Raw genomic sequence first — 54,925 nt, 5'->3', positions numbered from 1 at the left:
GCAGGTGGCGGCTGCGGCGCGGCCACCGCTGCCTCCTGCCCGTCCGCCGCGTCGAGCAGGTCCGTCACCCGCAGGTCGACCTCCGTGACCATGAGGCCCAGCCGGTCCGTCGCGGCCGTCGCCAGCGTCAGCCGCAGGCGGGACGCCGTCACCGGCAGGGGCTCGGCGGCCGTGGCCGCGAAGTCCGCCGTCACCCGGAGCGCGCCAGGGCCCAGGGCGCTCGGCGGAGACGGTACGACGGGCTCGTGGACGTCCTCCGGATCGGCGAGCGTGATCCGCAGTGCGCCGAGGCGCACGTCAGGAACCTCCGTCGCCGCGGCGCGCGCCAGCACCGCAGCGGCCGCCCCCTCGGCGATCCACGCCCCGTCGCGCGGGCCACCGAGCGGCAGCAGCCTGCCCAGCCCCAGCTGATGCCTGACTTCCTGCGTCCACCGGTCCGCCGTCATTCCTCCAGCCTGCCGCATCCGTGGCGCGCGACCGAGCATCCTTGCTTACGGTGGTCGCAGGACGACGACCGAAAGGGACGTACGGCGATGACCGAGATGACGACGACCCCAGACGGTGACGACGAGCCGCAGGTGTCGACCCGTAAGGCCACCAGGCGCGGCGGTGGGGACCCGGCGACCCGGGGACGCACCACCATCGCCGACGGTGTCGTGGAGAAGATCGCCGGAATGGCCGCCCGGGAGGTGCTCGGCGTCCATGCCATGGGCAGCGGCCTGGCCCGCACCTTCGGAGCCGTGCGCGACCGGGTCCCGGGCGGTGCGAAGTCGGTGACCCGGGGTGTGAAGGCCGAGGTCGGCGAGGTGCAGACGGCGCTCGACCTGGAGATCGTCGTGGACTACGGCGTGTCCATCATGGATGTCTCCCGCGCGGTACGGGAGAACGTGATCGCCTCCGTGGAACGGATGACCGGACTCGAGGTCGTCGAGGTCAACATCGCGGTGAGCGACGTCAAGCTCCCCGAGGAAGAGGAAGAGGAGCCCGCGCCGCCCCGGATCCAGTGAGGCACCGGGCCCCGCACACCTGACGAGCTGAGGAGTGCTGCATGAACATGGCCGTGGTCGGCATGATCGCCGGAATGGCCTTGGGGTTCGCCGGGTACTTCGGCGGGTTCGGAGCCTTCCTGCTGGTGGCGGCGCTGGGCGCCGTCGGGTTCATCGCCGGCCGGTTCCTGGAGGGTGACCTGGAGCTCGGCGACTTCTTCCGCACCCGCGGCGACCGGCGCGACCGCGGACGGTGAGCGCCATGAGCGCGGAGACGGGCACGGTGCGCGGGCCCCTGGACCTCGCGCCGCCCGGCGAACGGGGTGCCACCCGGATCGCCGACCGGGTCGTCGCGAAGATCGCCGCCCAGGCCGCACGCGAGGCGCTCGGCCCGCTGCCCGAGGGCGCGGCGCCCCCGCACGCCACGGTCGTCGTCCTCCACTCCCGGCTTCGCTCGAGCGGGGGGACCCCCGTGGAGACGGCCCGCGTCCGTGTCGTCCTCGAACTCGGCTACCCCTGCGACATCGGTGCCCGCTGTGCCGCCGTGCGTCGCCAAGTCATCGAGCGGGTAGGCGCGTTGGTGAGCATGCAGGTGCCGGAGGTCGCGGTCCAGGTCGAGCGGCTGCACCGGACACCGGCAGCCGGCGCATCCCACGGGAGGACGCGATGAGCGAGCCCCGGCCACCCGAGAGTCCCACCCGGCGACTGCCCGTCCTCGACGACGACAAGACCCCCGACGGCCCACCGGCCCTGCTCCCCGAAGGCAGCGGCCGCTTCTGGTCGGCCCGCCGGGTCCCGGCGGGCATCGTCGCCCTGTGCCTCCTGGCCGGCGCGGCCGTCTTCCTCTACGACATCGCCGCCGTCCGCGCCCACCGTCCGGCGATGCACTGGCGGGGCGCCCTGGCCCGGCAGCTCGCCGAGCGGCCCCTGGACAACACCTGGGTGCTCGCCGGAGCGGGGGTCACCGCCGCCCTCGGCCTCTGGCTGATCGTGCTCGCCCTCACGCCCGGCCTGCGGGACCTGCTGCCCATGCGGCGCCCGCACCCCGACGTCCGCGCCGGACTCCGGCGCGAGGCGGCCGCCCAGGTGCTGCGCGACCGGGCCATGGAGGTCTCGGGCGTGCGAGCGGTACGGGTGCGGATGCGGCGCAAGCGGGCCGACATCCGCGTGGTCTCGCACTTCCGCGGCCTGGACGAGGTACGGGCCGACCTGGACGCCGTACTCACCGAGGCGGTCCGGGGACTCGGACTGTCCCGGCCGCCCGCGCTGTCGGTGCACGTCCGACGCCCAGGACCGAAGGGGTGAGGCGGATGCGCAGGGGCACCGTCAACCGCGTCCTGCTCGGACTCGTGGGCCTGCTGCTGCTCGCCCTGGGCGGCGCGGTGCTGGCCGTGGGCCTGGGCGCACCACCACCGCACTGGTGGCTGCACACCGGCCCGCACGACGTCCTGCTCGGCAAGGCCGGGCGCACCCGCTGGCGGCAGGCCGGCTGGTGGTGGCCGACGGTCATCGCCGCACTGGCCGTCCTCGTGCTGCTCGCCCTGTGGTGGCTCGCCGCGATCCTGCGCCGGCGCCGTCCGACCGAGATCCTGGTCGACACCGGCGACGGCGAGGGCGCCCTGCTGCGCGGCAGGGCCGTGGAGTCGGCGCTGGCCGCGGACGCGGCCGGCCAACAGGGCGTGACCCACACCGAGATCCTGCTGACGGGCCGCCGTATCTCGCCCGCGGTGCGCGCGTGGCTCCGGCTGGAACCGGACGTGGACCCCGCGACAGCACTGATCGACTTCACGGCCCAGGCGCTGACGCACGCACGCGAGTCGGCGGGCTTGGCCGCGCTTCCGGCGGAAGTACAGCTGAGGGCGGTGAAGCACCGTGCGGAGAGGGTGACTTGATACCGCGGACCCTCAGAACCCGTGCCTCATTCCCCCGTCCACAGGCACCATGATCCCCGTCAGGTAGGAGGCCGCCGGGGACAGCAGGAACGCGGACACCCGCCCGAACTCCTCGGGCGTCCCGTACCGGCGCAACGGAATCCGGGACTCGTTCGCCGCCCGAGTGGCCTCGGGATCGGCGGACAACGCGTCGAGCTCACGCACCCGGTCCGTGTCGATCCGCGCCGGCAGCAACCCCACGACCCGGATCCCGCGCGGCCCCAACTCGTCCGCGATGGACTTGGCGAACCCGGCGAGCCCGGGCCGCAGCCCGTTGGAGATCGTCAGCGCGGGAATCGGCTCGTGCACCGACCCGGACAGCACGAACCCGATGACCCCGCCCGGCTCCAGTTCGGCCGCCGCCGCGCGGGCGAACCGGACCGCGCCGAGGAACAACGACTCGAACGAGTTCCGCCACTGCTCGTCCGTGTTGTCCGCGACGAAACCGGGCGGCGGCCCGCCGACGCTCACCAGGATGCCGTGGAAGCCGCCGAAGTGCTCCCGGGCGGCCGCGATCAGCCGCTCGGGAGCCCCCGCGTCGGAGTTGTCGACGGCCACGCCGACCGCGTTGGCGCCCAGTTCGGCGGCCGCGTCGGCCACCCGCTTCTCGTCACGGCCGGTGATGACCACCTTCGCCCCGTCGGCGACCAGCTCCCGCGCGGCGGCGTTGCCCAGCCCGCGCGTGGCGCCCGTGACGATGTACACCCGGTCCTTCAGTCCAAGATCCATGGCCCCTATCCTGCCCCGTGCCCCGCGTTTCGGTCCCCTCCGTCCCCGAACAGCGTGAGGGCGGTGTTCACCAGCGCGATGTGGCTGAACGCCTGCGGGTAGTTGCCCACCTGGCAGCCCAGCTCCGGGTCGTACTCCTCCGCCAGCAGCCCCACGTCGTTGGCGAGGCCGACCAGCCGCTCGAACAGCTCCCGGGCCTCGTCGGCGCGGCCCGTCATGTGCAGGGCGTCGGCGAGCCAGAACGAGCAGGCGAGGAAGGCGCCCTCGCCGCCCGGCATCCCGTCGACACCGACTGCGTCCGTGTCGTAACGGCGCACGAAGCCGCCGTGGCCCAGGTCCTCGCGGATCGCGTCGACCGTGCCGATCACACGGGGGTCGTCGGGGGGCAGGAAACCGACCCGCGGGATCAGCAGCAGCGAGGCGTCCAGCTCGCGCGAGCCGTAGTACTGGGTGAAGGTGCCCCGCCGGGGGTCGAAGCCCTGCTCGCACACCTCCCGGTGCACCGCGTCGCGCATCGCCCGCCAGCCGTCCAGATCGCCGCTCAGGTCCGGATGCTTCTCCAGCGTCCGTACGACGCGGTCGGCGGCCACCCACACCATCACCTTCGAGTGCACGAACTGCCGTCGGCCGCCGCGCACCTCCCACAGGCCTTCGTCGGGCTGCCGCCACGCCGACTCCAGGAACGTCATCAGGGCGCACTGCAGCGACCACATGTGGGGCTTGGTGCTCAGTCCTGATTCGCGGGCCAGATACAGCGAGTCCAGGACCTCGCCGTACACGTCCAGCTGGAGCTGCTCGACGGCTTCGTTGCCGATCCGCACGGGTGCGGACTCGGCGAACCCGGGCAGCCAGTGCGCCTCCCACTCCGTCAGCCGTCGCTCGCCCGCCAGGCCGTACATGATCTGCAGGTCCGCCGGGTCGCCCGCGACCGCGCGGAGCAGCCAGTCGCGCCAGGCCTCGGCCTCCCGGTGGTAGCCCGCGGAGAGCAGCGCGCCGAGGGTGAGGGTGGAGTCCCGCAGCCAGCAGTAGCGGTAGTCCCAGTTGCGCACACCGCCCAGCTCCTCGGGCAGCGAAGTGGTGGCCGCGGCCACGATCCCGCCCGTCGGGGCGTAGGTGAGGGCCTTGAGCGTGATCAGGGACCGTACGACGGCGTCCCGGTGCGGCCCTTCGTAGCGGCAGCGGGCCGTCCAGCGCCGCCAGTCCCGCACGCTGGTGCTCAGCGCCTCGTACGGATCGACGAGAGCGGGGCGCTGCTCGTGCGAGGGGTGCCAGGTCAGCACGAAGGCGACCCGCTCGCCCTCGGCGACGGTGAACTCCGAGTGCGTCGCCATGCGCTCGCCCCAGGTGCGCACGGGCGGTTCGGTGCGCAGCCACGCCGAGTCCGGGCCGGCGACGGCCACCCGATGGCCGTCCGCGCGGCGCACCCACGGCACGATCGAGCCGTAGTCGAAGCGCAGGCGGAGCGTGCTGTGCACGGTGACGCGCCCGCTGACGCCCTCCACGATGCGTACGACATCGGGGGCGCGGTCGCGCTGCGGCATCAGGTCGGTGACGCGCACCGTGCCCTCGGGGGTCTCCCACTCGGTGTCCAGGACGAGGGTGTCGGGCCGGTAGGCGCGGCGGGTGCAGGTGTCCGCGCCGTTCGGCGCGATCCGCCAGTGGCCGTTGTCCTCGTCGCCCAGGATCCGGGCGAAACAGGCGCCGGAGTCGAAGCGGGGCAGGCACAACCAGTCGATCGAGCCGTCCCTGCCGGCCAGCGCCGCGGTCTGCTCGTCACCGATGAGGGCGTAGTCCTCGATGCGCGCGTTCACGGGATGCGGGTTCCCGGGGGACCCGGGGGCCAATCCGGGAGGTGCGCCGGGGGAGTGACGGATCTCCGGTGCCGGGGATCACACGAGGGATCACACCACGGCCGGTTCCGCCTCCTCGGGCGTCTCCTCGGCCGCGGCCTCCGCGCGGTCGCGGATCTCGCGCCGGACCAGGAACCACCAGCCCACCGGGACACCCGCGGCGAACAGCCACCACTGGAGCATGTACGCGTAGTTCAGCGGGGCGTCCTCGCTGCCGGGGTCGGAGATCTGCTCCGGGGAGCCGCCCCTGGGCTCGGGCGCCGTCTGCTCGACGTAGCCGCCGAGCACCTGTGCGCCGAGCCGTCGCGCCTCCTCGGCGCTGTTGATCAGCATGACCTGCCGGTCCGGCAGGCCCTTGACGTTCTTGATGCCGCTCGCCGCGGTGGTCTCGTCGGCCTTGAGCCGCCCGGTGATGGTGGTCCGGCCGGCGGGCGGCGCCGGAATCTCGGGGAAGGCCGTCTGCACGCCGTTCGCGGGGATCCAGCCGCGGTTGACCAGCAGCACCTTGCCGTCTGACAGGACGAACGGGGTCAGGACGTGGAAGCCGACCTCGTCGTCGGAGTTGGTCCGGCGGCGGACCACGACCTCCCGGGAGGGGGCGAAGGTGCCGGTCGCGGTGACCGTGCGGTACTTCTCGGTGCGGGTCACGGCGTGCCCGGGGGAGGTGAGCCGCTCCACGGGGACCGGCTCGGCGTGCAGAGCCCGGGAGACCAGGTCGTTGCGGGCGGTGCGCTCCTCGTACCGGTGCTGCTGCCAGAAGCCGAGCCTGATCATCGTCGGGATCAGCGCGATCGCGACGAGGGTGAGGATCACCCACTGGAGGGTCAGCAGAAAGCGGTAGCGGTGCACCCCACGACGGTACAACTCGGTCGTGGGGTGCGATCGGGCGGGTGCCGGGTCACACGCGGTCGACGATGCCCACCTTTCCCTCGGAGCGGGCGCAGTGGGCGCCGCAGAAGAAGCTGCCGTCCGCCTCCACGCCCTGGCCGATGATCGAGACCTTGCAGTGCTCGCAGACCGGGGCCATGCGGTGGATCGCACAGGAGAAGCAGTCGAACACGTGCACAGCACCCTGTGCGTGGACCTCGAAGGTCATCCCGTAGTCATTGCCGCAAACTTCGCAATTCGCCATGGGCCACAGGGTGAGTCGTCGCCGGCGCCGCGGGGCGGTGGGCGCCGGGCGAGTCGCGGCGAATCACCCATCCGTACGGGTCCCGCGTCCGCTCATCCGTCGGCGGGGTCGACGTCCCTCAGCAGCTGCCCGAACGCGGCCTCGTCGACGATCGGCGTGCCGAACTGCCGCGCTTTGACCACCTTCGAGGTGCCCGAGTCGGGGTCGTTGGTGACCAGCAGGCTGGTCAGCCGGGACAGGCTCGTCGCCACGTGCAGCCCGGCCTCGGTCGCCCGGTCCTCCAGCAGCTCCCGCTCGGTGGAGGTGTCCCCGGAGAATGCCACCCGCATGCCCTGTTTGAGGTGTTTGCCGTCTTCGTACCGGCCCGGGTTGGGGTAGGGGCAGGCGGGCCGCTTCCGGGACGGGCGCCAACCGGACTGCCGGTGGCCGCCGTAGCCCCCGGTCGCCTGCCGGCCGATCCGGGGGGTGTCCGACCACTCCGTCAGCGGCCGGCACTCCAGCAGCGGCAGCCGTACGCCGCCCGCCGCCGCGGCCCGCAGACTGGGCCGGAACGCCTCGGCGAGCACGCGCGCGTCGTCCAGCGCGTGGTGCGCCCGCTGCTGCACGACACCGAAGTGTGCCGCCAGCGACTCCAGCTTGAAGTTGGGCAGCGGCAGCGCCAGCTCCTTGGACAGCGCGATGGTGCACAGCCGCTGCCGCACCGGGGCCTCGCGCTCCGCGCGCGCGTACTCGCGCGCGATCATCTGCCAGTCGAAGACCGCGTTGTGCGCGACCAGCACCCGGCCGTCCAGCCGGGCGGCGAACTCCTCGGCGACGTCCGCGAACAGCGGCGCCCCTTCGAGCACCTCACTCGTCAGACCGTGTATCCACACGGGGCCCGGATCGCGCTCCGGGTTGACCAGGGTGTACCAGTGGTCCTCGACCTCGCCGCGCTCGTCCAGCCGGTAGACGGCGGCGGAGATGATCCGGTCGTCCCGGGCCAGGCCGGTGGTCTCCACGTCAACGACCGCGTATCCCTTCGGATACGCGGCCGGCCACTGGGTGGGGGAGGACACTGCGGTCGCACGGTCTTCGAGCATGGTCATTGAGGATACGGGCCGCGACCGACAGCGCTGTCCCGCAGGGGCCGGACCCGCCCCTCGCGCTCGCCCTCCCGCTCGGCCGCCGCACGCGCGTGCGGCGGCCGCAAGGCGGCGGACCAGCGGCACAGTTCGGGGCGGACGGCCGGTGTCAGCCCAGCGCGGCCACCAGATCCCCGGCCGCCAGCGGCTCCAGACCGCAGCCGTCGGCCGGGCCGGGCAGCAGCCGGTACACCGCGCCGGTCGCGCCCTCCGGTGCCACCCCGCCGTGCACCAGCGCGAGCAACACATGCTTCTTCGCGGCGGCTTCACCCGCACGCGTGTCGGCGTCCGCCGCGTCCGTCGCGGGCTCCCGCCGCTCCGGCGGCTCCAGGGCTCGCACCCGGGCGGCGAACGCGGTGTCCGGCTCCCCTTCGTGGCGCCGGTAGCGCCACAGTTCGTCGACGGCGCGCCGGTCGGGTGCCCGCCGGACGACCAGCACCTCGTCACCGCGGGCCGCCGCGTGCCACACCGCGAGGTCCCACAGCGTCGTACGGCCGGACGCGAAGTACTGGAACAGGTCCCGGCCGACGCGGCCCAGGTCGGCGCCGTGCCGGTACACGTTGTGGAAGCCGTCGTCCGACGGCAGGTGGAGGTCCGTCCACAGGAACGTGCGGTGGCGCAGGTCGACCAGCATCGGCACATGGATGCGCGAGTCGCCCACCAGGTCGTAGCGCTGGCGCACCGTGCGCGGGTGGTACCCGGCGCCGCGCGCCTCCTCGGCCGCCGACGGCAGCGCCATGAAGCCCGCGAAGGCGTCGAGCAGCTCCTCGAACGGGATGTTGTTGAAGCTGAAGACGACCGGCACCGCGTACCGCACCCCCCAATCGCCGAGCGCCGCGAGGTCCAGGTCGACGTACTCGGTCGCGCCGTCCGGCGCGGGTGCCGACGTCAGGTCACCGGAGTGCACGGCGCACCGCTCGCCGTACACCAGGTTCGTGTAGTCGCACAGGCCGGCGAACTCCCAGTCCTCGTCGTACAGGGCCACCGACAGGTCCAGGTCCACGCGTGTCTTCACGGGCTGCATCCAGTGCAGGAAGAGCCGCAGCACCGCGCCCTCGGGCAGCGGCTGGGTGCTGCCGCGCGGCACCGACACCAGCGCCTTGGCGGCGGTCCGCTCGGCGGCGGGCACCGCGAGCCCGGCGAGCGCCGAGTCGAGCACCGCCAGGTCGAACCGGGGCCGGCCGGCCAGGCGGCGCAGCGCCTCGGCCTCCAGCAGCGCGCACGCACGCGCGGTGACCGACGCGGCGAGCGGCGCCCGTGTGTCGTCGGCCGTGAACGCGTGCGTCACCTGCCCGCGCGGGAAGAACACCCGCCGCTCGCCGGGCAGATGACGGATCCGCATCCGGCCCAGCGCGGCGAGCAGCGGCCCGGGGCCGGCCTTGGGCAGGACACGGCGCAGCACGTCGGCGAACTCGTCGGGCAGTGTGTCGAGTTCGCGCAGCCGCAGCAGGTGGTCGAGGCGGCGCAGCAGCTCGCCGGGGCGTTGCGCGAGGAGGGCCAGGGCGGCCCCCGCGTCCCGCTCGTGCAGCGCCTGCTCCACCCGCGCGCCCCAGGTGGCCGCCCGGATGCGGTCGCCGGCGACCCGTACGGCCTCCGGGTGCTCGGCGGCCGTGCGCAGCAGGGCCTCGCCCGGGGCGGTGCCGGCGGTGTCGGTGCCGCGCAGGACGGCGAAGGCGAGGGCGGCCCGCGGGTGGCGGGCGTGGTGCTCGAAGGGGTGCAGGATCTCGGCGGCCCGCTTCCACGGGCCCGGGTGCCGCAGCAGGTCCTCCACGAGCGACGGCACCGCCAGAGCGTCGAGCACGGCGAGCAGCCGGCCGCGCAGCGCGCGGGGCAGCGAGCGCAGCCGCGGCGGCTCCAGCAGGTCCCCCTCGCCGCCCGACCACACGCACAGCAGACGCAGGACGTCCGTCGCGGTGGTCAGATACGCGGCGAACAGCTCGGTGACGGCCGCGCGCGTGTGCCGGTCGGCCAGCAGCGTGCCCAGGACGAACGCCTTGGTCTCACGGACCGGGATCTCCTCGGGCAGCCAGCCGAGGTCCGCGGGGGCGTGGTCCAGCAGCACCTTCAGGGCGGCGCGGTCCTGCGGCGGCAGGGGTGTGCGGCGGGCCAGCAGGGTCCGCAGGGTGTGCACCGTGTCCGCCGCGCGGTCCGTGCCGAGCGCGAGCAGCTTCAGCGGTCCGGCCGGCACATCGCGCGGGCGGCGCGGTTCGGCCGGCACCAGGAAGGGGTCGGCGGGGTCGATCCGGCGGTGGCACAGTGGGCAGCCCGTGTAGTCCGCGCCGTCCCAGCAGGCGCGGCACACGAGGTGCGCGCAGGGCGCCACCGGGTGCACGCCGCCCACCGTGCCGCACAGCACGCAGGGCTGCGCGGGCCACTGCAGCAGCAGGGTGAAGACCCGGTCGACGTACAGCTGGAACGTGTCGTCCGGGACGGAGGCCGGGAAGCTGCGGAACAGCGGCATGTGGGTGCGGTCGGCGCCCAGCTCGGCGTCGATGTGCCGGATCAGCTGCCGGCCCGCGTCCGCGAGCCCCGCCGGTCCCAGCCAGGCCAGGGCCGCGCGCAGCTGTGCCGTCGGTGCGAATCCCCGGTCGAGCAGTTCGCCCTCCAGGGCGACGAGTCCCTCCGCGGTCGACGGATCGCCCGGGCGTGGTCCGGCCTGGTCGACGTAGACGGTACGGAGGCGGCGGAGCAGCACGGACGACAGTTCGGACAAGCGGAATCCCCCGACGGAAGGAAGGCGGCAGAAGGCCGAAAGGAGGTGGTCGAGGCGGAGGCGGAGAGTGAGCGCGCTGCGGGTTCCAGGAAAGGGAGAGAAGGAAGCACGCTTGCGGAGCCGCCCCCGCGATCAGGAACAGTAGGGGCAGCGGCAGTTCGGGCGCCAGTCATTTTCCGCGCGGTGCGAGCAGCGCCCCCACCAGCGCCCGTACGGCGGTGACGAACAGCCGCTCCGTGTCCACGGGGCGGGCCAGCGCACGGGCCAGGGCGGGGTCGTCACCGGCGGCCTCGGCACTCCACAGCTCCTCCTCGCCGGGCCGCTGCACCGGGGCACGCTCGCGGTTGCGCTCGACCAGCACATGACCGACGACCTGGAACTGCACCGCGCGCACGAACCCGGCGGCCCGGGCGCCGCGCAGCCCCGCCGCGTGCGCCTCGCGCACCAGTGCCTGCTGCGCGGGCAGGAACATCCGCTCGGTCAGCCCGCGCTCGTGCACCAGGGCCACCAGGTGCGGATGGTCGCGCAGCTGCCGGCGCAGGGCGCGCGCCACGGAGACGACCCGCTGCTCGGGCGTGCGCCCGGCGGGCCGGATCTCGCCGAGACCGGCCACGGTCCGCTCCACCAGCGCCTCCAGCAGGGCCTCGCGGCCCCCGACGTGCCAGTAGATCGAGGTGACGGCGGTGCCCAGCTCGGCCGCCAGCTTGCGCATCGTGAGCGCGCCCGGGCCGTGCTGCCGCACCAGCCCGGCGGCGGCCTCCAGGACCTCCTCCCGGCTGAGCGCCCCTCTCGCCATGATCCCCCCAACTCCGGTCGGTGCACGCGTATTTACCCCGCGCCCCGGCTGCTGTAACTGTGTTACAGATGACGGCCCGTCAGAAGAAGGGCGGTACGGTGTATGGCACGCGTACGGTACGGAGCACGGACCGAGGCGGAGATCGCCGCCACGCGCACCGCGAGCGCGCGGCTCCCCGACATCTGGTCCACCGGAGTGGTGGCCGTCTGGGAGACCGACCCGGACGCGGTCGCGGCGGTGCTGCCACCACCCCTGAAACCCACCGGCAGCCCGCTCGTCCGGGTGAACATCAGCAAGGTCGACCTGCCCGGATACCCGCTCGGTGCGGGCTCCTTCGCGGTCGCCGCCGCGCACGGCGGGGTCGAGGGCTGGTACCCGCTGGTGATGCCGATGACCCACGAACGCGCCCTCACCGGCGGCCGTGAGGTCTTCGGGGAGCCCAAGAAGCTCGGCGAGGTCACCGTCGAGCGCGACGGCCTCGTCGTACGGGCGTCACTCGCCCGGCACGGCATCGCCTTCGTGGAGGTGCGCGGCGCGGTGAGCGGCGAACTGCCCCTGCCGGAGCCCTCGCGCAAGACCGACTTCTACTTCAAGTACCTGCCCGCCGTGGACGGCTCGGGCTTCGACGGGGACCCCGTCCTGGTGCACTGCGTACGGCACGAGAAGGTGCGCCGGCTGGAGCGCGTCACCGGGGACGTCGTGCTGCGCGAGTCCGGGTACGACCCCGTCGCCGACCTCCCGGTGCTGCGCCTGCGGGAGATCACCCTCGGCGAGAAGACCAGCGACCAGAGCGGCCGGGTGGCCGAACGGGTCGACGCGCAGGCCCTGTTGCCGTACGTCCACCAGCGCTACGACGACCCGCTCCAGGCCCACGACGGGCCGCCGGAAGGGAGCCGGTGATGGACCTGCGAGCGGGACAGGTCGCCGTCGTCACCGGGGCGGCGAGCGGGATCGGGCTGGCGATGGCGCGGCGGTTCGCGGCCGAGGGCCTGAAGGTCGTCCTCGCCGACGTCGAGGAGACGGCGCTGGACAAGGCCGCCGCCGACCTGCGCGCGCAGGGCGCCGACGTGCACGCGCGCGTGGTCGACGTCGGCGTACGCGAACAGGTCCTGGCGCTGGCCGAGTCGGCGTACGAGACCTACGGCGCCGTACACGTCCTGTGCAACAACGCGGGGGTCGGCTCGGGCGCCGAGGGGCGCATGTGGGAGCACGAGCCGAACGACTGGCAGTGGGCCTTCGCCGTCAATGTGTGGGGCGTCTTCCACGGCATCCAGGCGTTCGTGCCCCGGATGATCGAGTCCGGTCAACATGGTCATGTCGTCAACACGTCCTCCGGCGACGGCGGCATCGCGCCCCTGCCGACCGCCTCCGTGTACGCGGTCACGAAGGCGGCCGTCGTCACCATGACCGAGTCGCTGTACGCGCACCTGAGGGCGGAGCACGCGCGCGTGGGCGCCTCCGTGCTCTTCCCCGGGCCGCACATGCTGCGCACCGGCCTGTGGGAGTCGCACCGCAACAGGCCCGACCGCTACGCCAAACAGCGCCCCAGGAAGACGCCGTACCGCAGCCTCGACCAGTGGGAGTCGGCGATGCGCACGGCCGGCCGGGAGGTCCGCTTCACGCCCGTCGAGGAGGTCGCCGAGCTGGTCCTGGACGGCATCCGCGCCGACCGCTTCTGGCTGCTGCCGGCGAGCGAGCACAGCGACGCCCAGATCCGCGCGCGGGCGCACTCGATGCTGGACCGCGCGAACCCGTCGTACCTCGAACCATTCATCCTCGACTGACTGCTGCTGAGCCTCTCGGCCGACGGTTGTGCACGATCGGCCGGGGGTCCGGGGGTCATCCCCCGGGAGATGCGGCATTCTCGATTGACCCGGGAGGCTGTTGTGACCAGCCAGGACCCGTACCTGATCATCTCCTCCGACTGCCACGCCGGGCTGCCCACCGAGCAGTACCGGCCCTACCTGGAGTCCCGGTTCCACCGGGACTTCGACGAGTTCCTCGCGGGCCGCGAACGGCGCCGCGAGGAGATGACCCGGCTCGGCATCCGCAACGAGGCGTTCGCGGCCAAGTGGTTCCAGGACAACGAGGAGGGCCTGCGCGGGGGCTGGGACACCGCGCAGCGACTGAAGGAGCTCGACGGGGACGGGGTGGCGGCCGAGGTGGTCTTCCCGGACGCCGACGCCGTGGACAGCCAGACCGCCGCGCCCTTCGGCGTGGGCCTCGGCCTCTCCGGGGACCACGACCCCGAGCTGGGCATGGCGGGCGCCCGGGCGCACAACCGCTGGCTCGCGGACTTCGTGGCCGAGAACCCCGAACGGCACTGCGGTGTGGCCCTGTTGCCGGTCACGGCCGAGGTGCCGAAGGCGGTCGCCGAGATCCGCCGCGCCCGGGAGTCCGGGCTGGGCGCCCTGATGATCCCCGCCCTGTGGGGCGACAAGGAGCCGTACCACGACCGCCGGTACGACCCCGTGTGGGCGGCGGCGGCCGAGTGCGGGATGCCGGTGCTGACGCACTCCGGATCCGCGCCGCGCCACGAGTACGGCGACCACCTGGGGATCTTCGTCAGCGAGGTGACCTGGTGGCCGGCCCGGCCGCTGTGGTTCCTGCTCTGGTCCGGTGTCTTCGAACGCCACCCCGGACTGCGGTTCGGGGTCGCGGAGTCGGGCTGCTGGTGGCTGCCGAACCTGCTCTGGTTCATGGACCGCCTCTACCTCGGCGCCCACGGCGGCAAGAAGCTCTCCCCGTTCCAGGAGCTGAAACGCCCGCCGCACGAGTACCTCGACCGGCAGATCTTCGTCTGCGCCACCAACACCAAGCGCCGCGAACTGGCCCAGCGCTACGAGATCGGTGTCGACAACATCCTGTGGGGCAGCGACTTCCCGCATCCCGAGGGCACCTGGCCCGACACGCGCGCGTGGCTGCGGCGCACCTTCCACGACATCCCGGTGAGCGAGACGCGCCGGATGCTGGGCCTCGCGGCGGCCGAGGTCTTCGGCTTCGACGTGCGCGTGCTGACACCGCTCGCCGAGCGCATCGGCCCCACCCCGGCGGACCTCGGCCAGCCGGCCGACCAGGCGGCCGTCGAGGCGTCCTGGGCGCGCTCGCGCGAGGTGGGCCGGCACTGGCTGACCGACCACGACTTCCCGACGCTGGGGGTGACGCAGTGAGCGACCGGTACACGGTGATCTCCGCCGACTGCCATGCGGGAGCCGATCTCCTGGACTACAAGCCGTACCTGGACAAGCGCCACCACGACGACTTCGACGTCTGGGCGGCCACCTACGTCAACCCCTACGAGGACCTGCTCGCCGACTCGGCCGACCGGAACTGGAACTCCGGGCGGCGCCTCGCGGAGCTGGAGGCGGACGGGATCGTCGCGGAGGTGATCTTCCCGAACACCATCCCGCCGTTCTTCCCGTCCGGCTCCCTGATGGCCCCGCCCCCGAGCGCCGAGGACTTCGAGCGGCGCTGGGCCGGGCTGCGCGCCCACAACCGCTGGCTCGCGGACTTCTGCGCGGCCGCGCCCGGCCGCCGGGCCGGTGTCTTCCAGATCCTCCTGGGCGACGTCGAGGAGGCCGTCAAGGAGATCAGGTGGGCCGCCTCGGCGGGCCTCAAGGGCGGTCTGATGCTGCCCGGCACCCCGCCGGGCTCCGGCCTGCCCGAGCTGTACTCGCGCACGTACGACCCGATCTGGGCCGCCTGCTCGGAACTCGGTGTCCCCGTCAACCACCACGCGGGCTCCGCCTCCCCGCCGCTGGGCGACGAACCGGCCGCCCGCGCGGTCTTCATGGTCGAGACGACCTGGTTCTCCCACCGCGCGCTGTGGCACCTGGTCTTCGGCGGCGCCTTCCGCCGCCACCCCGGGCTGCGGCTGGTGCTGACCGAGCAGGGCTCCGGCTGGATCCCCGGAGTACTCGACATGCTGGACTACTACCACGGCCGCCTGGTCGCGGCCGCCACGAAGGCCGACACCGCCGAGGCCAAGTTCGGTGCCGGTCTCGCCGCGAGCATGGGCGAGGCACCGTCCCGGGTCTGGCACGACCACTGCTTCGTCGGCGCCAGCTTCATGCGCCCGCACGAAGTGCGGCTGCGCGACCGCATCGGCATCGACAAGATCATGTGGGGCAGCGACTACCCGCACGACGAGGGCACCTACCCGTACACCCGCGAGGGCCTGCGGTTCGCCTACCCGGGCGTCCCGCGCGCGGAGCTGGCGGCCATGCTCGGCGGCAACGCGGCCCGCGTCTACGGCTTCGACCTGGACCTCCTGGACCCCATCGCGGCCAAGGTCGGCCCGACGGTGGCCGAGCTGGCCGAGCCGCTGCGGGAACCGCCGGCGGACGCGACGAGCCCGGTGTTCGCGAGAGGAGCGTCGGTACGGGTCTGGTGACGGCCGGGGTGCGATCCTCCCTGCTGTGACGGAACCAACCCACGACGAGGCTCACGGCGGCGCGCTGGGCACCCGCCTGAACTGGCTGCGGGCGGCCGTCCTCGGCGCCAACGACGGCATCGTGTCCACCGCCGGACTCGTCGTCGGCGTGGCCGGTGCCACGGACTCCCGCACCGCCCTGCTCACCGCCGGCCTGGCCGGACTGCTCGCCGGGTCCATGTCGATGGCGGCGGGCGAGTACGTGTCGGTGTCCACGCAGCGTGACTCGGAGAAGGCCGCACTGGCCATGGAACGGCGGGAGCTGCGCGAACAGCCCGAGCTGGAGCTGGAGGAGCTGACCGGGCTCCTCCGGCAGCGCGGGCTGTCCCAGGAGGTGGCCCGCGAAGCCGCCGAGCAGCTCACCGCACGGGACGCGCTGAGAGCGCACGCGCGCGTGGAGCTGGGCATCGACCCGGACCAGCTCACCAACCCCTGGCACGCGGCCTGGGCCAGCTTCCTGGCCTTCACGGTGGGCGCGCTGCTGCCGCTCCTGGCGATCGTGCTGCCGCCGGCCGCCTGGCGGCTCCCGGTCACCGTGGTCTGTGTGCTGGCGGCGCTCGTCCTCACCGGGTGGAGCAGCGCCCGGCTGGGAGCGGCCGACCCGAGACGCGCGGTGCTGCGGAACGTGGCGGGCGGGGCGCTCGCCATGGGAGTGACGTACGTGGCGGGGACGCTGCTGGGCGCGGCGGGCGGGTAGCGGACCCGCACCCTGGCCGCGCGGCCCCCCAGGGACACGTCGTACCGTGAAGTGCGCTCGACCACCCCCTGAGCGCCCCGCACGAAACCGCACGAGAAGGACCCTCGCCATGCGCGCCACCACCATCCACGCCCCGTACGACATGCGCGTGGAGAACGTCCCCGAGCCCCTGGTACAGCTGCCCACCGACGCCGTGGTGCGGGTGCTGCGCGCCTGCATCTGCGGCAGCGACCTGTGGGCGTACCGGGGCGAGGCGGCCCGGCAGCCGGGGCAGCGCATCGGCCACGAGTTCCTCGGCGTCGTCGAGGAGACCGGCTCCGAGGTGAGCACCGTCCGGCGCGGTGACCTGGTGGTCGCGCCCTTCATGTGGTCCGACGGCGTCTGCGACTACTGCCGCGAGGGCCTGACGACCTCCTGCGAGCACGGCGGCTTCTGGGGCTCCGTCGGCTACGACGGCGGCCAGGGCGAGGCGGTGCGCGTGCCGTTCGCCGACGGAACCCTCGTCCAGCTGCCCAAGGAGGCGGCCTCCGACGACCACCTGCTGTCCGCCCTGCTGACCCTCTCCGACGTCCTCGGCACCGGTCACCACGCCGCCCTCGGCGCGGGCGCCCGCCCGGGCGCCACGGTCGCCGTGGTCGGCGACGGCGCGGTCGGCCTGTGCGCGGTGCTGGCCGCCAAGCGGCTCGGCGCCGAGCGGATCATCGCGCTGGGCCGGCACGAGGTCCGCACCGACATCGCGCGCCGCTTCGGCGCCACCGACGTCGTCGCCGAGCGCGGGGACGCGGCCGTCGAGGCCGTCCGGGAACTCACCCGAGGTCAGGGCGCGCACGCCGTCGTCGAGGCCGTCGGTACCGAGCAGTCCATGCGGACGGCCGTGAACATCACCCGCGACGGCGGCGCGATCGGCTTCGTGGGCGTCCCCCACGGCAGCGGCACCGGCCTGGACCTCGGTGTCATGTTCGACCGGAACATCGCCCTGCGCGGCGGTGTCGCGCCGGTCCGCGCCTACATCCCCGACCTGCTGCCCGACGTCCTCGACGGCACGATCGACCCCTCGCCGGTCTTCGACATGACCGTCGGCATCGAGGGCGTGCCGGACGGCTACAAGGCGATGGACGAGCGCACCGCCCTCAAGGTGCTCGTCACCAACGACCTGTGACCCGCTAGGACCAGCGGATCGGCAGCGGCAGCGCCGTGAGCAGGCCCGAGACCACGACCACCACGCCCAGGACGGCCACCTCGGCCCGCGCGGGCACGCAGGCGGTCAGCGGGTCGGCCGCCCGGCTCAGCCGGATCCGCGCCCACAGGGCGAGCACGGCGACGACGGCGACCAGGACCACCTTGGCCAGCAGGGTGCGTCCGTACGCCGTCGTCGTCAGCTGGTCCAGGATCGTGGCCGCCGGCATCCGCCGCAGCGCACTGCACACGCCGGTCGCCGTGAGGGCCGCGAGCAAGGCGGCGGCCACGCGCGCGTAGCGCCCCAGCAGCGCGGCCCCGGCCGTGCCGCCGCGCCACAGCCGGACCGTCCGCAGCGCGTGCGGCAGGCCGCCCGCCCACAGTGCCGCGCAGGTCAGGTGCACCAGCGTCAGACCCGAACCGACCAGCGGGGCGTGCTCGGCCGTGGGGTGGGCGCGCAGCGCCTCCGCGACCACCACCGCGGCCAGCGGCCACACCTGGGCCGCCGGGCGGCGCGAGCGTGCGCACAGCGCCGCCAGCAGGAAGGCGTTGACCTCCAGCAGGGCCAGCCTGCCGTCGCGGGAGTCGTACAGGCCGCCGACATCGATCTGGCCGAGACTGTGCGGGACCAGATTGCCGGTGGAGACGACCGAGGCGAGGGCCAGCGCGGCCACGAACCCGGCGCCGTTCGCGGACAGGGCCCAGCTGCGCGGCCGTTCGGCCGGGGCATCGGGCAGGCGCCGGGCGAGCCGGAGCACGAGCAGCTCGCCCAGCGCAACGCACAGGGCGGCGAACAGCACCCCGCGCAGCAGGGCGATGCCGCCCACGCCGGGAGCCGCGGCCTCCCCGGTGCCGTGCAGCGCGGCGGACGGCCCCCACAGCGGGACCAGGGCGGCCAGGGCCACCAGGACCAGGACGGCGACGGCCCGGCCGGTGCCGGACCGGCGCGCCGGTCCGTTCGCGTCGGCGGCGTCGGTATCCGGTCGTGTCAAGGTCACCCCGTGATCCTCGCCAGCCGTCACAGAACCGGGCAAGTCCCGGAAAACAACTGGGGCTACGGCATTCCGCCCATCCATACGTTTCCGGCCGCCCGCGCGCTCACCGCCAGGCGGCCGGGTCCGAACCCCACGGCACCGGAGGCCGCGCCCAGTCGGCGGGGCCGCCCGTGAAGGACAGCGGCGGCAGGGCGTGCCGCAGCCGGCCGAGCGGGCTGTCCGTCTCGGCCAGCCAGGCGTCCGGTCCCTCGTACGCGAGGCCGTCCGTGGCCCGGTCGGGCCGGATCCCGTCCGTGAGCCAGCGCGCGGTCCGGGCGAGCGCCAGCCGGACGAGCCGGCTGCCTCCGTCGTACGACTGCTCGGTCACCGCCCGCAGTACGGCCGCCGCCAGCAGATAGCCGGTGCCGTGGTCCAGGGCCTGCGCGGGCAGCGCGCCGGGCTGCCCGGCCGCGCCCTCGGTCAGCGCGATGCCGGTCGCGACCTGCACCAGGCTGTCGAAGCCGCGCCGCCCGCCCCAGGGTCCGTACGCGCCCCACGCCGACACCTGAGCCACGACCAGCCCGGGGCGCCGCTCGGCCAGCGCGCGCGGAGAGAGTCCGAACCGGTCCAGGGCGCCCGGCCGGTAGCCGGTGACCACGACGTCCGCCGAGGCCAGCAGCTCCTCGAAGGTGTCGCGGTCGGCGGTGAGGTCGAGCGTCGCCGACCGCTTGCCGAAGCCCGTGTCGGCGTGCTGGTCGGCGAGTTCGGGCAGTTGCGGGGCGTCCACGCGCAGCACGTCCGCGCCGAGCAGGGCCAGCGTGCGGGTGGCGACCGGTCCGGCGAGCACCCGGGTCAGGTCGAGGACGCGGAGCCCGGCGGCGGGCAGCAGGGGAGTGGCAGCCGCGTCGAGCGCGGGGAGCACGCGCGCGTGCGGCGAGTCCAGCCGCTCCCGCTCGACCAGGGGCCGGGCGGCCACCTCGGCGGCCTGCTCGTGCGCCGCCCACTCCTCGGGGGTGCGCAGCGCCACGGCGAGACCGCCGGCGCCGAACACCGTCTGCTCCACGTCCAGCGCGGGAAGTCCGGCGAGCCGGGCGGCCACGTCGTCCACCGAGGCCTCCGCCGGCAGACCCAGTGCGCCGAGCAACCGGGCCCGGTGATGCGGGTAGTTGGCGTGGGTGCGCACCCAGCCGTCGGCCGTCCGCCAGAACCGCGACAGCGGTGCGAAGGCGACCGGCGCCCGCCCGTCGACCTGCAGCAGCCGCTCACTGTGGAAGGCGGCGGCGACCGCACCGTCGTCCACCCGGACCTCCGGCACCTCGGCGAGCCCCGCCCGCCGCGCCCCCAGCTCGGCGGCGGCCAGCGCACACGCCCCCACACAGGCACGCGCCAGCTCCCGCACGGGCAGCCTCGCTTCGAGCACGTCGCGGCGCACGCCGTCCGACACGCGCGACCCGAGAGCGGGATCGCCGCCCACCGCGTCCCAGGCATACTTGATTTCAGTCATGACTGTACTATGCAGCATTGATTCAATCAACTATTGGGCTGGCCCGAAACGAGCAGGTCCCGCCGGAGAGACTCCGGCGGGACCTGTCCGTCAGTGGTGGCAGACCGGTGGCGCGTCAGTCGACCGCGCGCAGCGCGTTGACGACACCGAAGCCGTAGAAGCCGTTGACGCGCTTGCCGCCGACGCAGGTCGCGTCCACGACGCCGTCGCCGTTCCCGTCGTACGGGTCGCTCGGGCAGCCGGGGTTGTCCGCCTCGGCCTTCAGGAGGGCCTGCAGCTGGGCGGGGGTGGCGTGCGGGTGCGCCGACTTCAGCAGCGCGGCCACGGCGGCCACGTGCGGGGAGGCCATCGACGTGCCCTGGAGGAAGCCGTACTGGTTGTTCGGCAGCGTGGACAGGATGCGGCCGTTCTTCGACGGCGTGTCCGGGATCTGGTACTTGTCGCCGCCCGGACCCGCCACGTCGACGACACCCCGGCCGTAGCTGGAGTAGTACGACTTGGTGTCCTTGACGCCCACCGCGCTCACGGTGACCACACCGGGCAGCTGGGTCGGCACGTCGAAGCACTCGTGCGGGTCGACCGTCCGGTTCGTGGCGGTGGAGTCGTCGGGGCTGGAGGCGTCCGTGATCGCGTCCGAGTCGAGGTCGTCGTTGGAGTTGCCCGCCGACGCCACGTTGAGCGTGCCCTTGCGCTGTGCGTACAGCTGGGCCCTGTTGACCGCGTCGACGATGGCACGCTGATCGGGGTCGTCCATGCAGTTGTACAGCCACGGGTCGACGTAGTAGCTGTTGTTGGTGATCTCGATGCCGTGGTCCGCCGCGAACACGAAGGCGCAGACCACGCTCTCGGGGTAGAACAGCGAGGTCGCGTCCGGCTGGGCCACGGTGATGCTCGCGACCTTCACGCCCGGCGCCACACCCGCCACGCCTATGCCGTTGCGGGCCGCGGCTATCTCGCCCGCCACATGGGTGCCGTGGTAGTGGTCGGCGTCCACCGGCCGCCAGGAGCCGTACGTCGTGTCGGCCTTGCCGCTCACGCAGTTCGCCGACTGGGACGCGGAGAAGTTCGGGGCGATGTCCGGGTGGGTGTCGTCGACACCGGTGTCGATCACACCGACGGTCACGTTCCTGCTGCCCGGGTTGATCGTCGCGGCCTTGTCGGCGCCGATCGCCCGCAGATCCCACTGGTCGGCCTCGAGTGGCTCCTGACCGGCCGCCGCACCCTCGGCGAGCTTCGCTGCCTCCGCCTTCGACAGGACCTGCACCGCGCCCTCGTCCGTGGTACCCGCCGCGGTCAGCGGAGCGGTCCGCGTGGCACCCGCCGACTGCACTCCGCGCACGGCGCGCATCTGCGGGCCGAAGTCGGGGTTCGCGGAGTGGACGACGATCACGCCGATCCGGTCGTAACTCTCCACGACGGTGCCACCGTTACGGGTGATGGCCTGCTGCACCGACTCGAGCGTGCGACGGTCCGTGCCGGTGTTGACCACGTAGGCGAGGCCGGGGCCGTCCGCCGCCCGCGCCGCCGTGGCCGCGGGGGTCGCCGCCGAGGCCGCCGTCGGCAGGAAACCGAGCGAGGCGGTCAGCGACAGAACGACCGGCACGGCGAGCGCGAGCCGGCGTCTGGAACGCAGATGAGCCATGGGATCTCCACATCATCCGGATACAAAACCGCCCGAGACACAAGGTGGTGCTCGGGCAGGTACATGACGGGTGGTGCAGGGCGAAGCTATCTCCCGGAGCTGATCTCCGAAAGGGCCAGGCGGACTTGAACCGCTCCGCGCGTGGCGCCGTGACCGTGGACGGAGGGCCCAGCAGGATCGTGCCCCCGCCGGGATCACTCAAGGGAGTCTTTCGGTGACTCCCTGTAATGTGATCCACGTCCCTGTGAGGTCGGAAAGCGCATGTCCGTGACGCGAGGAGACTCCGTGGCTACCGAGACACCGCCCCCTGCGAAACCCCAAGCCCACCTTCCCTCCACCGAGGAGTTCGCCGAGGTGCAGCAGAGCGCGGAGTTCGGTGAACTGCGCCGCTCCCACCGCTCCTTCGCCTTCCCCCTGACCATCGGCTTCATCACCTGGTACCTGCTGTACGTCCTGCTCTCCAACTATGCGGGCGACTTCATGGGCACCAAGGTGGCCGGCAACGTCAACGTCGCCCTCGTCCTGGGCCTCGCCCAGTTCCTCACCACGTTCCTCATCGCCTGGTGGTACGCGCGGCACGCCGCGGCCCGGCTCGACCCCAAGGCCGAGGCCATCAAGTCCCGGATGGAGGGCGGCGCATGAGCCCCGCACAGCACCACACCCTGCTGGCCGCCGGCGAGGCGAGCGAGCACCGTTCGCTGATCATCACCCTGTTCGCGGTGTTCGTCGCCGCGACCCTCGTCATCACCGTCTGGGCCGGCCGGCAGACCAAGGACGCCGCCGACTTCTACGCCGGCGGCCGTCAGTTCACCGGATTCCAGAACGGCCTCGCCGTCTCCGGCGACTACATGTCCGCCGCGTCCTTCCTCGGCATCGCCGGCGCCATCGCCCTCTTCGGCTACGACGGCTTCCTCTACTCCATCGGCTTCCTCGTCGCCTGGCTCGTCGCCCTGCTCCTGGTCGCCGAACCGCTGCGCAACTCCGGCCGCTACACGATGGGCGACGTCCTGGCCTACCGGATGCGCCAGCGGCCCGTCCGTACCGCCGCGGGCACCTCCACGATCGTCGTCTCGATCTTCTACCTGCTCGCCCAGATGGCCGGCGCCGGCGTCCTGGTCTCGCTGCTCCTCGGCATCACCAGCGACGGCGGCAAGATCGGCATCGTCGCCCTGGTCGGCGTCCTGATGATCGTGTACGTCACCATCGGCGGCATGAAGGGCACCACCTGGGTCCAGATGGTCAAGGCGGTGCTGCTGATCGCGGGCGCCCTGCTGCTCACCTTCCTGGTGCTGCTGAAGTTCCACTTCAACGTCTCGGACCTGCTCGGCAAGGCCGCCGACAACAGCGGCAAGGGCTCCGCGTTCCTCGAGCCCGGCCTGAAGTACGGGGCCACCGGCACCACCAAGCTGGACTTCATCTCGCTCGGCATCGCCCTGGTCCTCGGCACCGCAGGCCTGCCGCACATCCTGATCCGCTTCTACACGGTCCCGACGGCGAAGGCCGCCCGCAAGTCCGTGATCTGGGCGATCGGCCTGATCGGCGCCTTCTACCTGATGACCCTCGCCCTAGGCTTCGGCGCCGCCGCGCTGATCAAACCGGACGAGATCATCGCCTCCAACAAGGCGGGCAACACCGCCGCACCCCTGCTCGCCCTCCACCTCGGGGGAGTGGACTCCAGCTGGGGCGCGATCCTGCTGGCCACCATCTCCGCGGTCGCCTTCGCCACGATCCTCGCGGTCGTCGCCGGTCTGACCCTGGCCTCGTCCTCCTCCTTCGCCCACGACATCTACGCCAACGTCATCAAGAAGGGGCAGGCCACCGAGAAGCAGGAGATCAACGCGGCCCGCTGTGCGACCGTCGGCATCGGTGCCGTCTCGATCGTCCTGGGCGCCCTCTCCCGCGACCTGAACGTCGCCGGCCTGGTCGCCCTCGCCTTCGCGGTCGCCGCCTCCGCCAACCTGCCGACCATCCTCTACAGCCTGTTCTGGAAGCGGTTCACCACCCCGGGAGCCCTGTGGTCGATCTACGGCGGCCTGGTCACCGCGGTCGGCCTGGTGCTGTTCTCGCCGGTGGTGTCCGGCAAGCCGACCTCGATGTTCCCCGACGTGGACTTCCACTGGTTCCCGCTGGAGAACCCCGGCATCATCTCGATCCCCGTCGGCTTCCTGCTGGGCGCCGTGGGCACCCTGCTGTCGAAGGAGGCCCCCGACGCCGGCAAGTACGCGGAGCTGGAGGTGAGGTCCCTGACCGGGACCGGAGCGCACTGAGCTTCGTACGGACGGCCGCGCCGTCCAGGACTGTACGGTCCTACGACGCGGCCGTCCGTACCTCGTAAGATCAGGCCGCTGTCGATGTCGGTCGTCTCACGTAGGCTCTCAACTGACGGAAAATGAGTGCTCCGGACGAGGGAGGGGGCCCACGTGCTCATCGACACCTACGGCCGAGTGGCCACCGACCTGAGGGTCTCGCTGACCGACCGGTGCAATCTGCGCTGTACGTACTGCATGCCCGAGGAAGGCCTGCAGTGGCTCGCCAAGCCCGATCTGCTCACGGACGACGAGATCGTCCGGCTCATCGACATCGCGGTCCGCCTGCTCGGCATCGAGGAGGTCCGCTTCACCGGGGGCGAGCCCCTGCTGCGCCCCGGGCTGGTCGGCATCGTCGAGCGCGTCGCGGACCTCGCCCCGCGCCCCCAGATGTCCCTCACGACGAACGGCATCGGCCTCAGGCGCACCGCCGTCGCCCTGAAGGCGGCGGGCCTGGACCGGGTCAACGTCTCCCTGGACACCCTGCGCCCCGACGTCTTCAAGACCCTCACCCGCCGCGACCGGCACAAGGACGTCCTCGAAGGCCTCGAAGCCGCCCGCGACGCCGGCCTCACCCCGGTCAAGGTCAACACGGTCCTGATGCCGGGCCTGAACGAGGACGAGGCCCCGGACCTGCTGGCCTGGGCGCTGGAGCACGAGTACGAGCTGCGCTTCATCGAGCAGATGCCGCTCGACGCCCAGCACGGCTGGAAGCGCGAGAGCATGGTCACCGCCGGGGACATCCTGGCCTCCCTGCGCACCCGCTTCGACCTCACCCCCGAGGGCGCGGACGAGCGCGGCGCGGCACCGGCGGAGCGCTGGCTGGTGAACGACGGCCCGCAGCGGGTGGGCGTGATCGCCTCGGTCACCCGGCCGTTCTGCGCGGCCTGCGACCGCACCCGCCTCACCGCCGACGGACAGATACGCACCTGCCTGTTCGCCACGGAGGAGACCGACCTGCGAGCGGCCCTGCGCTCCGGCGCCCCCGACGAGGAGATCGCCCGCATCTGGCGACTGGCGATGTGGGGAAAGAAGGCGGGAGCGGGCCTGGACGACCCGACCTTCGTCCAGCCGGACCGGCCCATGTCCGCGATCGGCGGCTAGGACTGCTCTGGGGCTTGCCAGTCCTCGAACTTCACCACGTCCTTGAGGAACCCCCGGACCCCGAGGAACTGCGAAAGATGCTCGCGGTGTTCCTCGCAGGCGAGCCACGTCTTGCGTCGCTCCGGCGTGTGAATCTTCGGGTTGTTCCACGCCAGCACCCACACGGCATCGGCACGGCAGCCCTTGGCGGAGCAGATGGGGGTCTCGTCACTCACAGGTTCGTCACTGGTTCCGTATCACAGAGCCCCCGTAAACAAGGCGACGCCGAGCAGCCACGGGGGGAGCTGCCCGGCGTCGGTCCGTCGCTCCGACGGGGGATGCGGAGCGCGTACGCAGTATGTCACGGGTCACCCGTCGCCCGGCACTGGAACTGCACGATTGATCTGAGCTTTTCTTGAGCTTGGCGTGCGGCCGCCGGCAGCAGCCGTCGCGTCCGCCGTGGTCACGCCCCTTCGGGCCGCTCGGACTCCGCGCGTACCGTCTCCTCCTCCGCGCGCGGCGGCGCGATCATCGGCCGGCTGGGCGCGGCGATGAAGGTCGACGGAAGGTTGGGCGGCCGCTCCCGGCCTGCGTTCGCGATCACCACGGCGACGTAGGGGAGCAGCGCTCCGAGCACCAGCGCCACGACGGCGACGTACCGTTCGACGTTCCACAGCGAGACCGCGAGGATCACGGAGAGGGTGCGGACCGTCATCGAGATGACGTACCGCCGCTGCCGGCCCCGCACGTCCTCGGCCAGCCCGGTCCGGGCGCCGGTGATCCGGAACACCTGGACGCTGCCACCGTGCTGCTTGCGCATCACACTCCACCATCCGCCCGCAGACTCTCCCCGGCCCGCACCTGCGTCCACGCCCGGCGGGGGACCGGATCAGGACACCTCCACGTTACGCCGCGGTCGCACGCCCGACGAGACCGGGTCGCCTCCCCGCCTGCGCGAACGCCCTCGGCCCCGCCGCCGACGGGTGAACCCGACGTGCGCCGTACGGCGCACCGGCCGACACTGACCGTAGTGCTCACGTCGAGCCGTACGAGGAGGCAGCCATGGGCTGGTTGTGGGCGATCATCGTGGGATTCGTACTGGGCCTCATCGCGAAGGCGATCATCCCGGGCAAGCAGCACAGCCCACTCTGGCTGACCACCATCTGCGGCATCCTGGGCGCCATCGCCGGCAACGCGATCGCCGCCGCACTCGGCGTCGCGCAGACCCGCGGCATCGACTGGAGCCGGCACGCCTTCCAGCTCGTCGCCGCGATCATCATCGTCTTCGCCGTGGACAGGCTCTACATGGCGACGCTGGGCAAGAAGAAACAACAGGCCGTCTGACGGCGGACACAGCGGAGGGCGGCCCCCCTCCTCCGAGGGGCCGCCCTCCGGTCCGTCCTAGGCGCCGGTGACCTCCACCGCGGCCAGGTTCTTCTTGCCCCGCCGCAGCACCAGCCAACGCCCGTGCAGCAGGTCCTCCTTGGCGGCCACGGCATCCTCCGCGGTGACCTTCACGTTGTTCACGTAGGCCCCGCCCTCCTTCACGGTCCGCCGAGCGGCGGACTTGCTGGCCACGAGGCCGACCTCGGCGAACAGGTCGACCACCTGGCCCAGCTCGGCGACCTGGACGTGCGGCAGCTCGGACAGCGCCGCCGCCAGCGTCCGCTCGTCCAGCTCCGTCAGCTCGCCCTGGCCGAACAGGGCCTTGGACGCGGCGATCACGGCGGCCGTCTGGTCGGCGCCGTGCACCAGCGTCGTCAGCTCCTCGGCCAGCGCGCGCTGCGCGGCACGGGCCTGCGGACGCTCCTCGGTCTGCTGCTCCAGCTCCTCCAGCTCCGCGCGGGACTTGAAGGACAGGATCCGCATGTACTTCGAGATGTCACGGTCGTCCACGTTCAGCCAGAACTGGTAGAACGCGTACGGCGTCGTCATCTCCGGGTCGAGCCAGACGGCGCCGCCCTCGGTCTTGCCGAACTTGGTGCCGTCCGCCTTGGTCATCAGCGGGGTGGCCAGCGCGTGCGCCTCGGCCTCCGGCTCCAGCCGGTGGATCAGGTCGAGACCTGCCGTGAGGTTGCCCCACTGGTCGCTGCCGCCCTGCTGGAGCGTGCAGCCGTACCGCCGGTACAGCTGCAGGAAGTCCATGCCCTGCAGGATCTGGTAGCTGAACTCGGTGTAGCTGATGCCCTGGTCGGACCCCAGACGGCGGGCCACCGAGTCCTTCGTCAGCATCTTGTTGACGCGGAAGTGCTTGCCGATGTCCCGCAGGAACTCGATCGCGGAGAGGTTCGCGGTCCAGTCGAGGTTGTTCACCATGACCGCCGCGTTCTCGCCCTCGAAGGACAGGAACGGCTCGATCTGGGCGCGCAGCTTGCCCACCCAGCCGGCCACCGTCTCCGGGTCGTTCAGCGTGCGCTCCGCGGTGGGGCGCGGGTCACCGATCAGGCCCGTCGCGCCGCCGACCAGCGCCAGCGGCCGGTGCCCGGCCTGCTGGAGCCGGCGCACGGTGAGCACCTGCACCAGATGCCCCACGTGCAGCGACGGCGCCGTCGGGTCGAAACCGCAATAGAACGTGACGGGACCGTCCGCGAGCGCCTTGCGCAAAGCGTCCTCGTCGGTGGACAGGGCGAACAGCCCACGCCACTTCAGCTCGTCGACGATGTCCGTCACGGTTCTCGTGTCTCCTCGGTGATCCAGGGGCGGTCGGGTGACAGCCGACTACGAGGTTATACGCCCTGGCTGACAGAGCTCATGTTGAAATCGGGGATCCGCAGCGCGGGCATCGCGGCCCGGGTGAAGTAGTCGCCCCACTCCCGCGGCAGCGTCTTCTCCGTACGCCCCGCCTCCGTGGCCCGGCCGAGCAGGCCCACCGGCGACTCGTTGAACCGGAAGTTGTTCACCTGCCCGGTCACCTCGCCGTTCTCCACGAGGTAGACGCCGTCCCGGGTCAGGCCGGTGAGCAGCAGCGTCGCCGGGTCGACCTCGCGGATGTACCACAGGCAGGTCAGCAGCAGGCCCCGCTCGGTGGCCGCGACCATCTCCTCCAGGGGGCGGTCCTGCCCGCCGTCCAGGATCAGGTTCCCGATCGCCGGGGCGACCGGCAGCCCGGTCAGGCCCGCGCTGTGCCGGGTGGTGATCAGGTGCTTGAGCACGCCCCCGCCGATCCACTCGGTGGGGTGCACCGGCAGCCCGTTGTCGAACACGGACTGGTCGCCGCCGGAGGAGTGGGCGACCACGAAGGGCGCGCACTCCAGGCCCGGCTCGTTCGGGTCGCTGCGCAGGCTCAGCGGCAGCTCGCTCAGCTTCTCGTCGACACGGGTGCCGCCGCCCGGCTTCGAGAACACCGTCCGGCCCTCGGCCGCGTCCCGGCCCGAGGCCGACCAGAGCTGGTAGATCAGCAGGTCCGCGACCGCGGTCGGCGGCAGCAGCGTCTCGTACCGGCCGGCGGGCAGCTCCACCCGCCGCTCGGCCCAGCCGAGGCGTACGGCCAGCTCGGCGTCCAGGGCGCCCGGGTCGACGTCCTTGAAGTCCCGCGTGGAGCGGCCCGCCCACGCCGAGCGGGCCCGGTCCGGGGACTTGGCGTTCAGCTCCAGCGTGCCGTTCGGCTGGTCGTGCCGCAGCCGCAGTCCGGTGGAGGTGCCCAGGTACGTCGACACCATCTCGTGGTTCGCGAAGCCGTACAGCTCGCGGCCGCCGGCCCGCGCGCGTGCGAAGGCCTCGCCGAGCGCCGGTGCGAACTCCGCGAAGACGGCCGAGGAGGTCTCGGCGGGCGCGTCCGAGAAGTCCGGGGACTCCTGGACACCGCTGATCAGCGGCTGGGCGTCCTCGGCGGGCCCGGCCCCGCGGGCCGCCGCCTCGGCGGCCCGCACCAGCGGTTCCAGCTCCTCGGCGGTCACCGCCGACCGCGACACGACACCGGAGGCCGTGCCCTCCTTGCCGTCCACGGTCGCGATCACCGTGAGGGTACGGCCGCGGGTCACCCCGTTGGTGGTGAGCGCGTTGCCGGCCCAGCGCAGGTTGGCGGTCGACTCCTCGTCGGCGATGACGACGCAGCCGTCGGCCCGGGACAGCGCGAGGGCCTGCTCGACGACCTCGTGCGGCTTGCTGGTACGGGCGCTCATCGACCGGCCTCCTGCGTGGTGTTCAGAATGTTGACGCCCTTGAAGAGGGCGGAGGGGCAGCCGTGGGACACGGCGGCGACCTGGCCCGGCTGGGCCTTGCCGCAGTTGAAGGCGCCGCCCAGGACGTAGGTCTGCGGGCCGCCCACGGCCGCCATGGACCCCCAGAAGTCGGTGGTCGTGGCCTGGTAGGCGACGTCCTTCAGCTGCCCGGTGATCCGCCCGTTCTCGATCCTGAAGAAGCGCTGCCCGGTGAACTGGAAGTTGTACCGCTGCATGTCGATCGACCAGGACCGGTCGCCGACGACGTAGATGCCCCGGTCGACGCCGCCGATCAGGTCCTCCGTGGACAGCCCGGCGGGATCCGGCTGCAGGGACACGTTGGCCATGCGCTGTACCGGCACGTGCCCGGGGGAGTCGGCGAACGCACAGCCGTTGGACCGCTCGAAACCGGTCAGCTTCGCGATCCTGCGGTCCAGCTGGTAGCCGACGAGCGTGCCGTCCTTCACCAGGTCCCAGGACTGCGCCTCGACGCCCTCGTCGTCGTACCCGACGGTCGCGAGGCCGTGCTCGGCGTTGCGGTCACCGGTGACGTTCATCAGCTCGGAGCCGTACCTCAGCTTGCCGAGCCGGTCGAAGGTGGCGAAGGAGGTGCCGGCGTAGGCGGCCTCGTAGCCGAGCGCGCGGTCCAGCTCGGTGGCGTGCCCGATGGACTCGTGGATGGTCAGCCACAGGTTGGACGGGTCGACCACGAGGTCGTACAGGCCCGACTCCACGCTGGGGGCCCGCATCTTCTCGGCGAGCAGCTCGGGGATCTGCTCCAGCTCGGCGTCCCAGTCCCAGCCGGTCCCGGTCAGGTACTCCCAGCCGCGCCCGACGGGCGGCGCGATCGTCCGCATCGAGTCGAACTCGCCGCTCGACTCGTCGACCGACACGGCCGTCAGCTGCGGATGCAGCCGCACCCGCTGCTGGGTGGTCACGGTGCCCGCGGTGTCGGCATAGAACTTGTTCTCGTGCACGGTGAGCAGCGAGGCGTCCACGTGGTTCACGCCGCGGGCCGCCAGCAGCCGGCTGCTCCACTCCGTCAGCAGCGCCGCCTTCTCCCCGGCGGGCACGGAGAAGGGATCGATCTCGTACGAGGAGATCCACGTCTTCTCGGCATGGACCGGCTCGGCGGCCAGCTCCACCCGCTCGTCCGACCCGGCGGCCTTGATCACCTGCGCGGAGAGCTTCGCCATCGCCACCGCCTGAGAGGCGACCTTGGCGGCCGCGTCCAGGGTCAGGTCCACCCCGGAGGCGAAGCCCCACGTACCGCCGTGCACGACCCGGACCGCGTATCCGAGGTCGGTGGTGTCCGACGATCCCGCGGGCTTGGCGTCCCTGAGCCGCCAGGACGCGCTGCGCACCCGCTCGAACCGGAAGTCCGCATGCTCGGCCCCCAGCGCACGCGCGCGTGCCAGCGCGGCGTCGGCCAGAGCCCTTAGCGGAAGCGCCGTGAAGGCTTCGTCGATGGAATGAGGCACGGAGGTCTCCCTGCTGTCGTGGCCTGTCGGTTCCGATCATGTCGCGGGAGCGGCCCGGCGGACCACATGTTTCGGTCCGGGGCCGGGCCGTTCTGTAGGGACCCGACAGCGTCGCACTCGAGCCACTGTCGGTGCCCGCTTCCCCGCGGGAGCGGCTCGACCGATAGGTTTCGGATGAAGCCGCCTGCCATTGAGCTGTTCGGGCGGGCCGTCCGACCGCATCAGACCGCAAACGAAAGGGTGATCCGTTGAGCCGCTCGGTTCTCGTCACCGGAGGCAACCGGGGCATCGGCCTCGCCATCGCCCGCGCTTTCGCCGACGCCGGCGACAAGGTCGCCATCACGTACCGCTCGGGTGAGCCGCCGGCCGGCTTCCTGGCCGTCAAGTGCGACATCACCGACGCCGAGCAGGTGGAGCAGGCCTACAAGGAGATCGAGGAGCAGCACGGCCCGGTCGAGGTTCTCGTCGCCAACGCCGGCGTCACCAAGGACCAGCTCCTGATGCGCATGTCCGAGGAGGACTTCACCTCGGTCATCGACACCAACCTCACGGGCACCTTCCGCGTCGTCAAGCGGGCCAACCGCGGCATGCTGCGCGCCAAGAAGGGCCGCGTCATACTGATCTCCTCCGTGGTCGGTCTGCTCGGCCAGGCGGGGCAGGCGAACTACGCCGCCTCCAAGGCCGCCATGGTCGGCTTCGCGCGTTCCCTCGCCCGTGAGCTGGGGTCGCGCAACATCACCTTCAACGTCGTCGCGCCCGGCTTCGTCCACACCGACATGACCAAGGCGCTCACCGAGCAGCAGCGCGAGAGCATCGTGACGCAGGTGCCGCTCGGCCGTTACGCGCAGCCGGAGGAGATCGCCGCGACGGTGCGGTTCCTCGCCTCGGACGACGCTTCGTACATCACTGGAGCCGTCATCCCGGTTGACGGCGGACTGGGAATGGGTCACTGATCACCATGAGCGGAATCCTCGAGGGCAAGCGCATCCTGATCACGGGTGTGCTGATGGAGTCCTCCATCGCCTTCCACGTCGCCAAGCTCGCCCAGGAGCAGGGCGCCGAGATCATCCTGACCGCCTTCCCGCGGCCCACGCTGACCGAGCGCATCGCCAAGAAGCTGCCGAAGCCGGCCAAGGTCATCGAGCTGGACGTCACCAACGACGAGCATCTCGCCCGCCTGGCCGACGTGGTCGGCGAGGAGCTGGGCGGCCTCGACGGCATCGTCCACTCCATCGGCTTCGCCCCGCAGGACGCGCTCGGCGGCAACTTCCTCAACACGCCGTTCGAGTCGGTCTCCACCGCCATGCACGTCTCGGCGTTCTCCCTGAAGTCGCTGACCATGGCCTGCCTGCCGCTGATGCAGAACGGCGGCTCGGTCGTCGGCCTCACCTTCGACGCCTCCTTCGCCTGGCCGCAGTACGACTGGATGGGCCCGGCCAAGGCCGCCCTGGAGGCCACCAGCCGCTACATGGCGCGCGACCTGGGCAAGCAGAACATCCGCTGCAACCTCGTCTCGGCGGGCCCGATCGGCTCCATGGCCGCCAAGTCCATCCCGGGCTTCGGCGAGCTGGCCTCCGTGTGGGACAGCCGCTCCCCGCTGGAGTGGGACCTCAAGGACCCGGAGCCGGCCGGCAAGGGTGTCGTCGCGCTGCTGAGCGACTGGTTCCCGAAGACCACCGGCGAGATCGTCCACGTGGACGGCGGTCTGCACGCCATCGGCGCGTGACCTTCGTCTGACGTCGACGCCCCGTTCTCCGCGGTCCGCGGGGGCGGGGCGTCACTCGTTCGGCGTACCCGGCCGGGCGGGACCCGGGGCCGACGGCGCACTCTGGAACGGGTTCACCCCGCGCATCCTCCGCAGCCCGGCCGAGGAGGTCCCCTTGTGCGCCTGTCCCGCAGCCTGGCCCCGCTGACCGTGGCCGTAGCCCTCGTGCTCTCCCTGCCGTACGACGCGCTGCCCCACGCGCGCGCGGCCCACGGCGAGCCGCCCGCGCCGAACCTGTTCGGCGCCGCGTGCCGTACGGCCGTCACCGGCTCGCACGTGGTGGCCTACTGCCACAACCCCTACGTCGACACCGACCGGGTGCGGCTGCACATCGAATGCGCCCGCTGGTGGGACATCGACACCGACAGCGCACCGGTGGACACCGCGGCCGCCATGACCGTGCGGCTGACCGGCCGGTGCTGGAAGGAAGTCGGCTCGGTGTGGATCAGCCACCAGAAGGGGCGCTGAACCTGCCCGGACGGCACAGGAACGGATAACTCGCGGCCTCAGCGGCGGCGGCCTCCGCGTCGCCCGTGCGGATCGCGTCCACCAGCCGGGTGTGGTCCATGTACGTCTCGGGCGTCAGCTCGGCGCCCACGTCCGCGCGCAGCCAGTCCCGCAGCACCTCTCCCAGGTCGGCGTACATGGCCGTCATGACGTCGTTGTGGGAGGCGGCCACCACGGCCAGGTGGAAGGTGGCGTCGGCGGTCACGAACGCCTCGGCCTCGCCGGTCTCCCAGGCCTCCTCGCGCCGGGCCAGCAGTGCGTCCAGCTGCTTGAGGTCCTTCTCGGTGCGCCGCTCGGCCGCCAGCTTGGCCGCCGCCGACTCCAGCGTGGAACGCAGCTCGGCGATGTGCCGGGGCTCGGCGTCCGCGAACCGGCGGTGCATCACGCCGGCCAGCTCGCTGGTCGCCGCGACGTAGGTGCCCGAGCCCTGCCGGATGTCCAGCAGGCCGTTGTGCGCGAGCGCGCGGACGGCCTCGCGGACGGTGTTGCGGGCGACGCCGAGCTGCTCGACCAGCTCGGGCTCGGTCGGGATGCGCGAGCCGACCGGCCACTCGCCGGACGCGATCTGATTGCGCAGCTCGGCGATGACCTGCTCGGACAGCGCCGAACGACGCGGGTTGCTCAGGGGCATGGCACACCTTCGCACGCGAGGCCCGGGCGACTGCGTCCCGGGGATGGACAACCAATCATCCTATGATTCTATGATGGGTTGCATGGCTGGTGAGGAAACCCGGACCGCGGACAACCCGACCGCGCAGACCCCGACCACGGCAACCCGTGCGCAACCGTCGTCGGCCGAACGCGGCACGACCACCGCGGCGGCCACCCGTCGCACGCCCCCCACGCGCGCGTGGGCGACACGGCTGGTCGTCGTCGGCATCGTGCTGTCCGCACTGAACCTCCGGCCGGCCATCACGAGCCTCGGCGCGCTCCTGGAGGAGGTCCGCGACGGCCTCGGCATGAGCGGCGGCGTGGCCGGGCTGCTCACCTCCGTGCCCCCGCTCTGCTTCGCCGTCTTCGGCGTCACCGCACCCCGGCTGGCCCGCCGCTTCGGACCCGCCGCCGTGGTGTGCGCGGGCATGGCCGCCATCACCGCGGGCCTGCTGATACGGCCCTACGCCGGCGGCACGGCCGGTTTCCTGGCCGCCAGCGCACTCACCCTCATGGGCATCGCCGTCAGCAACGTGCTGATGCCGGTCATCGTCAAGCGCTGGTTCCCCGACCGGGTCGGCTCCATGACCGGCCTGTACTCCATGGCCCTCGCCCTCGGCACCTCCGTCGCCGCCGCGGTGACCGTGCCCCTGACCGGCGCCCTGGGCGGCAGCTGGCAGTCCGGACTCGCCGTGTGGGCGGCGCTCGCGGCCGCCGCCGTACTGCCCTGGCTGCCGCTGGTGCGGGAGCGGGGCGCCGAGACCGCCACCGACCGCGCCCACGACCCGGTGCGCGCGGCGCAGGACCAGCCGGCCCCGCTGCGCATCACCCGCAGCCGAACCGCCTGGGCGCTCGCCGTCTTCTTCGGGCTCCAGGCCACCGCCGCCTACATCACGATGGGCTGGATGGCCCAGATCTTCCGCGACTCCGGCGTCCCCGCGGGTACGGCGGGCCTGCTCCTCGCCGTCACCATGGTGATGGGCGTGCCCCTGGCCTTCGTCATCCCGCGGGTGGCCGCCCGGCTGCCCCACCAGGGGCCGATCGTGCTGCTCCTGGGCGTCTGCGGCCTCGTCGGGTACGCCGGTCTGTACTTCGCGCCGGCCGCCGGCGCCTGGGCCTGGGCCGTGCTCCTCGGCATCTCCAACTGTGCCTTCCCACTGGCGCTGACCATGGTCGGCATGCGGGCCAGGACCGGCCCGGGCGTGGTCCAGCTGTCCGCGTTCGCACAGAGCACCGGATACCTGATCTCCATCCCCGGCCCGCTGCTGGTCGGCGTGCTCTACCAGCAGAGCGGCGGCTGGGGGGTGCCGATCGCCCTCATGGCGGCACTGATGCTCCCCCAGATGGCGGTGGGCTTCCTGGCGGGCCGCGACCGCATCGTGGAGGACGAGGCGGCGGCGCGCTGACGACCCCGGCGCACGGGACGCGTACACCGGGTGCGAGACTGGCGGCATGCCAGTGCTCGACCCGAACCCGCAGAACGGCCAGAAGAAGATGCTGATCATCTTCGGCGCGTTCTTCGCCATCTTCGCGATCATCGCCGTCATCGCGACGATCGCCTCACCCTGATCCGGCCCCCCGCCCGAACCGCGACGCGCCCCGATGGTGGGGCTGGCCCCACCATCCCCTAGGGGGTCAGTGTCAGGGGCAAGTGGGTGGCTCACCGGATGGGTTGAGGGCCCCGGACTCCGTAGCTTCGAGATGTGACCGCGCCAGGCGGCCAGGAGCACTCGAGGACCCACGGAGGCGACCATGCCGGCCCGCACGCACACCCGGCCCCACCCGGCGACCACGGGCGGCGTCGACATCCGGCTGCCCTGGTGGGCCCTCGCCCTGCCCGCGCTCGCCTTCGTCGCGCTGCTGACGCTGATACTGAACCCGTCGGACGCCCACGCCGCGACCGGTGATCCGGCGATCACGCAGCTCTTCGCGCGGGTGCAGCAGCTCCTCGCGCGCTGACACGGAGCCTCCGCACGAGGTGAATCCGCATGTCAACTCCCTGCGCCGCATGGCCTGTTTCATGCGAAGCTGGGTGCCATGAGCGTCGCAGAACCCCGCAGGATCGTCCTCTTCCGGCATGCGAAAGCCGACTGGCCCCAGGTGTCCGACCACGACCGCCCGCTCGCCGAGCGGGGCCGCATGGACGCCGCAGTGGCCGGGCGCAGGCTGGCCGACACCGGCATCACCTTCGACCTGGCCCTGTGCTCCACCGCGGTCCGGACCCGTGAGACCTGGAAGCTCGCCGTCCACGAACTCGCGCACCGGCCGAAAACCCACTACGAGGAGCGGGTCTACGAGGCCTCGCCCGGCGAGCTGATCGCCGTGCTCAACGAGATCCCGGACGACGTGCAGAACGTGATCCTGATCGGTCACAACCCGGGCGTGCACGGCCTGGCCGACATCCTAGCGGGCGGCTCCGAGGGCGACGCCCGCGAGCGGATGAACCGCCGCGGCTTCCCCGCCGCGGCCTTCGCACTGCTCTCCTACGACGGCGCCTGGAAGGGCCTGGAGCCGGCCGCTGCCACGCTGACGGACTACTGGGCACCCACCGAGTGACGGCACCCACGGCAGGAGGGCCCGGCACCGTGGCGGTGCCGGGCCCTCCTCACATCCGGTGCGCCATCCGCCCGGGGCGGCTCACTCCTCGTCGTGCGTGTCGGCCGCCTCGACCTCTTCGCGGGTGACGCCCAGCAGATAGAGGACCGTGTCGAGGAAGGGGAAGTTCACCGCCGTGTGCGCGGCCTCGCGGACCACCGGCTTGGCGTTGAAGGCGACCCCGAGACCGGCCGCGTTCAGCATGTCCAGGTCGTTGGCACCGTCTCCGATCGCCACCGTCTGCGACAGCGGCACCCCGGCCTCCGCGGCGAACCGGCGCAGCAGCCGCGCCTTGCCCGCGCGGTCCACGATCTCGCCGGTGACCCGGCCGGTCAGCTTCCCGTCGACGATCTCCAGCGTGTTGGCCTGCGCGAAGTCCAGCCCCAGCCGCTCCTTCAGATCGTCCGTGACCTGGGTGAACCCACCGGAGACGACCCCGACTTGGTAGCCGAGGCGCTTCAGGGTGCGGATGAGCGTGCGCGCGCCCGGCGTCAGCCGTACCTCGTTGCGCACCTTCTCCACCACCGAGGCGTCCAGCCCCTTCAGCAGGGCGACGCGCGCGTGCAGCGACTGCTCGAAGTCCAGCTCACCGCGCATCGCGGCGGCCGTCACCTCGGCGACCTGGTCCTCGCAGCCGGCGTGCGCGGCGAACAGCTCGATGACCTCGTCCTGGATGAGGGTGGAGTCCACGTCCATGACCACCAGCCGCTGGGCGCGCCGGTGCAGGCCCGCCGAGACGACGGCGATGTCGACACCCAGTGCCGCCGCGTCGGACGCCAGGGCCGTGCGCAGCGGCTCGGTCTCCACGCCGGAGACGGCGAACTCCACGGCGGTCACCGGGTACTTGGCGAGGCGGAAGATACGGTCGATGTTGCCGCCGGCCTTGGCGATCCGGGCGGCGATGGCGGCCGTCGACTCGGCGGTGAGGGGGTGACCGAGGACCGTCACCAGGGAGCGCCCGTGACCACGGGGACGGTTGTCGCCGTGCCCCGAGATGATCTCCGCCTGCATCTTCATCGACTCGGCCCAGCTGTGCACGGTGGCCCTCAGGTCGCCCTCCAGGCCCGCCGGTGGCTGGGTGACCAGCACGCACAGCACCAAGCGGCCCCGGGTGACGACCTGCTCGATGTCGACCACGTCGACGAGGTAGGCGGCAAGGGTGTCGAAGAGGCCGGCCGTGATGCCCGGCCTGTCCTTGCCGAAGATCTTGACGAGGAGAGTGGGGACCTCGGAGGTCTGCGAAGCGCTCATGGTGTCACCACCGTATCCGGCACCCAGTGCCTTCTGCCCGTGAGGTCCGCCTGACGGACACGGAACAATGGGTGTCGGGCCGATGTAGAGGATCTTGCCGCCGGACGACGGCGCGCCCGCTGCGCCACCGGCCCACGGCCCGGGCTCTACCACGACTGTGACACGCCCGTGCTCGTCATGGGCGGTACCGGGGCGTCCGCCGCACGGGGCGGCCCCGGGCTCACCTCCTGGGTCTGCCGGGCGGAGGCGGCGGCCCAGGGGGCGGCGGCCCCTCGTCCTCAGGTCCCGGCGCGCGATCGCGCGGGCGCGCGCCGGGACGGCCGCGGGGCGCGGGAGGAAGCGGGCCGAGGGGGCGGGCCACGGTCGGGGCGCCGTACACGTCGTCCCCGCTCGACCGGGGCCGTCCGTCCTCGGGCTCCTTCCGGAACCGCTCCGGCACCTGGAGATAGGGGTTCGTGTCCGGGTTCGGGGGCCGGTACGGCCTGCCCGGCGCGTACGGTCCGGCCCCGTCGCCACGGTCGTACGCAGCGCGCCCGGACGCACCGCCGTACCCCGGATCCCCGCCCCGTGCCCCACTGGGCACCGCACCCCGCCCCGGCCCCACCGCCCGAGCCCCCGCGGCCCCCGCCACCAGGGCGAGCAGCGCGCCGGCCGCCCCGGCCCCCGCACCCCACACAGCGCCCAGGAGCAGCGCCATACCCAGGTGGCTGTGCAGCTCGATGCCCGCGCCGAAGGCGTCGAAGCCCAGCACGGACAGTGAGGCGTCCACCGAGACATCGGCCAGCCAGGCGAGCAGGGGCAGGGCGAGCGCGGTCGCGATGCCGAGCCGCAGGGCGCAGCGGCCGGCGAACCCCGCCGCACCGACCGGTCCGGGCAGCGGCGTCCGTACCGCCGTCAGTACCCCGGCCAGCAGCATCATCAGCGCCGTCGCGACCACGAGCAGCCACACCCGCCCGTCCAGCCCGGCCAGCCGGCCCACCGTGACGGGCTGGTCGGAGTGCGCGCTCAGAAGCTGGTCGAGAGGGTGGGGCAGCACGGTGCGCAGTGCGCCGGTGGCCTTGCCGTCCCACGGGACGAACAGGCCGACCGGGACGCCCAGCCACACCCCGTTCGGGGCGCCCAGCAGGGCCGCGCCCGCGATCCGGCGCGGATGGTCGTCGCCGATCGCCGCGTACACCGCCGCCGCGAGCCCGGCGGCCACGGCCGTCAGCAGCACGGTGACGAGCGCCGACACGACCGGTCGCACGACCCGGTGCACGGCGTCCCAGCCGGGCGGCAGGGGAGTGCGCCGGGAGGCGAGCAGGGCGATCAGCAGGATTCCGGCGGACCAGCAGAGGCCGCCGAGAAGGGTGGGCGCGGTGTCCACGGTGAAACCGACGGCGGCCTTCGCATGGATCAGATCGCCGATCCGGTCGGGCAGCAGCCCGCCGATGTCCCCCAGACCGGGGATGCGCAGGCCGCCCCCCTTGCCGCCCCCGCCGGGCAGCCTGTCCAGACCGAGCGAGCCGCCGTCGATCGTGATGACGTCGTGCCCGGCCCACGCCAGCCCGCCCAGCGTGGCCACGAAGAGGGCGACCACCGCGCCCGCGCGCGCGAGGAGTTCGGACGGCGCGATCACAACTCCCGCCGTGCGCAGGGAGCGTAGGAAGAACCACGACAGCAGCAGGGCGCCGACCAGGCTCACCCCCAGTGGCGTGATCTCGACGGCCGTGTGGGCCTCGGCGCCCTTCAGTCCGAAAGCGGACACATCGCCCGACGGTGAGACCGAACCACCCGCCCCGAGCGCCACAACTGCAGCCGTCATGGGGCCCAGTGAGCCCGCCGCGTCCGCCTGCAGCAGATGCAGTCCGAGCGCGGCCGTGCCGGCCATCCCTATCAACGCCCAGCTGACAGCGGCGATCGCGGACAGCAGGATGTCCGTCCACGGCAGCGAGGTGCCGTGCCGTGCGGTCTCGACGCTCGTGGCAGCGCTCATGGCAGACCCCCCGATCCGCGGCGCGGCACCGGAGCCGCGCGTGTCCCCCTCGCGGGGGATTACCACTCTCCGGCCCGGTTTCAACCCCGTCAACGGGGCGAGTTGAAGCGCGTACGGGCGCCCTCCACAAGGCCCGACTTTCGGTCATGGGGCCCCGCCTGAAATAGTTCCCCACGATGTTCGACATCCCTAGACTCCCTGTGATGGGGGTAACTCGGGGGACAACTCAGTGGGGCATGGAGTGCCGGAACTCGTACTGGAAACAAACGGACAGACCTGGACGCTCGATTCGTCCAGGTCCTACACCCTCGGACGCGATCCGCAGGGTGACATCGTCTTCGACGACGCCAGGGTCTCCTGGCGTCACGCCACGGTCAGCTTCAACGGCCGCAGTTGGGTCATCGAGGACCACGGCAGCACCAACGGCACCTTCGTACAGGGCGGGCGGATCAGCCAGACGGAGATCGGCCCGGGCTCGGCGGTGCACCTCGGCAACGCCACCGACGGACCACGCCTGAACCTGTCCGGCGCCGCCGCTGCGGCTCAGCCTCAGCAGCAGGCCGCGCCGTACGCCGCCCAGGGGGCGGGGGCCGGCTGGGTGCAGCAGGCTCCGGAGCAGCAGCCGCAGCAACAGGCCGCGCAGGCCGGCTGGCAGCAGCCGCAGCAGGCCGCGCCGATCCCGCAGCAGCAGGGCGCACCGGCCGAGCAGTACGCGCAGAAGGTGCCCGGTGGCGGCGCGGGGGCGCCGCCGGTCCACGGCGACCGCAGCCCCACGACGTTCCACCAGTTCGCCATCGGCAACGTGATGCGCATCGGTCGTGCGCTGGAGAACGAGCTGGTCGTCTCCGACCTGCAGGTCTCCCGCCACCACGCCGAGTTCCACTCGATGCCCGGTGGCCGCTTCGAGATCCGTGACCTGGGCTCGCACAACGGCACCTATGTCAACGGCCAGCCGATAGCCAAGGGCGGCTCGGTACAGCTGGGCCCGAACGACATCGTCGGCGTCGGCCACTCGACCTTCCGCATCGTCGGCGACCGCCTCGAGGAGTTCGTCGACACCGGTGAGGTCTCCTTCTCCGCGCGCCACCTGACCGTCACGGTCGACGGCGGCAAGCAGATCCTGAAGGACGTCTCCTTCGGCGTCCCGGAGAAGTCGCTGATCGCGGTCATCGGCCCGTCCGGTTCCGGCAAGTCGACCCTGCTCAAGGCGCTGACCGGCTACCGGCCCGCCAACCAGGGCGAGGTGCTGTACGACAACCGCAACCTCTACAAGCAGTTCGCAGAGCTGCGCCAGCGCATCGGTCTGGTCCCGCAGGACGACATCCTGCACAAGGAGCTGACCGTCAAGAAGGCCCTCAAGTACGCGGCCAAGCTGCGCTTCCCCGCCGACACCACGGCCCAGGAGCGCGACGCCCGCATCGACGAGGTGCTGCGCGAGCTGAAGCTCGACATCCACAAGGACAAGAAGGTCACGTCCCTCTCCGGTGGCCAGCGCAAGCGTGTCTCGGTGGCCCTGGAGCTGCTCACCAAGCCGTCGCTGATCTTCCTGGACGAGCCGACCTCGGGCCTCGACCCGGGCATGGACCGCGACGTCATGCAGCTGCTGCGGGGCCTGGCCGACGACGGCCGCACGGTCCTCGTGGTCACCCACTCCGTGGCGGAGCTGGCGATCTGCGACAAGCTCCTGGTGATGGCGCCCGGCGGTTCGGTGGCCTACTTCGGCCCGCCGGAGGAGGCGCTGAACTTCTTCGGCTACGACACCTGGGCCGACGTCTTCTCCGCCTTCGAGAACTACCGCGACTACGACTGGGCGGGCCGCTGGAAGGGCTCGCAGCACTACCAGATGTACGCCGCGGACATCGACGCCGTGGCCCCGCAGTCCGTACACATGCCTCCGCCGCAGGCGATGAAGCCGCCCAAGCCGCAGGGCTGGGGTTCGCAGCTGATGACCCTGATCCGGCGGTACGTGGCGGTCATCGCCTCCGACAAGGGATTCCTGGCGCTGACGGTGATCCTGCCGGCGGTGCTCGGCGCGGTCAGCCTGCTGATCGACCACAACCGGGGCCTGCTGGTGAATGCGGCGGTCAACCCGCGCACCGGCGCGCACGTCCCGAACGGCACGGCCACCACGGTGCTGCTGATCCTCGCGGTCGGTGCGTGCTTCGCCGGTGCGGCCAACTCGGTGCGTGAGCTGATCAAGGAACGGGTCATCTACGAGCGGGAGCGCGCGACCGGCCTGTCCCGGTCGGCCTACCTGATGTCGAAGGTGGTCGTCCTGGGTGCGGTCACCGTGCTCCAGGGCCTGATGGTCGGCCTGATCGGCTTCTCCAGCCGTGAGATCCCGGACAAGGGGCTCGTCCTGGGCAGCTCGACGCTGTTCGAGCTGTGCCTGCCGATCATGGCGCTCGGCTTCACCTCGATGATGTTCGGCCTGGTGATCTCCTCGCTGGTGAAGACCGCCGAGAAGACCATGCCGCTGCTGGTGATGTTCGCGATCATCCAGGTCGTCTTCACCGGCTGCCTCTTCACCCTGCACGGCACCCTCGGCGTCAACGAGTTCTCGTACCTGATGCCGTCGCGCTGGGCGGTGGCCGCCGCGGGCGCCACGCTGGACTTCAACAACATCGCGCCGAACACCGACGACCCGAGCAGCACGGACCCGCTGTGGAACCACGAGGCCTCGGCCTGGGGCCTGGACATGTTCGCGCTGATCGTTCTCGGTGTGGTCTGCGGCTTCTTCGTCGCCCGCTTCCTGCGCCGGCACGAGCCGGAGGTCATGCGGAAGTAACCGCGCCCGTACGACGCGAAGGGCGGCACCCCCTCACGGGGTGCCGCCCTTCGGCGTTGCGTCGTCAGAGGTCCGCGCTGCCTCAGTACGCGCTGTTGACGTTGTCGATCGAGCCGTACTTGTCGGCCGCGTAGTTGGCGGCGGCGGTGATGTTGGCGACCGGGTTGTAGATGTCCCACGAGGTGCCGGCGACGTGGTACGCGTTGAAGGTCGGCGGGATGACCTGCAGCAGGCCCTTCGACGGGATGCCGTTGATCGCGTTGATGTCCCAGTTGTTGATGGCCATGGGGTTGCCGGAGGACTCCCGCATGATGTTCTTGTGCAGGCCGTTGTAGCTGCCCGGGATGCCCTTGGCCTTCATGATGTCCAGGGCCTGGCGGATCCAGCCGTCGAGGTTGTTCGCGTAGGTCTTCGCGGCGACCAGCTGGATCTGGGGGCGCTGCGCGGAACGGCTCGCGGCCTCCTTGGCGACGCGCTCCTGGGCGGCCTTCTTGACGGCCTCGGCGGCGGCCTTCTGCTTCGCAGCGGCCTCGGCCTTCGCCCTGGCGGCGGCGTCGACCGCGGCCTTCTGCTTGGCGGCGAAGGCGTCGAGCTTGACGGTGTCCGTGGCGAGCTGGCTGGTGAGCGTGCCCTTGACGACCTTGACCGGCTGGGCGGCCACCTGCGGCGCCTGCGCCGGGGCACCGGCGGTGATGGTCTCGGCGCTGCTGGGGACGGCCGAGAAGGCGAGAGCGGCGACACCGAGGACGCCGACACCGGCGATGGCGATCTTGTGCTGCTTGGTCAGCGAGCGACTATGACCACGGGTGAGGATGTTCTTGGGCATGCTGATGGACCTCTTCGGATAGCGCGGAGGTCGCTCTGTGACCGTCGGAAGAACCTGCTCCTCCTGCACGAACGCTGTGGGGGAACCCCGCAGCGCTGAGCGACGGGAGCAATTCTTAGCGGCCGCAAAATCCCGTGGCAAAGGTGTGACGTACGATCCCCGGTAGTGGATCGGGGAAGGGCAAAACGGGACAGACTGGAACGTCTGCCCCGTTCGTGCCGGGAGGCTATATCTCCTATGTCCGTTCGTACGTGATGTGTGCCCTATGTGCGGGCTCACATCGGAGGCGTAGCGGTCTCACCAGGAGTTGCCGTCGCAACGCTCTGTGTGAGGATCCTCCTCCGGGAGGATGAGGTGGACGTCCCCGAACTCGTGCCACAGGTAGAGCCCGCGCAGCGCCTCCTCGTACGCGCGGTCGACCGCGGCCCGCCCCGCGACCGCCTCCAGCATCAGCAGATGCGAGGCCTCCGGCTCGTGCAGCCCGGTCAGCAGTCCGTCGACCACGCGTACCCCCCGCTCGGGCGTGACCACCAGATCGGTCCAGCCCCCGGCCGCCCGCACCACCCCGTCCGGCCCGGTCGCCGACTCCACGGCCCGCACGGCCGTCGTCCCCACCGCGATCACCCGCCGGCCACCGGCCCTCACCGCATTGATCAGCCGCGCCGACGCCGCAGGTACCGCGAACCGCTCCGGGTACGGCGGCTCGTGCGCCTCCGCCGACGCCACCCCCGTGTGCAGAGTGACCGGCGCGAACTGCACCCCACGGCTCACCAGCTCCGCCACCAGCCGCGCGGTGAAGGGCCGCGCCGCACTCGGCATCTCCGCGCTGCCCGTCCCGTCCGGCGAGGGCAGCGCGAACACCGTCTGATAGACGGACAGCGGCTGGTCCCGCTCCGTATAGGAGTAACGGATGGGCCGCCCGTGCTCCCCCAGCACCCGGAGGACCTCCGCCCCGGACACCCGCGCCCACCACAGCCGCTCACTCCGCCCGCTCAGCGGCTCCTCCAGCACCAGCCGGGCCCCGCCCGGCAGCCGCACCTCTCTCTCCGCGGTCCCTGCCGCCCCCCTTTCGCCACGCGCGCGCGTACTGCCCCTCCCGTCCGGATCCCGCAGCTCGACCGCCCACCGCCCGTCGTCCCCGCACGTGGAGAAGTGCACCACCACGTTCGCGTGCCCGATCCGCCCGTCCACCGCGGCGGCCAGTGTGGGCGAGGTGTTCACCACCAGCAGGTCCCCCGCCCGCAGCAGCCGCGGCAGCTCGGCGAACACGTGGTGCGTCACCTCCGTGCCGCGCGACACCAGCAGCCGTACGTCGTCCCGGTCCAGACCGGGCCCGCGCTGCTCGGCCGGCACCCGCGCCGACAGCTCCTCGGGCACCTTCACCGCGATGGTCATCGCCCCTCCGCCAGGGCCGGCGCCGCACAGCGCCCGCTCGCCGGCCGCTCGTCCAGCAGCCGCAGGAACGCCGGTACGACGCTGCCGGGGGCCGGGCGTGGTTCGTCGTCGTCCGGTACGGCCGCCGCGTACAGATCCGTCGCCATGTCCCCGGGGTCCACCGCCCACACCCGCAGCCCCGGTTCCTCCGCGCCGAGCACGGCGGCGAGCTGGTCCAGGGCCGCCTTGGAGGCGCCGTAGCCGCCCCACGTCTCGTACGCCTCCGCCGCCGCGTCCGAGCTGACCGCTACGACCGCGCCCGCCGGCGACTCCCGCAGCAGTGGCAGCGCCTCCTGGACCAGGCCCAGCGCCGCCACCACGTTCACCTCCAGCGCCCGCCGCAGCCCCGCGAGGGGCAGCTCCGCCAGCCGCACCAGCGGCTCGGCACCCAGCGCGGACGCGTTGCTCACCACCAGGTCGACACCGCCCAGCTTCCGCGCGGCGGCCACCAGCTCGGCCCGGTGCCCGGCGTCCGTGACGTCCCCGGGCAGCGCCTCCACCCGGGCACCGTGCCCGGCGGCCGCCTCGGCGGCCTGCTCCAGGGGCCCCGCGCCGCGGGCGTCGAGCACCAGGTCCCAGCCCCGCGCGGCCAGCGCCTCGGCGAGTGCCCGCCCCAGCCCCTTGGAGGCCCCCGTGATGATCGCTACCGGCATGACAACCGTCCCCTCGTCGCTTGCCGCCCTCGTCGGAGCGGTGACCACAACGTAGGAACGGCACCCCCCGCACCGCCTCGGACGCGGGCCGCAATACGGCGGGGTCCTTCGACGTACGCCGCACGTCGCGGGGCCGGAGACCTACCTCACCGGTCCTAGGTCCATCGGACCGGACCCGGCGGTCACCGGTCCGATCCGCGCTGTCACACCGCGCCGGTACCGTGAGGACATGAGTCAAGGCCCCCGGTCCGGCCTCGCCGCGGTCAGCTCCGCGCTGCTGGCCATGAGCAGGCATCTGGAGGTGCGCGACGTCCTCAAGACGATCGTCGCCTCCGCCCGCGAGCTGCTGGACGCGCAGTACGCCGCGCTCGGCGTCCCCGACGACCACGGCGGCTTCGCCCAGTTCGTCGTCGACGGCGTCAGCGACGCCCAGTGGAAGACCATCGGCCCGCTGCCCCGCCAGCACGGCATCCTCGCCGCGATGCTGCAGGAGGCCCGGCCCGAGCGCCTCGCCGACGTGCGCAAGGACCCGCGCTTCGAGGGCTGGCCGTCCGCCCACCCGGACATGTCCGACTTCCTGGGCCTGCCGATCAGGGACGGCGACGAGGTCATCGGCGCCCTGTTCCTTGCCAACAAGCTGCGCTCTGCGGGGGGACACCCCCCGCGCCCCAAGCCTCTCGGCGGCTGCGGCTTCACCGAGGAGGACGAGGCACTGCTCTCCATCCTCGCCCAGCACGCCGCGATCGCCCTCACCAACGCCCGCCTCTACGAGCGCAGCCGTGAACTGACCATCGCCGAGGAGCGCTCCCGCCTGGCCCACGAGCTGCACGACGCGGTCAGTCAGAAGCTCTTCTCCCTGCGCCTGACCGCCCAGGCCGCGGCCGCGCTGATCGACCGCGACCCCGCCCGCGCCAAGGGCGAGCTGCACCAGGTCGCCGCGCTCGCCGCCGAGGCCGCCGACGAACTGCGCGCCGCCGTGGTGGAGCTGCGCCCCGCCGCCCTGGACGAGGACGGCCTGATCGCCACCCTGCGCACCCAGATACAGGTCCTCGACCGCGCCCACAGCGCGTGCGTCACCTTCGACAGCAACGGCTTCCGCGCCCTGCCGGCCGCCCAGGAGGAGGCCCTGCTCAGGGTCGCCCAGGAGGCCCTGCACAACGCCCTGCGGCACTCGGGCGCCGAGCACGTCGGCGTGCGCGTGGACCGGCGCGGCGGCGGAGCCGTGCTGCGCGTCAGCGACGACGGCAGCGGCTTCGACCCGCAGTCGGTCCGCAGCGCCGGCCGGCACCTGGGCCTGGTCTCGATGCGGGACCGGGCCAGTGGCGTCGGCGGCACGCTGACCGTGGAATCGGCGCCCGGCAAGGGCACCACGATCGAGCTGGAGGTCCCCGGTGGCTGACGCAATCAAGGTGCTGCTCGTCGACGACCACCAGGTCGTCCGCCGGGGCCTGCGCACGTTCCTGGAGGTGCAGGACGACATCGAGGTCGTCGGCGAGGCCGCCGACGGCGCCGAGGGAGTCGCCCGGGCCGAGGAGCTGCGGCCCGACGTCGTCCTCATGGACGTCAAGATGCCGGGCATGGACGGCATCGACGCCCTGCGCAGACTCCGCGAACTGGACAACCCCGCGCGCGTGCTGATCGTCACCAGCTTCACCGAGCAGCGCACGGTCGTCCCTGCCCTGCGTGCGGGCGCCGCCGGGTACGTCTACAAGGACGTGGACCCGGACGCGCTGGCCGGCGCCATCCGCTCCGTGCACGCCGGGCACATCCTGCTGCAGCCCGAGGTCGCCGGCGCCCTGCTCTCCCAGGAGGAGGCCAACTCGGGGCAGGGACGAGGGGGCTCGCTCACCGAGCGGGAGCGTGAGGTGCTCGGCCTGATCGCCGACGGCCGCTCCAACCGGGAGATCGCCCGCGCCCTCGTGCTGTCCGAGAAGACCGTCAAGACGCACGTCTCGAACATCCTGATGAAGCTGGACCTCGCCGATCGCACCCAGGCCGCCCTATGGGCCGTACGCCATGGCGTGACCGGCTGAAACGCCCTCCCCAACGCCTTGCGGACGGCGACTCGGAAGGTTCCGTTCCGGGCTGAGATTCATACCGTCGTGGGAATGTCACCCGGATGGCGCATCCTCCGGTGATCTCCGCCGTTCTCCAGTGCGTGCCGCGGTGAACCGCCGCGGCGAACGCCAAGGAGGGCTCAGACAGTGAAGAACCTGAAGAAGGCAGCGGCCGTGACGATGGTGGCCGGTGGTCTGGTGGCTGCCGGTGCGGGGATGGCCTCCGCCACGGACGGGGCCTGGGCCGGCGGTGCGGCCCACGGCTCTCCGGGTGTCGGCTCGGGCAACGTCGTCCAGGCCCCGGTGCACGTCCCGGTGAACGTGACCGGCAACAGCGTGAACGTCATCGGTGTGCTGAACCCGGCCTTCGGCAACCTCGGCCTCAACAAGTGAGGCACGGCCACTGACGACCGCAGGCCTCCCGGGCCCACCGGGAGGCCTGTCCGGTTTTCATGCAAGTGGCCTGAACGGGGGCTCGACGTGCGGACCCCGCACCCCGGACAGGACTCCGGCGTTGATCAGTGCACGACCCACGGCCGGGTCGGACCCGCACACGCAGGAGGAACCCGTTCCATGAACATCGCCAAGAAGGCCGCCTTCGCCCTGACCGTCGCCGGCATCGCCGCCGGGGCCTCCGCCGGAGCCGCCATCGCCGACTCGACCGCGAGCGGCGGGGCCACGATGTCCGCGGGTGTCGCCTCGGGCAACGTCGTCCAGGCCCCGGTCCACGTCCCGGTCAACGTCTCCGGCGTGACCGCCAACGTGATCGGCGCCCTGAACCCGGCCTTCGGCAACGCGGCGACCAACGGCTGAGGCGGCGAGCAGCCGAGGGCTCCTCGATCCACCGGCTCGGGGAGCCCCGGCCGGCTCAGCGACCGCGTTCCCGCTCCTCCACGACGGCGTTGTACGCCGCCACCTGCGCCCGCCGGGCCGTCCGCTCGACCGGCCGCAGCGCCGCGGACCGCGCCGCCATCTCGGCGGAGCTGACCGCACCCCCGTGCCCGTTGTCGTAGGCCAGGGACACCAGCATCCCCACCCGCCGCGCCAGCTCCAGCACCCGAACCGCACGAGGCGGGTACCCGGGCGCCAGCACCTCCCGCCCCCGCTCGGCCCGCGCCCGGTACGCGTCGATCGCCGCCTCCGCCGCCGGGCCCGATCCGGCGACATCCAGCTTCGACAGCACCTCCGTCGCCTCCCGCAGGGCCTCCGCCAGCTCCCGCTCCGCCTCGCCCAGCGACGGCACATCGGCGGGCGGCGCCTCCCGCACCGGCAGCACATGCCAGACGACCTCGACATGCAGATCACCCTCGGGCCCGGCCGCGTACACCTCCGGAACCAGCCCGAACGCGGCACCGAAGCAGACCACCGCCTCCGCGGCCTCCAGCGCCCGCGCATTGAACTCCGGCGGACCGCTCAGCCCCAGCGGATGACCGGACGAGGGGAGCGCGACCCGCAGGCCGGTCACCCCCAGCGTCCGCAGCCGCCCGAGCGCGAGCGTGAGCCCGACCGGCGCCGGTTCACCCGGCAGCCCCTCCACCCGGTGCACCGCGTCCTCGCCCACGATGGCGAGAGCGGCGTCATCCGGAGAGGCAAGTCCGGCCAAAAGGGCATTTCCCCAAGCGGCAAGGCGTCCTGAACGCGGTTCCGAGAGCATGCCCCCACCCTAAGGACCGGACCGATGGAATGGAGCGGCGCACTCGTGGCGTAGATTTCATGGGGGGCTGCGCCCACCGGCGCGGCGGACCGAGCCCACAGGCGTACGCGACAGCCGAGACCGGCACACTGCAAGGGGAGACAACGCGCTCATGAGCGATGTTCTGGAGCTTCAGGACGTATCCGTGGTCCGCGAGGGCCGGGCTCTGGTGGACCAGGTCTCCTGGTCGGTCAAGGAGGGAGAGCGCTGGGTCATCCTCGGCCCCAACGGCGCCGGCAAGACCACTCTCCTGAACGTCGCCTCCAGCTACCTCTACCCCAGCAAGGGCACCGCCACCATCCTCGGCGACACCCTCGGCAAGGTCGACGTCTTCGACCTGCGCCCGCGCATCGGCGTGGCCGGCATCGCCATGGCCGACAAGCTCCCCAAGCGCCAGACCGTCCTGGAGACCGTGCTGACGGCCGCGTACGGCATGACGGCGCACTGGCAGGAGGAGTACGACGAGGTCGACGAGCAGCGCGCCCGCGCCTTCCTCGACCGCCTCGGCATGAGCGACTACCTCGAGCGCCGCTTCGGCACCCTCTCCGAGGGCGAGCGCAAGCGCACCCTGATCGCCCGCGCCCTGATGACCGACCCCGAGCTGCTCCTGCTCGACGAGCCCGCCGCGGGTCTCGACCTCGGCGGCCGCGAGGACCTGGTCCGCCGCCTCGGCCGACTGGCCCGCGACCCCATCGCCCCCTCGATGATCATGGTCACCCACCACGTCGAGGAGATCGCCCCCGGCTTCACCCACGTCCTCATGATCCGTCAGGGCAAGGTCCTCGCCGCGGGCCCGATCGAACTGGAACTGACGTCCCGTAACCTCTCCCTCTGCTTCGGCCTGCCGCTCGTCGTCGAGCAGGTCGGCGACCGCTGGACCGCGCAGGGCCTGCCCCTGTCCTGACGCCGCCCCGCTCCCCGTTCGCGCCCTGTCCGCCGCCCGGCCGCGGTCCTACCATGACCATGTGAACGACATCTCCGCATGGGTGTGGTGGCTCGTCGGCGCGGCGGCGCTCGGAATCCCGCTCGTGGTCACCGCGATGCCGGAGTTCGGCATGCTCGCGGTGGGAGCCGTCGCGGCCGCGGTCGTCGCCGGCCTGGGCTTCGGCGCAGTGCTCCAGGTGCTCGCCTTCGTCGTCGTCTCGGTCGCCCTCATCGCCGTGGTCCGCCCCATCGCGGCCCGGCACGGCAGACAGCGGCCCCAACTCGCCACCGGCGTGGACGCCTTGAAGGGCAAGCAGGCCGTCGTCCTGGAGCGCGTCGACGGCTCCGACGGCCGGATCAAGCTCGCCGGAGAAGTCTGGTCGGCCCGCGCCCTGGACACCGGCCGCACCTACGAAGTCGGCCAGGAAGTGGACGTCGTGGACATCGAGGGGGCCACCGCGATCGTCATCTGAGCCATCTGACCCACGAGTTGGGCAACGGTCTGCCAGACTCGACGAGCAAGATCTTCAACAACCACAGGATCTGCCACGTTGCCGAGGCGGAGAGGGGTACGGGGAACACGATGGAACCGGTCATCATCGTCCTGGTCATTCTGGTGGTGTTGGTCTTCATCGCCCTGATCAAGACCATCCAGGTCATCCCACAGGCCAGCGCCGCCATCGTCGAGCGCTTCGGCCGCTACACGCGGACACTCAACGCGGGCCTCAACATCGTGGTCCCGTTCATCGACACCATCCGCAACCGCATCGACCTGCGCGAACAGGTCGTACCGTTCCCGCCCCAGCCGGTGATCACCCAGGACAACCTGGTCGTGAACATCGACACGGTCATCTACTACCAGGTCACGGACGCACGGGCGGCCACCTACGAGGTGGCCAGCTACATCCAGGCCATCGAGCAGCTCACGGTCACCACGCTCCGCAACATCATCGGCGGCATGGACCTCGAACGCACCCTGACCTCCCGCGAGGAGATCAACGCGGCCCTGCGCGGCGTCCTCGACGAGGCCACCGGCAAGTGGGGCATCCGCGTCAACCGCGTCGAGCTGAAGGCCATCGAGCCGCCCACCTCCATCCAGGACTCGATGGAGAAGCAGATGCGCGCCGACCGTGACAAGCGCGCGGCGATCCTCACCGCGGAAGGCACGCGCCAGGCGGCCATCCTCACCGCCGAGGGCGAGAAGCAGTCCCAGATCCTGCGCGCCGAGGGTGAGGCCAAGGCCGCCGCCCTGCGCGCCGAGGGCGAGGCCCAGGCCGTCCGTACGGTCTTCGAGGCGATCCACGCCGGCGACCCGGACCAGAAGCTGCTCAGCTACCAGTACCTGCAGATGCTCCCGAAGATCGCCGAGGGCGATGCCAACAAGCTCTGGATCGTCCCCAGCGAGATCGGCGACGCCCTCAAGGGACTCTCCGGCGCCATGGGCAACTTCGGCCCTCTGGGCGGCGGCGCCTCTGTCCCGCCCCAGAACAGCGGGCCCAGCACGGAACGCCGCGAAAAGCCGAGCATCGACTGACAGCTCCTCACCGCGCAAGGTTCAACCCCGCGCCCCTGAAGGGGTGCGGGGCCGTACTGGTCAGGCCGCGTCCAGGGCCAACCAGTCGGGCAGCGCCGCAAGATCCTCCTGCCCCAGAGCCAGGAGCATCGCGTCCGCGGGAGTCGGCTCGAACGGCTCCCGGAGCATGGCCATCCCGGCCTCCTCCGGAGTCCGGTTGGCCTTCCGGTGGTTGTCCTCCGCACACGCGGCGACCGTATTCAGCCACGTGTCCTGCCCACCCTGCGACCGCGGCAGCACGTGGTCCACGGTCGTCGCCCTGCGCCCGCAGTAAGCGCACCGGTGCTGGTCCCGGACCAGCACACCCCGCCTCGACCACGGAGCTTGTCTTCGGAACGGCACCTGTACGTACCTGCACAGCCTGATCACCCGGGGCGCGGGTATGTCCACATCGGCACCGCGCATCCGCAGTTCGGGATGGGCCTGCTCGACGACGGCCTTGTCCTGCAGGACCAGCACGACCGCCCGGTTCAGAGTCACCGTCGACAGCGGCTCGAAGCTCGCGTTCAGGACCAACGTGTCACGCATCCAGCCCACCTCCCGTGTGCACCTGCCCACCCCCCGGCGGGCTTGGATCAACTCTGGACGGGCGCGCCGAGATGGACAACGCAATAAAAAATGCCCGCCTCCGATCACTTCCAAGACCGGAGGCGGGCAAACGTTCAATGAACGCTTGGCTGAATCAGTGCGCTGTGTCAGCCCTGGGCGGGGTTCTCGTACTCGCCGATGAGCTGGGCGCGCGCGAGCGCGTGGAACCGAAGATTGAAGCCGACGACGGCCGGAGAGACGTCCGCGTCCGGGCCGAGCTTCTCCTGGTCCACCGCGTACACCGTGAAGACGTACCGGTGCGGGCCGTCCCCGGGCGGCGGAGCGGCACCGCCGAAGTCCTTCGACCCGTAGTCGTTGCGCACGTGCACCGCGCCCTCGGGCAGGCCCACGAACTTGCCGCCGCCCGCACCGGCCGGCAGCTCCGTCACCGAGGCGGGGATGTCGAACAGGACCCAGTGCCAGAACCCGCTGCCGGTCGGCGCGTCGGGGTCGTAGCAGGTCACGGCGAAGCTCTTGGTCTCCGCGGGGAATCCCTCCCACCGCAGATGCGGCGAGGTGTTCCCCTCGGCATGGACCTGAGCGCTCCCCAGCGTCGCGCCCTCCTCGATGTCCTCACTCGTCACCGTGAACGACGGCACGGGCGGATGGAAGTCGTGGGGGAGCGGCCGCCGCTTGAGCTCGGTCACCTCGGTACCTCCTGATCGATCTTGTTCAGTAGGTCAGAGCCTAGAACCAGTTGCGCTTGCTGCCGACCTCGGAGAGCCACTGGTTGAGGTAAGCCGCCCAGTCGGTCCCGTGGAAGTCGTTCAGACCCACCTGGAAGGAGCGGAAGGTGTCCGAGCCCTCGCTGAACAGACCCGGCTTCTTGTCCATCTCCAGGACGACGTCCATGGCGTGCTCGTCGGCCACGAAGCTCAGCTCGACCTGGTTCAGGCCCCGGTACTGCGACGGCGGGTAGAACTCGATCTCCTGGTAGAACGGCAGCCGCTGCCGGGTACCGCGGATGTGGCCGCGCTCCATGTCCGCGTTCTTGAAGCGGAAGCCCAGCTGGATGAACGCGTCCAGGATCGCCTTCTGCGCCGGCAGCGGGTGCACGTTGATCGGGTCCAGGTCGGAGGAGTCCACGGCACGGGCGATCGCCAGTTCGGTGGTCACCCCGATGTGCATCCCGCGCAGCGCCTGCCCGTCGATCATCGTGACCGGCGTCTCCCAGGGGATCTCCAGGCCGAACGGCACCGCGTGCACGGCCCCCGCCTGCAGCTCGAAGGCGCCACCGAGCCGCACCTTGGTGAACTCGATGTCCTGCTTGTACTCCTGGTCGCCGCTCTCGACCTCGACCCGCGCCTGCAGGCCGACGGACAGACCCTCGATGTCCTGGTTCACGGACCCGCCCTGGATCCGCACCTCGCCCTGGACCACGCCGCCCGGTACGGCATTGGTCTCGGTCAGCACCGTCTCGACGGAGGCCCCGCCGGCCCCCAGGCTCGCGAGCAGCTTCTTGAACGCCATGACTCTCCCTTTACGAATGGACCCTCGACCCGTACAAACGCGATCCGGTCACGACCGGTTCCGGGCCACACCCTGGCAAGGAGAGCGAACCTTGACCACCCCTTGGCCCGGAACCCTCTGGACTACGCTCGGACGGCATGATCGCGCCCCCGGACCGTACGCCACTGCGCCGAGAGTTCTTCGACCGCCCCGTCCTGGACGTCGCCCCCGACCTCCTCGGCCGCATCCTGGTCCGCACGACCCCCGACGGTCCGATCGCCGTGCGCCTCACGGAGGTGGAGGCGTACGACGGCCCGAACGACCCCGGCTCACACGCCTACCGTGGCCGCACCGCCCGCAACGAAGTGATGTTCGGTCCGCCCGGACACGTGTACGTCTACTTCACCTACGGCATGTGGCACTGCATGAACCTGGTCTGCGGACCCGAGGGCAGGGCGAGCGCCGTGCTGCTGCGAGCGGGTGAAGTCGTCGAGGGCGCCGAACTGGCTCGGAAACGTCGACTTTCGGCCCGGAGTGACAAGGAACTGGCCAAGGGGCCGGCGCGCCTGGCGACGGCCCTCGAGGTCGACCGCGCCCTGGACGGCACGGACGCCTGTGCCCCCGGCGAGACACCACTGAGGATGCTGACCGGTACTCCTGCACTTGCTGACCAGGTACGCAGCGGTCCACGCACCGGAGTCGCCGGCGAAGGCGGCAACGGCGACATCCATCCCTGGCGCTTCTGGGTGGCCAACGACCCGACGGTGAGCCCCTATAGGGCCCATGCGCCGAGGCGCCGCTCAAGTTGACGCGCCCTGGCAAGGTGCGTAATGTAGCCCGAGCCGCTGAACCGGGTACGGCGATCGCCTGCAGCCGGAGCGGCCAACCCACTACCTAGCTACAACCCCTCACCGGGGTCGATTCCGGCGCGCCCGCGTGCCCGAATTCGAACCCGAGAGACTCGATTATGAGTCGCCGCGGGAATCGGCTAACGTAGTGAATGTCGAAAGGCCGACGAGCGAAAGCCCGAAAAGCCCAAGGCAATCCCGCCGACCGGGAATCGGACGCCGAAAGGATCTGATAGAGTCGGAACCGCCGGAAAGGGAAACGCGAGAGCGAGAACCTGGAAAGCACCGAGGAAATCGGATCGAGAAAAGATCTGATAGAGTCGGAAACACCGAAGGGAAGCCCGGAGGAAAGCCCGAGAGGGTGAGTACAAAGGAAGCGACCGTTCCTTGAGAACTCAACAGCGTGCCAAAAATCAACGCCAGATATGTTGATACCCCGTCTCCAGCATCAGCTGGGACGAGGTTCCTTTGAAAAACACAGCGAGGACGCTGAGTGTGAGGGGACTATTCCTCCTCTCGCACCGCTCTCGTGATGTGCTAACCGGCTGAATTAATTTTCTGGCCGAGTAAACATTCACGGAGAGTTTGATCCTGGCTCAGGACGAACGCTGGCGGCGTGCTTAACACATGCAAGT

At 71.9% G+C, this 54,925-nt stretch carries 57 protein-coding genes and 1 rRNA gene (1 of these 58 cut by a window edge); 32 read left to right on the top strand and 26 right to left on the bottom strand.

Features of this window, described 5'->3' with window-relative positions; translation table 11 throughout:
- Nucleotides 1–446, bottom strand: the 5' portion of a protein-coding gene (locus FB157_RS00295) for a nucleopolyhedrovirus P10 family protein (RefSeq protein WP_145874741.1). Its footprint begins 280 nt before the window's first position; 446 of the gene's 726 nt are visible here — the first part of the coding sequence; it begins with the start codon at nt 444–446; its stop codon lies beyond the left edge, outside the window.
- Nucleotides 447–533: 87 nt separating this feature from the next.
- On the opposite strand from FB157_RS00295, the gene FB157_RS00290 reads away from it, so the two are divergent.
- From FB157_RS00290 to amaP, 5 genes are read left to right on the top strand one after another with little or no spacing between them, the layout of a single operon-like run.
- Nucleotides 534–1,007 (top strand): Asp23/Gls24 family envelope stress response protein, encoded by a 474-nt coding sequence (locus FB157_RS00290; protein WP_145874740.1) that lies wholly within the window; start codon nt 534–536, stop codon nt 1,005–1,007.
- 41 nt (nt 1,008–1,048) lie between these two features.
- On the top strand, nt 1,049–1,243 hold the full coding sequence (locus FB157_RS00285) for a hypothetical protein (RefSeq protein WP_145874738.1): 195 nt from the start codon (nt 1,049–1,051) through the stop codon (nt 1,241–1,243).
- A 5-nt stretch (nt 1,244–1,248) separates the two neighbouring features.
- The gene (locus FB157_RS00280; protein ID WP_145874737.1) at nt 1,249–1,656 is read left to right on the top strand and encodes an Asp23/Gls24 family envelope stress response protein; all 408 of its coding nucleotides are present in this window, start codon (nt 1,249–1,251) and stop codon (nt 1,654–1,656) included.
- The gene (locus FB157_RS00275; RefSeq protein WP_145874735.1) at nt 1,653–2,291 is read left to right on the top strand and encodes a DUF6286 domain-containing protein; all 639 of its coding nucleotides are present in this window, start codon (nt 1,653–1,655) and stop codon (nt 2,289–2,291) included. Before FB157_RS00280 ends, FB157_RS00275 begins: the two co-directional genes overlap by 4 nt.
- A gap of 5 nt (nt 2,292–2,296) precedes the next feature.
- On the top strand, nt 2,297–2,878 hold the full coding sequence (gene amaP, locus FB157_RS00270; protein WP_145874734.1) for an alkaline shock response membrane anchor protein AmaP: 582 nt from the start codon (nt 2,297–2,299) through the stop codon (nt 2,876–2,878).
- Between the two features lie 12 nt (nt 2,879–2,890).
- Here amaP and FB157_RS00265 read toward each other — a convergent pair whose 3' ends face one another.
- From FB157_RS00265 to FB157_RS00235, 7 genes are all read right to left on the bottom strand, one after another.
- Nucleotides 2,891–3,646: an SDR family oxidoreductase gene (locus FB157_RS00265; RefSeq protein WP_145874732.1), complete on the bottom strand. Its 756-nt coding sequence runs from the start codon at nt 3,644–3,646 to the stop codon at nt 2,891–2,893.
- Between the two features lie 5 nt (nt 3,647–3,651).
- Entirely contained in the window at nt 3,652–5,457 is a 1,806-nt protein-coding gene (locus tag FB157_RS00260) for a glycoside hydrolase family 15 protein (RefSeq protein WP_145874730.1), read from the bottom strand.
- A gap of 90 nt (nt 5,458–5,547) precedes the next feature.
- Nucleotides 5,548–6,345 carry an SURF1 family protein gene (locus tag FB157_RS00255; RefSeq protein ID WP_145874729.1) on the bottom strand — a complete coding sequence of 266 codons (798 nt, stop codon included), beginning with the start codon at nt 6,343–6,345 and terminating at the stop codon, nt 5,548–5,550.
- Nucleotides 6,346–6,394: 49 nt separating this feature from the next.
- The gene (locus FB157_RS00250; RefSeq protein ID WP_145874727.1) at nt 6,395–6,628 is read right to left on the bottom strand and encodes a hypothetical protein; all 234 of its coding nucleotides are present in this window, start codon (nt 6,626–6,628) and stop codon (nt 6,395–6,397) included.
- A 92-nt stretch (nt 6,629–6,720) separates the two neighbouring features.
- Nucleotides 6,721–7,707, bottom strand: a complete 987-nt coding sequence (locus tag FB157_RS00245) for a DEDDh family exonuclease (protein ID WP_186581268.1) — start codon at nt 7,705–7,707, stop codon at nt 6,721–6,723.
- Between the two features lie 151 nt (nt 7,708–7,858).
- On the bottom strand, nt 7,859–10,462 hold the full coding sequence (locus tag FB157_RS00240) for an MXAN_6230/SCO0854 family RING domain-containing protein (protein WP_145874725.1): 2,604 nt from the start codon (nt 10,460–10,462) through the stop codon (nt 7,859–7,861).
- A gap of 169 nt (nt 10,463–10,631) precedes the next feature.
- Nucleotides 10,632–11,258 carry a TetR/AcrR family transcriptional regulator gene (locus FB157_RS00235; RefSeq protein ID WP_145874723.1) on the bottom strand — a complete coding sequence of 209 codons (627 nt, stop codon included), beginning with the start codon at nt 11,256–11,258 and terminating at the stop codon, nt 10,632–10,634.
- A gap of 102 nt (nt 11,259–11,360) precedes the next feature.
- Between FB157_RS00235 and FB157_RS00230 the strand changes: the two genes are divergently transcribed.
- From FB157_RS00230 to FB157_RS00205, 6 genes are all read left to right on the top strand, one after another.
- The gene (locus tag FB157_RS00230) at nt 11,361–12,158 is read left to right on the top strand and encodes an acetoacetate decarboxylase family protein (RefSeq protein ID WP_145874721.1); all 798 of its coding nucleotides are present in this window, start codon (nt 11,361–11,363) and stop codon (nt 12,156–12,158) included.
- Nucleotides 12,158–13,042, top strand: coding sequence for an SDR family NAD(P)-dependent oxidoreductase (locus tag FB157_RS00225; protein ID WP_145874719.1), 885 nt, complete (start codon nt 12,158–12,160; stop codon nt 13,040–13,042). Before FB157_RS00230 ends, FB157_RS00225 begins: the two co-directional genes overlap by 1 nt.
- A gap of 102 nt (nt 13,043–13,144) precedes the next feature.
- The gene (locus FB157_RS00220) at nt 13,145–14,428 is read left to right on the top strand and encodes an amidohydrolase family protein (protein ID WP_261386116.1); all 1,284 of its coding nucleotides are present in this window, start codon (nt 13,145–13,147) and stop codon (nt 14,426–14,428) included.
- Nucleotides 14,425–15,651 (top strand): amidohydrolase family protein, encoded by a 1,227-nt coding sequence (locus FB157_RS00215; protein ID WP_145874716.1) that lies wholly within the window; start codon nt 14,425–14,427, stop codon nt 15,649–15,651. The genes FB157_RS00220 and FB157_RS00215 overlap by 4 nt, the downstream gene beginning before the upstream one ends.
- Nucleotides 15,652–15,676: 25 nt before the next feature.
- Nucleotides 15,677–16,387 carry a VIT family protein gene (locus tag FB157_RS00210; protein ID WP_145874714.1) on the top strand — a complete coding sequence of 237 codons (711 nt, stop codon included), beginning with the start codon at nt 15,677–15,679 and terminating at the stop codon, nt 16,385–16,387.
- A gap of 109 nt (nt 16,388–16,496) precedes the next feature.
- Nucleotides 16,497–17,546, top strand: coding sequence for a zinc-dependent alcohol dehydrogenase family protein (locus FB157_RS00205; RefSeq protein WP_145874712.1), 1,050 nt, complete (start codon nt 16,497–16,499; stop codon nt 17,544–17,546).
- Between the two features lie 4 nt (nt 17,547–17,550).
- Here FB157_RS00205 and FB157_RS00200 read toward each other — a convergent pair whose 3' ends face one another.
- From FB157_RS00200 to FB157_RS00190, 3 genes are all read right to left on the bottom strand, one after another.
- Nucleotides 17,551–18,561: a CopD family protein gene (locus FB157_RS00200; protein ID WP_261386115.1), complete on the bottom strand. Its 1,011-nt coding sequence runs from the start codon at nt 18,559–18,561 to the stop codon at nt 17,551–17,553.
- A gap of 100 nt (nt 18,562–18,661) precedes the next feature.
- Nucleotides 18,662–20,041: a CoA transferase gene (locus FB157_RS00195; protein WP_145874708.1), complete on the bottom strand. Its 1,380-nt coding sequence runs from the start codon at nt 20,039–20,041 to the stop codon at nt 18,662–18,664.
- Between the two features lie 115 nt (nt 20,042–20,156).
- Nucleotides 20,157–21,683 carry a S8 family serine peptidase gene (locus FB157_RS00190; protein ID WP_145874706.1) on the bottom strand — a complete coding sequence of 509 codons (1,527 nt, stop codon included), beginning with the start codon at nt 21,681–21,683 and terminating at the stop codon, nt 20,157–20,159.
- Nucleotides 21,684–21,968: 285 nt separating this feature from the next.
- Between FB157_RS00190 and FB157_RS00185 the strand changes: the two genes are divergently transcribed.
- The 3 genes from FB157_RS00185 to moaA all read left to right on the top strand — a co-directional run bounded on the left by FB157_RS00185 (nt 21,969) and on the right by moaA (nt 25,093).
- Nucleotides 21,969–22,325, top strand: a complete 357-nt coding sequence (locus tag FB157_RS00185; protein ID WP_145874704.1) for a DUF485 domain-containing protein — start codon at nt 21,969–21,971, stop codon at nt 22,323–22,325.
- Nucleotides 22,322–23,950: a cation acetate symporter gene (locus FB157_RS00180; protein WP_145874703.1), complete on the top strand. Its 1,629-nt coding sequence runs from the start codon at nt 22,322–22,324 to the stop codon at nt 23,948–23,950. Before FB157_RS00185 ends, FB157_RS00180 begins: the two co-directional genes overlap by 4 nt.
- A gap of 153 nt (nt 23,951–24,103) precedes the next feature.
- On the top strand, nt 24,104–25,093 hold the full coding sequence (gene moaA / locus FB157_RS00175) for a GTP 3',8-cyclase MoaA (protein WP_145874701.1): 990 nt from the start codon (nt 24,104–24,106) through the stop codon (nt 25,091–25,093).
- On the opposite strand, the gene FB157_RS00170 is transcribed toward moaA, so the two are convergent.
- Nucleotides 25,090–25,308 carry a hypothetical protein gene (locus tag FB157_RS00170; protein WP_145874699.1) on the bottom strand — a complete coding sequence of 73 codons (219 nt, stop codon included), beginning with the start codon at nt 25,306–25,308 and terminating at the stop codon, nt 25,090–25,092. The genes moaA and FB157_RS00170 overlap by 4 nt on opposite strands.
- 227 nt (nt 25,309–25,535) lie before the next feature.
- A complete protein-coding gene (locus tag FB157_RS00165) occupies nt 25,536–25,892 on the bottom strand; it encodes a DUF3099 domain-containing protein (protein WP_145874698.1) in 357 nt (118 codons plus the stop codon).
- 242 nt (nt 25,893–26,134) lie between these two features.
- On the opposite strand from FB157_RS00165, the gene FB157_RS00160 reads away from it, so the two are divergent.
- Nucleotides 26,135–26,416 carry a GlsB/YeaQ/YmgE family stress response membrane protein gene (locus FB157_RS00160; RefSeq protein WP_145874696.1) on the top strand — a complete coding sequence of 94 codons (282 nt, stop codon included), beginning with the start codon at nt 26,135–26,137 and terminating at the stop codon, nt 26,414–26,416.
- Between the two features lie 57 nt (nt 26,417–26,473).
- Here the strand turns inward: FB157_RS00160 and tyrS are convergent, their stop codons facing one another.
- From tyrS to FB157_RS00145, 3 genes are read right to left on the bottom strand one after another with little or no spacing between them, the layout of a single operon-like run.
- Nucleotides 26,474–27,742, bottom strand: a complete 1,269-nt coding sequence (gene tyrS / locus FB157_RS00155) for a tyrosine--tRNA ligase (RefSeq protein ID WP_145874694.1) — start codon at nt 27,740–27,742, stop codon at nt 26,474–26,476.
- A gap of 56 nt (nt 27,743–27,798) precedes the next feature.
- A complete protein-coding gene (locus tag FB157_RS00150; protein ID WP_145874693.1) occupies nt 27,799–29,193 on the bottom strand; it encodes a metallopeptidase TldD-related protein in 1,395 nt (464 codons plus the stop codon).
- On the bottom strand, nt 29,190–30,713 hold the full coding sequence (locus FB157_RS00145; RefSeq protein WP_145874691.1) for a TldD/PmbA family protein: 1,524 nt from the start codon (nt 30,711–30,713) through the stop codon (nt 29,190–29,192). Before FB157_RS00145 ends, FB157_RS00150 begins: the two co-directional genes overlap by 4 nt.
- 248 nt (nt 30,714–30,961) lie before the next feature.
- On the opposite strand from FB157_RS00145, the gene fabG reads away from it, so the two are divergent.
- From fabG to FB157_RS00130, 3 genes are all read left to right on the top strand, one after another.
- On the top strand, nt 30,962–31,666 hold the full coding sequence (gene fabG / locus FB157_RS00140) for a 3-oxoacyl-[acyl-carrier-protein] reductase (RefSeq protein ID WP_145874689.1): 705 nt from the start codon (nt 30,962–30,964) through the stop codon (nt 31,664–31,666).
- Between the two features lie 5 nt (nt 31,667–31,671).
- A complete protein-coding gene (gene fabI / locus FB157_RS00135; RefSeq protein WP_145874687.1) occupies nt 31,672–32,439 on the top strand; it encodes an enoyl-ACP reductase FabI in 768 nt (255 codons plus the stop codon).
- 156 nt (nt 32,440–32,595) lie between these two features.
- The gene (locus FB157_RS00130) at nt 32,596–32,946 is read left to right on the top strand and encodes a hypothetical protein (RefSeq protein ID WP_145874685.1); all 351 of its coding nucleotides are present in this window, start codon (nt 32,596–32,598) and stop codon (nt 32,944–32,946) included.
- On the opposite strand, the gene FB157_RS00125 is transcribed toward FB157_RS00130, so the two are convergent.
- Entirely contained in the window at nt 32,924–33,616 is a 693-nt protein-coding gene (locus FB157_RS00125; RefSeq protein ID WP_145874683.1) for a FadR/GntR family transcriptional regulator, read from the bottom strand. The two genes, FB157_RS00130 and FB157_RS00125, sit on opposite strands and share 23 nt — an antisense overlap.
- Nucleotides 33,617–33,698: 82 nt before the next feature.
- On the opposite strand from FB157_RS00125, the gene FB157_RS00120 reads away from it, so the two are divergent.
- The 4 genes from FB157_RS00120 to FB157_RS00105 all read left to right on the top strand — a co-directional run bounded on the left by FB157_RS00120 (nt 33,699) and on the right by FB157_RS00105 (nt 36,192).
- Nucleotides 33,699–35,042 carry a CynX/NimT family MFS transporter gene (locus tag FB157_RS00120; RefSeq protein ID WP_398945928.1) on the top strand — a complete coding sequence of 448 codons (1,344 nt, stop codon included), beginning with the start codon at nt 33,699–33,701 and terminating at the stop codon, nt 35,040–35,042.
- A gap of 46 nt (nt 35,043–35,088) precedes the next feature.
- Nucleotides 35,089–35,205: an SGM_5486 family transporter-associated protein gene (locus FB157_RS48165; RefSeq protein ID WP_145874680.1), complete on the top strand. Its 117-nt coding sequence runs from the start codon at nt 35,089–35,091 to the stop codon at nt 35,203–35,205.
- A 183-nt stretch (nt 35,206–35,388) separates the two neighbouring features.
- Nucleotides 35,389–35,595, top strand: a complete 207-nt coding sequence (locus tag FB157_RS00110; RefSeq protein WP_145874679.1) for a hypothetical protein — start codon at nt 35,389–35,391, stop codon at nt 35,593–35,595.
- A 78-nt stretch (nt 35,596–35,673) separates the two neighbouring features.
- Nucleotides 35,674–36,192: a histidine phosphatase family protein gene (locus tag FB157_RS00105; protein ID WP_145874677.1), complete on the top strand. Its 519-nt coding sequence runs from the start codon at nt 35,674–35,676 to the stop codon at nt 36,190–36,192.
- Between the two features lie 81 nt (nt 36,193–36,273).
- On the opposite strand, the gene serB is transcribed toward FB157_RS00105, so the two are convergent.
- Both serB and FB157_RS00095 read right to left on the bottom strand, forming a co-directional pair.
- On the bottom strand, nt 36,274–37,482 hold the full coding sequence (serB, locus tag FB157_RS00100) for a phosphoserine phosphatase SerB (protein ID WP_145874675.1): 1,209 nt from the start codon (nt 37,480–37,482) through the stop codon (nt 36,274–36,276).
- Between the two features lie 220 nt (nt 37,483–37,702).
- A complete protein-coding gene (locus FB157_RS00095; protein WP_145874673.1) occupies nt 37,703–39,457 on the bottom strand; it encodes a streptophobe family protein in 1,755 nt (584 codons plus the stop codon).
- Between the two features lie 241 nt (nt 39,458–39,698).
- Between FB157_RS00095 and FB157_RS00090 the strand changes: the two genes are divergently transcribed.
- Entirely contained in the window at nt 39,699–42,245 is a 2,547-nt protein-coding gene (locus FB157_RS00090) for an FHA domain-containing protein (RefSeq protein ID WP_145874671.1), read from the top strand.
- Nucleotides 42,246–42,327: 82 nt separating this feature from the next.
- On the opposite strand, the gene FB157_RS00085 is transcribed toward FB157_RS00090, so the two are convergent.
- The 3 genes from FB157_RS00085 to FB157_RS00075 form a co-directional block, all read right to left on the bottom strand.
- The gene (locus FB157_RS00085; protein ID WP_145874669.1) at nt 42,328–43,071 is read right to left on the bottom strand and encodes a transglycosylase SLT domain-containing protein; all 744 of its coding nucleotides are present in this window, start codon (nt 43,069–43,071) and stop codon (nt 42,328–42,330) included.
- 297 nt (nt 43,072–43,368) lie between these two features.
- Nucleotides 43,369–44,466 carry an S-adenosylmethionine:tRNA ribosyltransferase-isomerase gene (locus FB157_RS00080; protein WP_145874667.1) on the bottom strand — a complete coding sequence of 366 codons (1,098 nt, stop codon included), beginning with the start codon at nt 44,464–44,466 and terminating at the stop codon, nt 43,369–43,371.
- On the bottom strand, nt 44,463–45,158 hold the full coding sequence (locus tag FB157_RS00075; RefSeq protein ID WP_145874665.1) for an SDR family oxidoreductase: 696 nt from the start codon (nt 45,156–45,158) through the stop codon (nt 44,463–44,465). The genes FB157_RS00080 and FB157_RS00075 overlap by 4 nt, the downstream gene beginning before the upstream one ends.
- A gap of 229 nt (nt 45,159–45,387) precedes the next feature.
- Between FB157_RS00075 and FB157_RS00070 the strand changes: the two genes are divergently transcribed.
- The 4 genes from FB157_RS00070 to FB157_RS00055 all read left to right on the top strand — a co-directional run bounded on the left by FB157_RS00070 (nt 45,388) and on the right by FB157_RS00055 (nt 48,028).
- Nucleotides 45,388–46,557, top strand: a complete 1,170-nt coding sequence (locus tag FB157_RS00070) for a GAF domain-containing sensor histidine kinase (RefSeq protein WP_145874664.1) — start codon at nt 45,388–45,390, stop codon at nt 46,555–46,557.
- Nucleotides 46,550–47,191 (top strand): response regulator transcription factor, encoded by a 642-nt coding sequence (locus tag FB157_RS00065; protein ID WP_094214635.1) that lies wholly within the window; start codon nt 46,550–46,552, stop codon nt 47,189–47,191. The genes FB157_RS00070 and FB157_RS00065 overlap by 8 nt, the downstream gene beginning before the upstream one ends.
- A 171-nt stretch (nt 47,192–47,362) precedes the next feature.
- Complete coding sequence (locus FB157_RS00060) at nt 47,363–47,608, top strand: chaplin (protein WP_145874662.1); 246 nt, start codon at nt 47,363–47,365, stop codon at nt 47,606–47,608.
- A 180-nt stretch (nt 47,609–47,788) separates the two neighbouring features.
- Nucleotides 47,789–48,028 carry a chaplin gene (locus FB157_RS00055; protein WP_145874661.1) on the top strand — a complete coding sequence of 80 codons (240 nt, stop codon included), beginning with the start codon at nt 47,789–47,791 and terminating at the stop codon, nt 48,026–48,028.
- Nucleotides 48,029–48,083: 55 nt separating this feature from the next.
- Here FB157_RS00055 and FB157_RS00050 read toward each other — a convergent pair whose 3' ends face one another.
- On the bottom strand, nt 48,084–48,869 hold the full coding sequence (locus tag FB157_RS00050) for a hypothetical protein (protein WP_145874659.1): 786 nt from the start codon (nt 48,867–48,869) through the stop codon (nt 48,084–48,086).
- A gap of 151 nt (nt 48,870–49,020) precedes the next feature.
- Between FB157_RS00050 and FB157_RS00045 the strand changes: the two genes are divergently transcribed.
- The 3 genes from FB157_RS00045 to FB157_RS00035 all read left to right on the top strand — a co-directional run bounded on the left by FB157_RS00045 (nt 49,021) and on the right by FB157_RS00035 (nt 51,366).
- Nucleotides 49,021–49,812 (top strand): ABC transporter ATP-binding protein, encoded by a 792-nt coding sequence (locus FB157_RS00045; RefSeq protein ID WP_145874657.1) that lies wholly within the window; start codon nt 49,021–49,023, stop codon nt 49,810–49,812.
- 61 nt (nt 49,813–49,873) lie between these two features.
- Nucleotides 49,874–50,305, top strand: coding sequence for an NfeD family protein (locus FB157_RS00040; RefSeq protein ID WP_145874656.1), 432 nt, complete (start codon nt 49,874–49,876; stop codon nt 50,303–50,305).
- Nucleotides 50,306–50,415: 110 nt separating this feature from the next.
- A complete protein-coding gene (locus tag FB157_RS00035; protein WP_145874654.1) occupies nt 50,416–51,366 on the top strand; it encodes an SPFH domain-containing protein in 951 nt (316 codons plus the stop codon).
- Nucleotides 51,367–51,426: 60 nt separating this feature from the next.
- Here the strand turns inward: FB157_RS00035 and FB157_RS00030 are convergent, their stop codons facing one another.
- The 3 genes from FB157_RS00030 to FB157_RS00020 form a co-directional block, all read right to left on the bottom strand.
- Nucleotides 51,427–51,933: an HNH endonuclease gene (locus tag FB157_RS00030; RefSeq protein WP_145874652.1), complete on the bottom strand. Its 507-nt coding sequence runs from the start codon at nt 51,931–51,933 to the stop codon at nt 51,427–51,429.
- A gap of 167 nt (nt 51,934–52,100) precedes the next feature.
- Nucleotides 52,101–52,640 carry a YbhB/YbcL family Raf kinase inhibitor-like protein gene (locus FB157_RS00025; RefSeq protein WP_145874650.1) on the bottom strand — a complete coding sequence of 180 codons (540 nt, stop codon included), beginning with the start codon at nt 52,638–52,640 and terminating at the stop codon, nt 52,101–52,103.
- Between the two features lie 40 nt (nt 52,641–52,680).
- Nucleotides 52,681–53,463: a sporulation protein gene (locus FB157_RS00020; RefSeq protein ID WP_145874648.1), complete on the bottom strand. Its 783-nt coding sequence runs from the start codon at nt 53,461–53,463 to the stop codon at nt 52,681–52,683.
- A 137-nt stretch (nt 53,464–53,600) separates the two neighbouring features.
- Between FB157_RS00020 and FB157_RS00015 the strand changes: the two genes are divergently transcribed.
- Nucleotides 53,601–54,251, top strand: a complete 651-nt coding sequence (locus tag FB157_RS00015) for a DNA-3-methyladenine glycosylase (RefSeq protein ID WP_145874646.1) — start codon at nt 53,601–53,603, stop codon at nt 54,249–54,251.
- A 612-nt stretch (nt 54,252–54,863) separates the two neighbouring features.
- Nucleotides 54,864–54,925, top strand: a 16S ribosomal RNA gene (locus FB157_RS00005); the annotation flags it as partial.

The organism is Streptomyces sp. BK340 (genome assembly GCF_007827595.1).
Taxonomy (GTDB): domain Bacteria; phylum Actinomycetota; class Actinomycetes; order Streptomycetales; family Streptomycetaceae; genus Streptomyces.
This window is presented reverse-complemented; position numbering and strand designations above follow the sequence as displayed.

What these genes read in the sequence shown, in the direction of transcription:
- FB157_RS00290 (WP_145874740.1), top strand. Translation starts at nt 534, where the DNA reads ATGACCGAGATGACGACGACCCCAGACGGTGACGACGAGCCGCAGGTG.
- FB157_RS00285 (WP_145874738.1), top strand. Translation starts at nt 1,049, where the DNA reads ATGAACATGGCCGTGGTCGGCATGATCGCCGGAATGGCCTTGGGGTTC.
- FB157_RS00280 (WP_145874737.1), top strand. Translation starts at nt 1,249, where the DNA reads ATGAGCGCGGAGACGGGCACGGTGCGCGGGCCCCTGGACCTCGCGCCG.
- FB157_RS00275 (WP_145874735.1), top strand. Translation starts at nt 1,653, where the DNA reads ATGAGCGAGCCCCGGCCACCCGAGAGTCCCACCCGGCGACTGCCCGTC.
- amaP (WP_145874734.1), top strand. Translation starts at nt 2,297, where the DNA reads ATGCGCAGGGGCACCGTCAACCGCGTCCTGCTCGGACTCGTGGGCCTG.
- FB157_RS00265 (WP_145874732.1), bottom strand. Translation starts at nt 3,646, where the DNA reads ATGGATCTTGGACTGAAGGACCGGGTGTACATCGTCACGGGCGCCACG.
- FB157_RS00250 (WP_145874727.1), bottom strand. Translation starts at nt 6,628, where the DNA reads ATGGCGAATTGCGAAGTTTGCGGCAATGACTACGGGATGACCTTCGAG.
- FB157_RS00245 (WP_186581268.1), bottom strand. Translation starts at nt 7,707, where the DNA reads ATGCTCGAAGACCGTGCGACCGCAGTGTCCTCCCCCACCCAGTGGCCG.
- FB157_RS00235 (WP_145874723.1), bottom strand. Translation starts at nt 11,258, where the DNA reads ATGGCGAGAGGGGCGCTCAGCCGGGAGGAGGTCCTGGAGGCCGCCGCC.
- FB157_RS00230 (WP_145874721.1), top strand. Translation starts at nt 11,361, where the DNA reads ATGGCACGCGTACGGTACGGAGCACGGACCGAGGCGGAGATCGCCGCC.
- FB157_RS00225 (WP_145874719.1), top strand. Translation starts at nt 12,158, where the DNA reads ATGGACCTGCGAGCGGGACAGGTCGCCGTCGTCACCGGGGCGGCGAGC.
- FB157_RS00205 (WP_145874712.1), top strand. Translation starts at nt 16,497, where the DNA reads ATGCGCGCCACCACCATCCACGCCCCGTACGACATGCGCGTGGAGAAC.
- FB157_RS00195 (WP_145874708.1), bottom strand. Translation starts at nt 20,041, where the DNA reads ATGACTGAAATCAAGTATGCCTGGGACGCGGTGGGCGGCGATCCCGCT.
- FB157_RS00190 (WP_145874706.1), bottom strand. Translation starts at nt 21,683, where the DNA reads ATGGCTCATCTGCGTTCCAGACGCCGGCTCGCGCTCGCCGTGCCGGTC.
- FB157_RS00180 (WP_145874703.1), top strand. Translation starts at nt 22,322, where the DNA reads ATGAGCCCCGCACAGCACCACACCCTGCTGGCCGCCGGCGAGGCGAGC.
- FB157_RS00165 (WP_145874698.1), bottom strand. Translation starts at nt 25,892, where the DNA reads ATGCGCAAGCAGCACGGTGGCAGCGTCCAGGTGTTCCGGATCACCGGC.
- FB157_RS00160 (WP_145874696.1), top strand. Translation starts at nt 26,135, where the DNA reads ATGGGCTGGTTGTGGGCGATCATCGTGGGATTCGTACTGGGCCTCATC.
- FB157_RS00150 (WP_145874693.1), bottom strand. Translation starts at nt 29,193, where the DNA reads ATGAGCGCCCGTACCAGCAAGCCGCACGAGGTCGTCGAGCAGGCCCTC.
- fabI (WP_145874687.1), top strand. Translation starts at nt 31,672, where the DNA reads ATGAGCGGAATCCTCGAGGGCAAGCGCATCCTGATCACGGGTGTGCTG.
- FB157_RS00125 (WP_145874683.1), bottom strand. Translation starts at nt 33,616, where the DNA reads ATGCCCCTGAGCAACCCGCGTCGTTCGGCGCTGTCCGAGCAGGTCATC.
- FB157_RS00120 (WP_398945928.1), top strand. Translation starts at nt 33,699, where the DNA reads ATGGCTGGTGAGGAAACCCGGACCGCGGACAACCCGACCGCGCAGACC.
- FB157_RS48165 (WP_145874680.1), top strand. Translation starts at nt 35,089, where the DNA reads ATGCCAGTGCTCGACCCGAACCCGCAGAACGGCCAGAAGAAGATGCTG.
- FB157_RS00110 (WP_145874679.1), top strand. Translation starts at nt 35,389, where the DNA reads ATGCCGGCCCGCACGCACACCCGGCCCCACCCGGCGACCACGGGCGGC.
- FB157_RS00105 (WP_145874677.1), top strand. Translation starts at nt 35,674, where the DNA reads ATGAGCGTCGCAGAACCCCGCAGGATCGTCCTCTTCCGGCATGCGAAA.
- serB (WP_145874675.1), bottom strand. Translation starts at nt 37,482, where the DNA reads ATGAGCGCTTCGCAGACCTCCGAGGTCCCCACTCTCCTCGTCAAGATC.
- FB157_RS00095 (WP_145874673.1), bottom strand. Translation starts at nt 39,457, where the DNA reads ATGAGCGCTGCCACGAGCGTCGAGACCGCACGGCACGGCACCTCGCTG.
- FB157_RS00085 (WP_145874669.1), bottom strand. Translation starts at nt 43,071, where the DNA reads ATGCCCAAGAACATCCTCACCCGTGGTCATAGTCGCTCGCTGACCAAG.
- FB157_RS00080 (WP_145874667.1), bottom strand. Translation starts at nt 44,466, where the DNA reads ATGACCATCGCGGTGAAGGTGCCCGAGGAGCTGTCGGCGCGGGTGCCG.
- FB157_RS00075 (WP_145874665.1), bottom strand. Translation starts at nt 45,158, where the DNA reads ATGCCGGTAGCGATCATCACGGGGGCCTCCAAGGGGCTGGGGCGGGCA.
- FB157_RS00070 (WP_145874664.1), top strand. Translation starts at nt 45,388, where the DNA reads ATGAGTCAAGGCCCCCGGTCCGGCCTCGCCGCGGTCAGCTCCGCGCTG.
- FB157_RS00055 (WP_145874661.1), top strand. Translation starts at nt 47,789, where the DNA reads ATGAACATCGCCAAGAAGGCCGCCTTCGCCCTGACCGTCGCCGGCATC.
- FB157_RS00050 (WP_145874659.1), bottom strand. Translation starts at nt 48,869, where the DNA reads ATGCTCTCGGAACCGCGTTCAGGACGCCTTGCCGCTTGGGGAAATGCC.
- FB157_RS00045 (WP_145874657.1), top strand. Translation starts at nt 49,021, where the DNA reads ATGAGCGATGTTCTGGAGCTTCAGGACGTATCCGTGGTCCGCGAGGGC.
- FB157_RS00035 (WP_145874654.1), top strand. Translation starts at nt 50,416, where the DNA reads ATGGAACCGGTCATCATCGTCCTGGTCATTCTGGTGGTGTTGGTCTTC.
- FB157_RS00030 (WP_145874652.1), bottom strand. Translation starts at nt 51,933, where the DNA reads ATGCGTGACACGTTGGTCCTGAACGCGAGCTTCGAGCCGCTGTCGACG.
- FB157_RS00020 (WP_145874648.1), bottom strand. Translation starts at nt 53,463, where the DNA reads ATGGCGTTCAAGAAGCTGCTCGCGAGCCTGGGGGCCGGCGGGGCCTCC.
- FB157_RS00015 (WP_145874646.1), top strand. Translation starts at nt 53,601, where the DNA reads ATGATCGCGCCCCCGGACCGTACGCCACTGCGCCGAGAGTTCTTCGAC.